Source organism: Bradyrhizobium ivorense, assembly GCF_900696085.1.
GTDB classification, from domain to species: Bacteria; Pseudomonadota; Alphaproteobacteria; order Rhizobiales; family Xanthobacteraceae; genus Bradyrhizobium; species Bradyrhizobium ivorense.
Genome location: NZ_CAADFC020000014.1, coordinates 1 through 55,198, shown reverse-complemented (window position 1 = coordinate 55,198; position 55,198 = coordinate 1). Strand labels below are relative to the sequence as shown.

The 55,198-nt window shown below is 66.0% G+C and carries 55 protein-coding genes (1 of these 55 cut by a window edge); 21 read left to right on the top strand and 34 right to left on the bottom strand.

The window, feature by feature from the left end; all coding sequences use genetic code 11:
• A protein-coding gene (locus CI41S_RS19555) for an efflux RND transporter periplasmic adaptor subunit (protein WP_139861149.1) crosses the window boundary here: on the top strand, window positions 1-788 show its 3' portion. The gene continues 415 nt to the left of window position 1, outside the view; the window shows 788 of its 1,203 coding nt (coding positions 416-1,203); the start codon falls outside the window, past its left edge; it ends in the stop codon at window positions 786-788.
• A gap of 308 nt (window positions 789-1,096) precedes the next feature.
• Here the strand turns inward: CI41S_RS19555 and CI41S_RS19550 are convergent, their stop codons facing one another.
• Window positions 1,097-2,608: an acetyl-CoA acetyltransferase gene (locus tag CI41S_RS19550; protein ID WP_139861148.1), complete on the bottom strand. Its 1,512-nt coding sequence runs from the start codon at window positions 2,606-2,608 to the stop codon at window positions 1,097-1,099.
• Window positions 2,609-2,744: 136 nt separating this feature from the next.
• Window positions 2,745-3,878: a nitronate monooxygenase gene (locus tag CI41S_RS19545; RefSeq protein ID WP_139861147.1), complete on the bottom strand. Its 1,134-nt coding sequence runs from the start codon at window positions 3,876-3,878 to the stop codon at window positions 2,745-2,747.
• Window positions 3,879-4,144: 266 nt separating this feature from the next.
• Here CI41S_RS19545 and yghU point away from each other — a divergent pair, with 266 nt between their 5' ends.
• Window positions 4,145-5,023, top strand: a complete 879-nt coding sequence (yghU, locus tag CI41S_RS19540; protein WP_139861146.1) for a glutathione-dependent disulfide-bond oxidoreductase — start codon at window positions 4,145-4,147, stop codon at window positions 5,021-5,023.
• Window positions 5,024-5,145: 122 nt separating this feature from the next.
• Here yghU and CI41S_RS19535 read toward each other — a convergent pair whose 3' ends face one another.
• The 5 genes from CI41S_RS19535 to CI41S_RS19515 form a co-directional block, all read right to left on the bottom strand.
• Entirely contained in the window at window positions 5,146-5,421 is a 276-nt protein-coding gene (locus tag CI41S_RS19535) for a GNAT family N-acetyltransferase (protein ID WP_139861145.1), read from the bottom strand.
• Between the two features lie 4 nt (window positions 5,422-5,425).
• Window positions 5,426-6,046: a flavin reductase family protein gene (locus tag CI41S_RS19530; protein WP_139861144.1), complete on the bottom strand. Its 621-nt coding sequence runs from the start codon at window positions 6,044-6,046 to the stop codon at window positions 5,426-5,428.
• Between the two features lie 194 nt (window positions 6,047-6,240).
• Complete coding sequence (locus CI41S_RS19525) at window positions 6,241-7,515, bottom strand: acyl-CoA dehydrogenase family protein (RefSeq protein WP_139861143.1); 1,275 nt, start codon at window positions 7,513-7,515, stop codon at window positions 6,241-6,243.
• A 174-nt stretch (window positions 7,516-7,689) separates the two neighbouring features.
• Window positions 7,690-8,067 carry a VOC family protein gene (locus CI41S_RS19520; RefSeq protein ID WP_139482015.1) on the bottom strand — a complete coding sequence of 126 codons (378 nt, stop codon included), beginning with the start codon at window positions 8,065-8,067 and terminating at the stop codon, window positions 7,690-7,692.
• A 289-nt stretch (window positions 8,068-8,356) separates the two neighbouring features.
• On the bottom strand, window positions 8,357-9,139 hold the full coding sequence (locus tag CI41S_RS19515; protein ID WP_139861142.1) for an SDR family NAD(P)-dependent oxidoreductase: 783 nt from the start codon (window positions 9,137-9,139) through the stop codon (window positions 8,357-8,359).
• Between the two features lie 151 nt (window positions 9,140-9,290).
• On the opposite strand from CI41S_RS19515, the gene CI41S_RS19510 reads away from it, so the two are divergent.
• From CI41S_RS19510 to CI41S_RS19500, 3 genes are read left to right on the top strand one after another with little or no spacing between them, the layout of a single operon-like run.
• Window positions 9,291-10,085 (top strand): enoyl-CoA hydratase/isomerase, encoded by a 795-nt coding sequence (locus CI41S_RS19510; RefSeq protein WP_139861141.1) that lies wholly within the window; start codon window positions 9,291-9,293, stop codon window positions 10,083-10,085.
• Complete coding sequence (locus CI41S_RS19505; protein ID WP_139861140.1) at window positions 10,082-11,068, top strand: phosphotransferase family protein; 987 nt, start codon at window positions 10,082-10,084, stop codon at window positions 11,066-11,068. Before CI41S_RS19510 ends, CI41S_RS19505 begins: the two co-directional genes overlap by 4 nt.
• A 2-nt stretch (window positions 11,069-11,070) precedes the next feature.
• Window positions 11,071-11,442 carry a DUF6285 domain-containing protein gene (locus tag CI41S_RS19500; protein WP_139861139.1) on the top strand — a complete coding sequence of 124 codons (372 nt, stop codon included), beginning with the start codon at window positions 11,071-11,073 and terminating at the stop codon, window positions 11,440-11,442.
• A gap of 158 nt (window positions 11,443-11,600) precedes the next feature.
• Here CI41S_RS19500 and CI41S_RS19495 read toward each other — a convergent pair whose 3' ends face one another.
• Entirely contained in the window at window positions 11,601-12,380 is a 780-nt protein-coding gene (locus CI41S_RS19495) for an enoyl-CoA hydratase-related protein (RefSeq protein ID WP_139861138.1), read from the bottom strand.
• A 220-nt stretch (window positions 12,381-12,600) separates the two neighbouring features.
• Here CI41S_RS19495 and CI41S_RS19490 point away from each other — a divergent pair, with 220 nt between their 5' ends.
• On the top strand, window positions 12,601-13,875 hold the full coding sequence (locus CI41S_RS19490) for an acyl-CoA dehydrogenase family protein (RefSeq protein WP_139861137.1): 1,275 nt from the start codon (window positions 12,601-12,603) through the stop codon (window positions 13,873-13,875).
• A 9-nt stretch (window positions 13,876-13,884) separates the two neighbouring features.
• Window positions 13,885-14,364, top strand: a complete 480-nt coding sequence (locus tag CI41S_RS19485; protein WP_139861136.1) for a GFA family protein — start codon at window positions 13,885-13,887, stop codon at window positions 14,362-14,364.
• A 149-nt stretch (window positions 14,365-14,513) separates the two neighbouring features.
• Here the strand turns inward: CI41S_RS19485 and CI41S_RS19480 are convergent, their stop codons facing one another.
• Window positions 14,514-16,094 (bottom strand): fatty acid--CoA ligase, encoded by a 1,581-nt coding sequence (locus CI41S_RS19480; protein ID WP_139861135.1) that lies wholly within the window; start codon window positions 16,092-16,094, stop codon window positions 14,514-14,516.
• Between the two features lie 262 nt (window positions 16,095-16,356).
• Between CI41S_RS19480 and CI41S_RS19475 the strand changes: the two genes are divergently transcribed.
• Window positions 16,357-17,397, top strand: coding sequence for an IS110 family RNA-guided transposase (locus CI41S_RS19475; RefSeq protein WP_139857447.1), 1,041 nt, complete (start codon window positions 16,357-16,359; stop codon window positions 17,395-17,397).
• Window positions 17,398-17,692: 295 nt separating this feature from the next.
• On the opposite strand, the gene hslU is transcribed toward CI41S_RS19475, so the two are convergent.
• The 4 genes from hslU to hslV are packed head-to-tail and all read right to left on the bottom strand — an operon-like array spanning window position 17,693 to window position 20,684.
• Complete coding sequence (gene hslU / locus CI41S_RS19470) at window positions 17,693-18,997, bottom strand: ATP-dependent protease ATPase subunit HslU (protein WP_139861134.1); 1,305 nt, start codon at window positions 18,995-18,997, stop codon at window positions 17,693-17,695.
• 48 nt (window positions 18,998-19,045) lie between these two features.
• Complete coding sequence (locus CI41S_RS19465; RefSeq protein WP_139861133.1) at window positions 19,046-19,642, bottom strand: DUF2585 domain-containing protein; 597 nt, start codon at window positions 19,640-19,642, stop codon at window positions 19,046-19,048.
• Complete coding sequence (locus tag CI41S_RS19460) at window positions 19,639-20,124, bottom strand: GNAT family N-acetyltransferase (RefSeq protein ID WP_139861132.1); 486 nt, start codon at window positions 20,122-20,124, stop codon at window positions 19,639-19,641. Before CI41S_RS19460 ends, CI41S_RS19465 begins: the two co-directional genes overlap by 4 nt.
• Window positions 20,125-20,126: 2 nt before the next feature.
• Window positions 20,127-20,684, bottom strand: a complete 558-nt coding sequence (hslV, locus tag CI41S_RS19455) for an ATP-dependent protease subunit HslV (RefSeq protein WP_139479591.1) — start codon at window positions 20,682-20,684, stop codon at window positions 20,127-20,129.
• A gap of 243 nt (window positions 20,685-20,927) precedes the next feature.
• On the opposite strand from hslV, the gene hisB reads away from it, so the two are divergent.
• From hisB to coaA, 7 genes are all read left to right on the top strand, one after another.
• Window positions 20,928-21,521, top strand: coding sequence for an imidazoleglycerol-phosphate dehydratase HisB (gene hisB / locus CI41S_RS19450; RefSeq protein WP_139479592.1), 594 nt, complete (start codon window positions 20,928-20,930; stop codon window positions 21,519-21,521).
• Between the two features lie 83 nt (window positions 21,522-21,604).
• Window positions 21,605-22,135: a DUF2628 domain-containing protein gene (locus CI41S_RS19445; protein ID WP_139861131.1), complete on the top strand. Its 531-nt coding sequence runs from the start codon at window positions 21,605-21,607 to the stop codon at window positions 22,133-22,135.
• Window positions 22,132-22,782: an imidazole glycerol phosphate synthase subunit HisH gene (hisH, locus tag CI41S_RS19440; protein ID WP_139479594.1), complete on the top strand. Its 651-nt coding sequence runs from the start codon at window positions 22,132-22,134 to the stop codon at window positions 22,780-22,782. Before CI41S_RS19445 ends, hisH begins: the two co-directional genes overlap by 4 nt.
• The gene (gene hisA, locus CI41S_RS19435) at window positions 22,779-23,510 is read left to right on the top strand and encodes a 1-(5-phosphoribosyl)-5-[(5-phosphoribosylamino)methylideneamino]imidazole-4-carboxamide isomerase (RefSeq protein WP_139861130.1); all 732 of its coding nucleotides are present in this window, start codon (window positions 22,779-22,781) and stop codon (window positions 23,508-23,510) included. The genes hisH and hisA overlap by 4 nt, the downstream gene beginning before the upstream one ends.
• Window positions 23,511-23,519: 9 nt before the next feature.
• Window positions 23,520-24,296 (top strand): imidazole glycerol phosphate synthase subunit HisF, encoded by a 777-nt coding sequence (gene hisF, locus CI41S_RS19430; RefSeq protein WP_139861129.1) that lies wholly within the window; start codon window positions 23,520-23,522, stop codon window positions 24,294-24,296.
• 93 nt (window positions 24,297-24,389) lie between these two features.
• Window positions 24,390-24,713, top strand: coding sequence for a phosphoribosyl-ATP diphosphatase (locus CI41S_RS19425; RefSeq protein ID WP_139479597.1), 324 nt, complete (start codon window positions 24,390-24,392; stop codon window positions 24,711-24,713).
• Window positions 24,714-24,728: 15 nt separating this feature from the next.
• Window positions 24,729-25,685, top strand: coding sequence for a type I pantothenate kinase (gene coaA / locus CI41S_RS19420; RefSeq protein WP_139861128.1), 957 nt, complete (start codon window positions 24,729-24,731; stop codon window positions 25,683-25,685).
• Between the two features lie 208 nt (window positions 25,686-25,893).
• Here the strand turns inward: coaA and CI41S_RS19415 are convergent, their stop codons facing one another.
• The 7 genes from CI41S_RS19415 to rsmI all read right to left on the bottom strand — a co-directional run bounded on the left by CI41S_RS19415 (window position 25,894) and on the right by rsmI (window position 34,111).
• The gene (locus tag CI41S_RS19415) at window positions 25,894-28,158 is read right to left on the bottom strand and encodes a PAS domain-containing hybrid sensor histidine kinase/response regulator (RefSeq protein WP_139861127.1); all 2,265 of its coding nucleotides are present in this window, start codon (window positions 28,156-28,158) and stop codon (window positions 25,894-25,896) included.
• 103 nt (window positions 28,159-28,261) lie between these two features.
• On the bottom strand, window positions 28,262-28,798 hold the full coding sequence (locus CI41S_RS19410) for a hypothetical protein (protein WP_139861126.1): 537 nt from the start codon (window positions 28,796-28,798) through the stop codon (window positions 28,262-28,264).
• Between the two features lie 120 nt (window positions 28,799-28,918).
• Window positions 28,919-30,469, bottom strand: a complete 1,551-nt coding sequence (locus CI41S_RS19405) for a YifB family Mg chelatase-like AAA ATPase (RefSeq protein WP_139861125.1) — start codon at window positions 30,467-30,469, stop codon at window positions 28,919-28,921.
• Window positions 30,470-30,574: 105 nt separating this feature from the next.
• Entirely contained in the window at window positions 30,575-31,546 is a 972-nt protein-coding gene (locus tag CI41S_RS19400) for an MBL fold metallo-hydrolase (protein WP_139861124.1), read from the bottom strand.
• Between the two features lie 263 nt (window positions 31,547-31,809).
• Window positions 31,810-32,757 (bottom strand): glutathione synthase, encoded by a 948-nt coding sequence (gshB, locus tag CI41S_RS19395; protein WP_139861123.1) that lies wholly within the window; start codon window positions 32,755-32,757, stop codon window positions 31,810-31,812.
• Between the two features lie 30 nt (window positions 32,758-32,787).
• Window positions 32,788-33,171, bottom strand: coding sequence for a YraN family protein (locus tag CI41S_RS19390; protein WP_139861122.1), 384 nt, complete (start codon window positions 33,169-33,171; stop codon window positions 32,788-32,790).
• Complete coding sequence (gene rsmI, locus CI41S_RS19385; RefSeq protein ID WP_139861121.1) at window positions 33,158-34,111, bottom strand: 16S rRNA (cytidine(1402)-2'-O)-methyltransferase; 954 nt, start codon at window positions 34,109-34,111, stop codon at window positions 33,158-33,160. The genes CI41S_RS19390 and rsmI overlap by 14 nt, the downstream gene beginning before the upstream one ends.
• 224 nt (window positions 34,112-34,335) lie before the next feature.
• On the opposite strand from rsmI, the gene CI41S_RS19380 reads away from it, so the two are divergent.
• Window positions 34,336-35,547, top strand: a complete 1,212-nt coding sequence (locus CI41S_RS19380) for a penicillin-binding protein activator (RefSeq protein ID WP_139861120.1) — start codon at window positions 34,336-34,338, stop codon at window positions 35,545-35,547.
• 114 nt (window positions 35,548-35,661) lie between these two features.
• Here CI41S_RS19380 and CI41S_RS19375 read toward each other — a convergent pair.
• The 3 genes from CI41S_RS19375 to clpS form a co-directional block, all read right to left on the bottom strand.
• Window positions 35,662-36,425, bottom strand: a protein-coding gene (locus tag CI41S_RS19375) for an IS5 family transposase (RefSeq protein WP_139860511.1) whose coding sequence is annotated in 2 segments (ribosomal slippage) — window positions 35,662-36,087 and window positions 36,090-36,425 — 762 coding nt in all. Because the reading frame shifts where the segments join, the coding sequence is not laid out codon by codon here.
• A 729-nt stretch (window positions 36,426-37,154) separates the two neighbouring features.
• Complete coding sequence (locus tag CI41S_RS19370) at window positions 37,155-37,919, bottom strand: hypothetical protein (protein WP_244626602.1); 765 nt, start codon at window positions 37,917-37,919, stop codon at window positions 37,155-37,157.
• Window positions 37,920-38,150: 231 nt separating this feature from the next.
• Window positions 38,151-38,456 (bottom strand): ATP-dependent Clp protease adapter ClpS, encoded by a 306-nt coding sequence (clpS, locus tag CI41S_RS19365; RefSeq protein ID WP_139861119.1) that lies wholly within the window; start codon window positions 38,454-38,456, stop codon window positions 38,151-38,153.
• A gap of 228 nt (window positions 38,457-38,684) precedes the next feature.
• Between clpS and CI41S_RS19360 the strand changes: the two genes are divergently transcribed.
• On the top strand, window positions 38,685-39,536 hold the full coding sequence (locus tag CI41S_RS19360; protein WP_139861118.1) for a DUF1194 domain-containing protein: 852 nt from the start codon (window positions 38,685-38,687) through the stop codon (window positions 39,534-39,536).
• 8 nt (window positions 39,537-39,544) lie between these two features.
• Here CI41S_RS19360 and CI41S_RS19355 read toward each other — a convergent pair whose 3' ends face one another.
• The 11 genes from CI41S_RS19355 to CI41S_RS19305 all read right to left on the bottom strand — a co-directional run bounded on the left by CI41S_RS19355 (window position 39,545) and on the right by CI41S_RS19305 (window position 50,307).
• Window positions 39,545-40,075, bottom strand: coding sequence for a GNAT family N-acetyltransferase (locus tag CI41S_RS19355; RefSeq protein ID WP_430642143.1), 531 nt, complete (start codon window positions 40,073-40,075; stop codon window positions 39,545-39,547).
• On the bottom strand, window positions 40,042-40,344 hold the full coding sequence (locus CI41S_RS19350; RefSeq protein WP_139486170.1) for a type II toxin-antitoxin system TacA family antitoxin: 303 nt from the start codon (window positions 40,342-40,344) through the stop codon (window positions 40,042-40,044). Before CI41S_RS19350 ends, CI41S_RS19355 begins: the two co-directional genes overlap by 34 nt.
• Before the next feature lie 23 nt (window positions 40,345-40,367).
• Entirely contained in the window at window positions 40,368-41,228 is an 861-nt protein-coding gene (locus tag CI41S_RS19345; RefSeq protein ID WP_139861117.1) for a nucleotidyltransferase domain-containing protein, read from the bottom strand.
• 51 nt (window positions 41,229-41,279) lie between these two features.
• Window positions 41,280-42,521 carry a class I SAM-dependent RNA methyltransferase gene (locus CI41S_RS19340; RefSeq protein WP_139861116.1) on the bottom strand — a complete coding sequence of 414 codons (1,242 nt, stop codon included), beginning with the start codon at window positions 42,519-42,521 and terminating at the stop codon, window positions 41,280-41,282.
• Complete coding sequence (locus CI41S_RS19335; protein ID WP_139861115.1) at window positions 42,514-43,272, bottom strand: TlyA family RNA methyltransferase; 759 nt, start codon at window positions 43,270-43,272, stop codon at window positions 42,514-42,516. The genes CI41S_RS19340 and CI41S_RS19335 overlap by 8 nt, the downstream gene beginning before the upstream one ends.
• A complete protein-coding gene (locus tag CI41S_RS19330; RefSeq protein WP_139861114.1) occupies window positions 43,269-43,838 on the bottom strand; it encodes a nucleoside 2-deoxyribosyltransferase in 570 nt (189 codons plus the stop codon). Before CI41S_RS19330 ends, CI41S_RS19335 begins: the two co-directional genes overlap by 4 nt.
• Before the next feature lie 35 nt (window positions 43,839-43,873).
• Window positions 43,874-45,802, bottom strand: coding sequence for a 1-deoxy-D-xylulose-5-phosphate synthase (gene dxs / locus CI41S_RS19325; protein ID WP_139861113.1), 1,929 nt, complete (start codon window positions 45,800-45,802; stop codon window positions 43,874-43,876).
• 555 nt (window positions 45,803-46,357) lie between these two features.
• Window positions 46,358-46,609, bottom strand: coding sequence for an exodeoxyribonuclease VII small subunit (locus CI41S_RS19320; protein ID WP_139486281.1), 252 nt, complete (start codon window positions 46,607-46,609; stop codon window positions 46,358-46,360).
• 144 nt (window positions 46,610-46,753) lie between these two features.
• Window positions 46,754-47,680, bottom strand: a complete 927-nt coding sequence (locus CI41S_RS19315) for a histone deacetylase family protein (protein ID WP_139861112.1) — start codon at window positions 47,678-47,680, stop codon at window positions 46,754-46,756.
• A gap of 138 nt (window positions 47,681-47,818) precedes the next feature.
• Window positions 47,819-49,483, bottom strand: a complete 1,665-nt coding sequence (locus tag CI41S_RS19310; RefSeq protein WP_139861111.1) for a bifunctional metallophosphatase/5'-nucleotidase — start codon at window positions 49,481-49,483, stop codon at window positions 47,819-47,821.
• A 62-nt stretch (window positions 49,484-49,545) separates the two neighbouring features.
• Window positions 49,546-50,307 carry an enoyl-CoA hydratase-related protein gene (locus CI41S_RS19305; RefSeq protein ID WP_139861110.1) on the bottom strand — a complete coding sequence of 254 codons (762 nt, stop codon included), beginning with the start codon at window positions 50,305-50,307 and terminating at the stop codon, window positions 49,546-49,548.
• Window positions 50,308-50,735: 428 nt separating this feature from the next.
• Between CI41S_RS19305 and paoA the strand changes: the two genes are divergently transcribed.
• The 4 genes from paoA to CI41S_RS19285 all read left to right on the top strand — a co-directional run.
• On the top strand, window positions 50,736-51,380 hold the full coding sequence (paoA, locus tag CI41S_RS19300) for an aldehyde dehydrogenase iron-sulfur subunit PaoA (protein WP_139861109.1): 645 nt from the start codon (window positions 50,736-50,738) through the stop codon (window positions 51,378-51,380).
• The gene (locus CI41S_RS19295) at window positions 51,377-52,327 is read left to right on the top strand and encodes an FAD binding domain-containing protein (protein ID WP_139861108.1); all 951 of its coding nucleotides are present in this window, start codon (window positions 51,377-51,379) and stop codon (window positions 52,325-52,327) included. The genes paoA and CI41S_RS19295 overlap by 4 nt, the downstream gene beginning before the upstream one ends.
• A 15-nt stretch (window positions 52,328-52,342) precedes the next feature.
• Window positions 52,343-54,550: an aldehyde oxidoreductase molybdenum-binding subunit PaoC gene (gene paoC, locus CI41S_RS19290; protein WP_139861107.1), complete on the top strand. Its 2,208-nt coding sequence runs from the start codon at window positions 52,343-52,345 to the stop codon at window positions 54,548-54,550.
• Window positions 54,551-54,728: 178 nt separating this feature from the next.
• Window positions 54,729-55,198: IS110 family RNA-guided transposase (locus CI41S_RS19285; RefSeq protein WP_139861106.1), on the top strand; the 470-nt coding region annotated here is incomplete at its 3' end.

The following is a 55,198-nucleotide window of genomic DNA, read 5'->3' as shown; positions in this document are numbered from 1 at the left end:
AAGCGACGCTGAACCGGCGCAAGACGCTGGTGGCCTCGAACTTCGTCTCCGCCCAGGAGATCGACGAGCGCACCGCCGACCTCTCCAACAAGAACGGTGCGGTCAAGGCCGGCCAGGCCAATGTCGAACGGCTGGAAGCGCTCGCCGGCTACAAGAAGATCACGGCGCCGTTCGACGGCGTGGTGACTTCGCGCGACACCGACGTCGGCGCGCTGATCAATGCCGGCGGCGGCTCGGGCCCGGCGATGTTCACGATCTCTGACATCACCAAGCTGCGCGTCTACGTCAACGTGCCGCAGAACTACGTGCCGGCGATCAAGATCGGCGCCAAGGCGACGCTGGCGATGCCGGAATATCCCAACCGCACCTTCCAGGCGACGGTCGAAGCGTCATCGCAGGCGGTCGACGTCTCCTCCGGCACCACGCGGATGCAGCTCGGGCTCGACAATTCCTCCGGCGAACTGATGCCGGGCAGCTATGCCAGCGTGAAGCTGAACCTGCAGCGCGACTCGACGCCGCTGAGCATTCCCGCCAGCGCGCTGATCTTCAACAGCAACGGCCTTCGCGTCGCGACCGTCGGCCCCGACGACAAGGTGCTGTTCAAGACCGTGAAGATCGGCCGCGATCTCGGCAAGGAGATCGAGCTCGCCTCCGGCATTTCGCCCGACGACCGCATCATCTCCGCCCCGCCGGACGGCCTTTCCGACGGCGACCAGGTCCGCGTCACCGGCGCCGGCGCCAAGGGCAAGCCGACCACCGCGTCCGAAAAGCAGGACGTGAAGGGGTAGGGGCGCGGACACGTCTCCCGTAGCCCGGATGAAGCGAAGCGAAATCCGGGGCCAGTCCGCCCCGCGGCGATGGTGATCCCCGGATTGCGCTGCGCTCCATCCGGGCTACGCGCTGCGCGCTTCCTTCACCTCGCCCCGCTTGCGGGGAGAGGTCGGATTGCATCGCCAATGCAATCCGGGTGAGGGGTACAGGTCTTTCCGTAGAGCGATACTCGCGGAAGCAGCCCCTCACCCCAACCCTCTCCCCGCATCCGCCTTCGCCCGAAGGCGGGCTTCGGCGGACAAGAGAGCGAGGCGAGGGAGAACTCCTAGGCCACCCGCCACTCCAGCATGCCGTCGTCAGCGGTGACGATGTCGCCCAGAGAACCCACCGGCGTGCGGTCTAAATCCTGCAGATACGCCAGCGTCGTCGTATCGCTCGCCGGGATGCGGCCGAGCGTACGGCGGCCGTCCTCCGTTCGCAGCATGGTGACGCCATGCTCGACCTCGCCATTGCCGCGATAGATCACGGTGAAGGCCTCGACCTTGCCCTTGCCGCTCGCCTCGGTGGTGAAGTCGGGGACGCTGCCCCGGTTGCGGTCGGCCTCGGCCTGCACGCTGGTCTGCTGCTTCAGCGCCGCCTTCGGCGCGGCGCGCGACAGCACCAGGCCATGGTGCTTGGTGACGAAACCGCCCTGGCCGTAGAGCAGGCCGAGCGTGCCGCCGTCGCGCAGCTTGCGCACCATCGCGCAGGCCGCATGCGTCATGTAGGTGTTGAGCGGCGCGCCGAAGAAAGTGAGGCCGCCGGTCACGGTCGGCTGCACGTCGGCGCCGAGGCTCAGCGTCCGCCGCGCCATCTTCGGCACGCAGGGGAAGCAGCTATAGAGCTCGATCGCGTCGAACTTTTTGCCGTCGCCCTCGACGAGATCCATCACCGCCTTCAGCACCGCGGTCTGCGCGTGGCTCTCGACGAACTGGTCGCGGATCAGATAGTCGCGCGGCTCTTCCGCCGAGGCGCCGCCGAGCGGGTAGATCAGCTTGTCCTCCGGCACGCCGGCGGCGCGCGCCTTGGCGAGGCTGGTCAGGATCAGCGCGCCGCCCATGTTCACCGTCGGGTTCGCCACCATCAGCTTTGTGTAGGGCCAGGCGATCATCCGGTTATCCGGCGTCGCCGTCGTGATCTCCTCGCCCGTGAATTGCTTCTTGAGCCAGGAATTGGGATTGTCTGCGGCAACCCGCGCATAGGTCGACCATAGCTCGCCGGACTCGTTCAGCGCCTGGCGCGGCGTCTGGCCCCATGCCGCCGACGTCGCCGACTCGTAAAGCGGATAGACCGTGATCGGCCGGAACACGCCGAGCGTCACCGCCATCGGCTTCTGGAACGCGGCGCCGCGCTTCGGCTCCTCGACGTCATGCGCGAACGGCGTCCACGGCAATTCCACGCCGGCGCGCTGCGCCTTGGTCGCGGTCGACTGCGCCTCGGCGCCGCACACCGCCGCGACGCTGCACTCGCCGCGCGCAATCCGCTGCGCCGCCTCGTGCAGATAACGGATCGGGCTCTCGCCGCCGACCGGCCCGTAATAGAGATGCGTCGGCGCAATGCCGAGCCGCTGCGCCAGCTGCTTTTCGGGATCGCGATAGCGCCAGCTCAGGAAGTTGACGACGTCGAGCGACTGAATATCGCCGAGCAGCTTTGCGCCGCTGTCCGCCTCCGCGCGCTTCAATGCCGCTTCGAGCAGCGTCAGCGGCTCGAGGCCGGCGGCGATATCTTTCGGACGATCGACGATCTCGCCGACGCCGACGATGACGGGAATGCGGTCTTCGGGGATGCTGTTCGACATTCTTGTTGTTCACTTTCAGAAATAGGCTCGATACCTGGTCTAGGCGTCATTGCGAGCGAAGCGAAGCAATCCATGCCTCAACGCGGGGAAAGATGGATTGCTTCGCGTCGCTCGCAATGACGGGGAGGGAGCGTCGTCACTCCGCCACCAGCGCGTTCATGTGCTCGACGGCTTCGGCGAATTCTTCCTTGAATTCCTGCACCACGGCGGTCGCAGATTTCACGCTGTCGATCAGCCCGACGCCCTGGCCGACGAAGTAACTGACGAGATCGCGCGCCTTGGCGTTGCCCGCGGCGGCGGAGCGGTCGATCGCGTTGAAGGCGTCGCGGCTGATGATGCTCTGCAGCGGCATCGGTAACGCGCCGGGCGATTCCGGCGCGCGGTCCCACGCATCGGTCCAGACCGAGCGGAGCTGCCGCGCCGGCTTTCCGGTGCGCCCTTTGGAACGCACCGCGTCGCGCGAGGACGCCGCGATCATCTTCTCGCGGAAGATCTCCGAGGTCTCCGACTCTACGGTGGCGAGCCACACCGAACCGGTCCACACCCCCGCCGCGCCCATCGCCATGCAGGCCGCCATCTGCCGTCCGGTCATGATGCCGCCGGCCGCCAGCACCGGCACGTCGCGGATCGGCTTGATCGCCTTGATCACCTCGGGCACCAGCACCATGGTCGACACTTCGCCGCAATGGCCGCCGGCCTCGGTGCCCTGCACGACGAGAATATCGACGCCGGCCGCGACCTGGCGCAGCGCATGCTCCTTGGCGCCGACCAGCGCCGCCACCGGCACGTCATGGGCGCGGCCGCGATCGATCATCGCCTTCGGCGGCACGCCGAGCGCATTGGCGATCAGCTTGATCGGATGCCGGAACGAGACGTCGAGCAACTGCAGCGCGGTCTCGCCGTCGAACGGCTGCGGCTGGTTGTCGGCGACGTTGGTCGTGGTCAGCTCGATGTCGTACTTCTTCAGCAGCGTGCGGGTGTAGTCGCGATGCTCCGGCGAGATCCGCGCCTCGAGGCTCTTCCAGGTGACGTTCTTCTCGCCCGCGGTCGAGATGTTTTCCGGGATCAGCACGTCGACGCCGTACGGCTTGCCGTCGACATGGGCGTCGATCCATTTCAGCTCCTGCTCCAGCGTCTCGGGCGAATGCGCGGTGGCGCCGAGGACGCCAAAGCCGCCGGCGCGGCTGACCGCCGCCACCACGTCGCGGCAATGGCTGAAGGCGAGCAGGGGAAATTCGATTCCCAGCATGTCGCAGATCGGTGACTTCATGGCTAGGTCTCTCCCGCAGCCGCTTGTTGTGCTTGTTGGCATCGGCTTTGCGCGACGCTAGCGCATCCGCCGCGGCCAAGCCAAGCGGGTTTCGCTTGCTGCGATCTTGCGTGCAGGCGCTGCCTCATTTTGGCATTCCGCTCCATAGAAAAAAGCGGGCGTCGCAGGGTGGGCAAAGCGAAGCGTGCCCACCATCTAGTGCGGATATGTGGGGGATGGGCGCGCCATCGCTCCATTTCGAGAACACCGCAACCGGGAGCCACCCAGTGACCGATACCCCTGCCTACGAACCGCCGAAAGTCTGGACCTGGAACAAGGAGAGCGGCGGGCGCTTTGCCAGCATCAACCGGCCGATCGCCGGGCCGACCCACCAGCAGGAATTGCCGGTCGGCCGCCATCCGCTGCAGCTCTATTCGCTGGCGACGCCGAACGGCGTCAAGGTCACCGTGATGCTGGAGGAGCTCTTGGCCGCGGGCCACAAGGGCGCGGAATACGACGCCTGGCTGATCAAGATCGACGGCAACCAGTTCGGCAGCGGCTTTGTCGCGGTCAATCCGAACTCGAAGATCCCGGCGCTGATGGATCGCAGCGGGCCGGAGCCGATCCGGGTGTTTGAATCAGGCGCGATCATGCTCCACCTCGCGGAAAAATTCGGCGCGTTCCTGCCGACCGACGTCAAGACCCGCGCCGAAACCCTGTCATGGCTGTTCTGGCAGATGGGCTCGGCGCCGTTCCTTGGCGGCGGCTTCGGCCATTTCTACGCCTACGCGCCGACCAAGATCGAATACGCCATCGACCGCTACGCGATGGAGGTGAAGCGTCAGCTCGACGTGCTCGACCGCCGTCTCGCCGACAACGAATATCTCGCCGGCAATGTCTACACCATCGCCGACATGGCGGTGTGGCCGTGGTATGGCGCGCTTGCAAAAGGCCTGGTCTACGGCGCCGGCGAATTCCTCTCGGTGCAGGACTACAAGAATGTGCAACGCTGGACCAACGCGATCGCGGCACGGCCCGCGGTGAAGCGCGGCCGCATGGTCAACCGCATTTCGGGCGACCCGTCGAGCCAGCTCCACGAGCGCCACGACGCAAGCGATTTCGACACCAAGACGCAGGACAAGATCGGCGAGCCGGCAGCGACGTAGCGATCCCAATTCGCCTCGCCCCGCTTGCGGGGAGAGGTCGAATTCAGGCGCAGCCTGAATTTCGGGTGAGGGGGAGTCTCCGCGAATCCGACTGTGACTGCGGACGTGGAGGTAGCCTCAAGTCATGTCAGCAGATCATTGTACTCCGGGTGCTTCTTCATAAAGCCCTGGATGAATTCGCATTTGACAATGAGCTTGATGCGCTGCGCGCGCACCGCATCCAGCGTGGCGCGGGCAAGCTTTGAGCCGATGCCGCGGCCGCCGAGCTCCGGCGGCACTTCGGTATGAACAAGCGTGATCGTGTCCGGCGTCTTGCGATAGGCGACGAACGCAATCGCGCCATCGACTGTGAGCTCGAACCGGCTCTGCTGTGCGTTGTCGCGGAAAGCTTCGCTCATCGTCTCATCCTCGGCTATGTCTTCCCTTGGCCGCCGGAAACACCACGCGATCGTCGGTGCGGCAATAGCGGTCGGCGAACATGCGCCCGATCGGGTGATAACGCTCCATGTGGACGCGCATGGCGTCGTGATCCCACAGATCGTCGCGGATGTAGAAGTGGATGCCTTCGCCCATGATGAGCTGACGGTCGCCGTTGACGTCGATCAGCTTCCAGGTCTTGCACTCCATCGCCCACGGCGCGTCCGCAAGGCGGGGCACCGCGACCCGGCGCGACGGCGCGAGCTTCAGCCCGAGATAGTCGGGCTCGCCGATCTCGGGCGGAAAGTCGCCGCTGCTTTCGTGCATCGCGCGCGCCAAGGGCTCGTCGGTAAGGTTGACCACGAACTCGCCGGTGCGGCGGATGTTGACCAGGGTGTCCTTTTCCCGGTGGTCCGGCCGCCGGTTCACCGCGAACACGCAGAGCGGCGGATCCTCGCACATCGCATTGAAGAACGAGAACGGCGCCGCATTGACCACGCCGCCTTCGCCGAGACTCGTCACCCAGGCGATCGGCCGCGGCAGCACGAACGAGGTCAGCACCTTGTAGCGTTCGCGCTGGGTGAGATCTTCGGGGGCGTATTCCATGGGGAGACTCTCTTGCTTGCCTCGCCCCGCTTGCGGGGAGAGGTCGGAATTCAAGCCTAGCTTGAATTCCGGGTGAGGGGGAGCTTCCGCGAGTCCGTTTCTCACCTTCTTTGCCGAAGCAGCCCCTCACCCCAACCCTCTCCCCGCGAAGGGCGGGGAGAGGGGAAGGAGATACTGCGGGGAGAAGGAGAAGATTACGGCATGCTCAGTTCGTGCCGGCCGACCACCATCCAGTGCACTTCGTCTGGACCGTCGGCGAAGCGCAGGTGGCGGACGTCCTGGTACATTTCGGCGAGCGGGGTCCATTGCGAGATGCCGGTGGCGCCGTGCATCTGGATCGCCTGGTCGATCACCTTGCAGGCGCGCTCGGGGATCATCGCTTTCACCATCGAGACCCAGACGCGGGCCTCCTTGTTGCCGAGCACGTCCATCGCCTTGGCCGCCTTCAGCACCATCAGCCGCATCGACTCGATCTCGCAGCGCGCCTGCGCGATGATCTGGGTGTTGCCGCCGAGATGGGCGATCTTCTTGCCGAACGCCTCGCGAGTCAGGCCACGCTGCACCATCAGGTCGAGCGCCTTCTCGGCCTTGCCGATGGTGCGCATGCAGTGATGGATGCGGCCCGGGCCGAGACGGACCTGCGAGATTTCGAAGCCGCGGCCTTCGCCGAGCAGCATGTTCTCCTTCGGCACCCGGCAATTGTTGAAGCGCAGATGCATGTGGCCGCGCGGCGCGTGATCGTGGCCGAACACCTGCATCGGGCCGAGAATCTCCACGCCGGGATTGTCGGTCGGCACCAGGATCTGCGACTGCTGCTTGGACGGCGGCGCGTCGGGATTGGTCTTCACCATCACGATCATGATCTTGCAGCGCGGATCGCCGGCGCCGGAGATGTAGTACTTCTCGCCGTTGATCACCCACTCGTCACCGACCAGCTTTGCGGTGGTCGAGATGTTCTTGGCGTCCGACGAGGCGACGTTCGGCTCGGTCATCGCATAGGCGGAGCGGATCTCACCGTTGAGCAGCGGCTTCAGCCACTTCTCCTTCTGCTCCTTGGTGCCGACGCGCTCCAGCACCTCCATGTTGCCGGTGTCGGGCGCCGAGCAGTTCATCGTCTCCGAGGCCAGCGGGCTCTTGCCGAGCTCGGCGGCGATGTAGGCGTAGTCGAGGTTGTTCAGGCCCTCGCCGGTCTCGGCGTCGGGCAGGAAGAAGTTCCAGAGGCCGACTTCCTTGGCCTTGTCCTTGGCCTTCTGCAGGATCGCGAGCTGCTCATCGGTGAAGCTCCAGCGATCGGTCTTCTTCTCGCCGGCACGGTAGAACTCGACCGACATCGGCTCGACCACCTCGCGGATGAACTGCTTCACGTGATCGTACAGCGGGCGGACCTGGTCCGACATCCTGAGGTCGTTGAGCTCGTCGCCCGGGTTGAGCGTGTAGTTGGTCGTGCGCGGCACATAGGCATGCTTCATTGTCGTTTCTCCCATCGGCGAAGGCGCGTTTCGCCGCGGACAATAGACGCGCGAAGCGTGAAGCGCGAGCACCGATTTTCGAACGATCTCTACCGCATCGCGGAATTTCGCGACGGCGTTTCAAACGTTGTTTGAACGCCGCCGGTCATGGCACGCAATCGAGCGCGACGGCCGTCAGGGCAGCCGGTGCATCGCGCAGATCTTGTTGCCGTCGAGATCGCGCAAATAGGCGAGATAGAGCTTGATGCCGTTGCCTTCTCGCACGCCCGGCGGGTCCTCGCAGGACTTACCGCCATTGGCGACGCCGGCCGCGTGCCAAGCCTCGACCTGCTCGGGCGACGAGCAGGCAAAGCCGATGGTGCCGCCATTGGCGTGCGTTGCCGGTTCGCCGTTGATCGGCTTGGACACCATGAAAATGCCGGTCTTGGTGAGGTACATGATACGGTGACCGTCGACCCGCGCCGGCCGGACATTGAGCGTGGCCAGCAGCGCGTCGTAAAACGCCTTGGCCCTGTCCAGGTCGTTGGTGCCAACCATCACGTGCGAAAACATCTGAAAAATCCTCCCGGTTTGCTTGAATAAGACGCAAACGGTAGCAGCAGTTTTGCCGCAACGGAAGCGAGGCTGTTTCCGATGGTCATTGCGCCCCCTCACCGTCATCCTGAGGTGCGAGCCTCTTCGGCGAGCCTCGAAGGATGAATCGGCCCCGCTGGTGGCCGTGCATCCTTCGAGGCTCGCAAGAGCTCGCACCTCAGGATGACGGGGCGAACAGCGACGCAACAACCTCGGTGTCGTCCCTGCTTTCGCAGGGACGACAGCGGTGGGTGGGACAGAGCCGGGCCTAAAACGCCGTATACCCGCCGTCGATCACGAAGCAATCCGCCGTATGGTACGACGACGCCTTGCTCATGAGGTATACCGCGATGCCGCCGAAATCGCTTGGCTCGCCGAAGCGGCGCGCCGGGATGCGCGGCATCACGTTGGCGACGAACTTGTCGTTGGCCATGATGCCGGCGGTCATGTCGCTCTTGATCCAGCCGGGCAGGATCGCGTTCGCGGTGACGCCGTGGCGGGCGAGCTCGACGGCGAGCGCGCGGCATAGCGCGTTCAGCGCTGCCTTGGTGCCGGCATAGTGCTCGTTGCGCGCGGTGCCGAACAGCGAAGCGAGACTCGATGTCGCAACCAGCCGGCCGAATCTGTCGCCGGCCTCGGAGCGCTCGGTCATGTGCCGCGCCGCGACCTGGAAGACGTGGAAGACGCCATCGAGATTGGTCGCGAACATCCGTCGCCACTCTTCTTCGGTGCGGTCGATGAAGGCACGCCGTCCGCCGCCGCCGATGCCGGCATTGGCGAAGCAGCCGTCGACCCGGCCGAATTTCTCCAGCGTCGCCTTCATCGCGGTCTTGACCGAGCCGGGGTCGCTGACATCGCAGAATTCGGTTGCGACCTTGCCGGGGCCGGCCGCCATCGAGGCCGCGGCGTTCGCGTTCTTCTCGGCGTTGCGGCCCCAGATCGAGACGTTGCAGCCGGCGGCGTTGAGCGCCTGCGCGATGCCGAGGCCGATGCCGCCATTGCCGCCGGTGATGACCGCGACGCGGCCGCTAAGATCGAAGATGCCACTCATTGGGGTTTCCATTTGCTTTGGCGCGCGTTAATCACGCTGCCGAAGACGGGCTTGGGCCAAGCATGGACAAGCCCGGCGCAAAAATCAAATATGGGTCGAGGTATCGATCGGCCTGCCGCGGGACTGCCGCCGCAACAGATGAGAGGAAACCATGCAGTTCAAGCACGTCACGCTCGACTTCGACGGATCGGTCGCGATCCTCAAGCTCGACCATCAGGAAGTCATGAACGCGGTCTCGATGGACATGCTGGGCGGCCTCGCCGAGGCGCTGGATGCGATCGAGGACAAGCGCGACGAGGTGCGCTGCCTCGTCATCACCGGCGCCGGCCGCGCCTTCTGCACCGGCGCCAATCTGCAGGGCCGCAACGCGCAAGCGAAGCCCGGCAAGAGCAACGCCGGCGCCTCGCTCGAGATCGGCTTCCATCCGTTCCTGCGCCGCCTGCGCCGGCTGCACTGTCCGATCGTCACCGCGGTGAACGGCCCGGCCGCCGGCGCCGGGATGAGCTTTGCCTTGATGGGCGACATGATCCTGTGCGCGCGCTCGTCCTATTTCCTGCAGGCGTTCCGCCGCATCGGCCTGGTGCCGGATTGCGGCTCGACCTGGCTGCTGCCGCGGCTGATCGGCAAGGCGCGCTCGGTCGAGCTGTCGCTGCTCGGCGAAAAGCTGCCGGCCGAGAAGGCGCTGGAATGGGGCCTCGTCAACCGCGTCTACGACGACGGCGTGCTGATGGAGGAGGCGATGAAGCTCGCGCACGATCTCGCCAATGGGCCGACGGTCGCGCTGTCGCTGATCCGCAAGATGTATTGGGACAGCCCGGAAAACTCCTTTGAGGAGCAGCTCAACCTCGAATTCGAGTCGCAGCGCATCGCGGGCAGCACCGAGGATTTCAAGGAAGGCGTCGGCGCGTTCCTCGAGAAGCGTCCGGCGAAGTTTCGGGGCAAATGATCGAGGCCGAACTCGGACGCTGCGTTGCGTCGTTTTATCCCGGCGCGACCGGCGTCACCGGCGCCGCAAAACTGTCTGGCGGCGCCAGCCAGGAGACCTGGACGTTCGACATCGTCCATCCCGGCGGCAACGTCGGCGCGATTCTGCGCCGCGCACCGCCGGGCTATGGCGCCGCAGCGGGACGCGCCGCCGGCCTCGATGCCGAGGCGACGCTGATGCAGCTCGCGCATGACGCCGGCCTGCCGTCGCCGAAGGTGATGCATGTCTTGAGGCCGGAGGACGGTCTCGGCCGCGGCTTCATCATGGCCCGTATTGAGGGCGAGACCATCGCGCGCAAGATTTTGCGCGACGAGGAATTTGCCAAGGCGCGGCCGCTGCTCGCCCGCCAGCTCGGCCGCGTCATCGCCGGCATCCATGGCCTGCCGCGGGCCAAGCTGCCGCAGTTGCGCAGCATGACGGCGACCAAGGAGATCGAGGATCTCGCGCGCGAGTACCGCAGTTTTGGTTGGCCGCGCCCGATGTTCGAGCTGGCGCTGCGCTGGCTGCGCGATCACGATCCCGGCCCATCGGCCGAGGTGACGCTGGTGCATGGCGACTTCCGCCACGGCAACCTGATCATCGGTCCCGACGGCGTGCGCGCGGTGCTCGACTGGGAGCTCGCCCATTTCGGCGACCCGATGGAGGATCTCGGCTGGATCTGCGTCAACTCCTGGCGCTTCGGCGAGATCGACAAGCCGGTCGGCGGCTTCGGCACGCGCGAGGAGCTGTTCGCCGGTTACGCGGAAGCCGGCCGCAGGGCCGATCCCGAGCGCGTGATGTTCTGGGAGGTGATGGGCACCTTGCGCTGGGGCGTGATGTGCTGCGGCATGATGCAGCGCTTCCGCAGCGGCCCCGACCATTCGATGGAGCGCGCGATGATCGGACGGCGCGCATCGGAGACCGAGATCGATTTGTTGCGGTTGCTGGCTCCGCGAGGAAAATGACCATGCAGGACGAACCGACCACCACCGAACTGATCAAGGCCGTCGCCGATTTCCTGCGCAGCGAGATCACGCCCGTCATCAAGGGCCACAATGCCTTCAAGCTGCGCGTCGGGATCAACGCGCTCGATCTGGTGACGCGGCAGCTCGCGCTCGCCGAGAGCAGCGATGCGGCTGAGGTCGCGCGGCTCAAGCAGTTGCTCGGCGCGGACGGGACACTGATGGAGCTGAACCGCACGCTGTCGGACAAGATCGCAAGCGGCGAGGTGGATCTGACCACGCCGGGCCTGCCGGAGCATCTCTGGCAGACCACACTGGACAAGCTCGCCGTCGACCAGCCGAACTACGCGTCCTACAAGCGGGAGTCAGGAACGTAGGATGGGCCCATCGCGGCGATGGACGCAAAAGCCGACGGGTTTCGCTGCGCTCTACCCATCCTACGCATCGTCATTCCGGGATGGTGCGCAAGCACCAGACCCGGAATCTCGAGATTCCGGGTTCGCTTCGTGCCCCGGAATGACGCGGAGAGGGGCGGCTACCGCCCCAGCCACTTCGGCGGCCGTTTCTCCGCAAACGCCTTCGGGCCCTCGATGTAATCCTGCGAGGCCGCCATCGCCTTCACCGCCGGATATTCGCGCTGCTCGGTCATCGCCTGTTCCAGCGAGACTTCGAGGCCCTTCTGGATTGCCTTCTTGGAGGCGCGGATCGACATCGGCGAGTTCTTGGCGATGGTCTCGGCCCAGCGCTCGGCGGCGGCGAGCGCCTCGCCCTGCGGCACCACCTCGTTGACGAAGCCGAGCTCAAGGCCTTCCTTGGCGCTGACATGGCGGGCGGTGAGGATCATGCCCATGGCGCGCTTCAGCCCGATCTGCCGCGGCAGGCGCTGCAGGCCGCCGGCGAGCGCGGCGAGGCCGACGCGCGGCTCGGGCAACGCGAAGGTCGCATTCTCCGAAGCGATGATCAGGTCGCAGGCCAGCGCCACCTCGAACCCGCCGCCCATCGCGACGCCGTTGACGGCGGCGATGATCGGCTTGTCGCAGTCGAAGCGGGTGGTGAGGCCGGCGAAGCCGCCCTTGTCCCAGCCGCGCTTGCCGCCCGCGGCCTGCCACTTCAGGTCGTTGCCGGCGCAGAACGCCTTGTCGCCGGCGCCGGTGACGATCGCAACCCACTGCTCGGGATCGGCGGAGAACGCGTCGAACACCTTGTTGAGCTCGAAATGCGCGTCGATGTGCAGCGCGTTGTAAACCTCGGGCCGCGACAGCGTCACGATGGTGATGGGACCCTTGCGTGTCACCTTGGAGAATTTCAGATCCATGTTTGCTCCCGTGGATTTTCTGCGGCGAAGAATATGACTACCATCCTAGCGCCACTGCGCGGTGCCGTGCCATCCAATTCCGCAAGGCGTGCGCGCGTGCCCGCGGCATCCGCCAGCTTGACTTGGCCTCTCGCTTCTCACCTTAATCGATCCGAACGCGCTTGCGCGATAGCGCCTAAACGCAAAACCAGAATCAACGAATTCTTCGGGAGAGACCGCCTTGGATTTCAACCTGCCGGCTGACCTCACAGCCTATCTCGCCGAGCTCGATCGCTTCATCGAACGCGAGATCAAGCCGCTGGAAGAGGCGGACGACAACATCCGCTTCTTCGATCACCGCCGCGAATGGGCGCGCACCGATTTCGACAATGGCGGCCTGCCGCGCCATGAATGGGAGGCGCTGCTGCGCAAGGCGAAAAACCTTGCCGATGCCGCCGGCCACCTGCGCTTCGCGATCCCGAAGCGCTATGGCGGCAAGGACGGCTCCAATCTCTGGATGGCGGTGATCCGCGAGCATTTTGCGTCGAAAGGTCTCGGCCTGCACAACGATCTGCAGAACGAGCACTCGATCGTTGGCAATCTGCCGATCGTGACCATGCTCGATCGCTACGGAACCGATGCGCAGAAGGCGATGATCGACGGTTCCATCACCGGCAAGTACCGCATCACCTTCGGCCTGACCGAGCCCGAGCACGGCTCCGATGCCACCCACATGGAGACCAAAGCGGCGCCGGCGACGCGCGACAACGTCAAGGGCTGGGTGATCAACGGCGAGAAGATGTGGACGACCGGCATGCATGTCGCCACGCACTGCGCGCTGTTCGCCCGCACCTCGGGCAATGACGGCGATGCGCGCGGCATCACCTGCTTCCTGGTGCCGGCGAAATCGCCGGGCGTCAAGGTCGAGCAGTATATGTGGACCTTCAACATGCCGACCGATCACCCGCGCGTCAGCTTCACCGACGTGTTCGTGCCGGAGGATGCGCTGTTCGGCGAGGTCGGCCGCGGCCTGTCGCTGGCGCAATGCTTTGTGCATGAGAACCGCATCCGCCAGGCCGCGAGCTCGCTGGGCGCTGCGGTCTACTGCATCAACGAGAGCGTGAAATACGCGCGGGAGCGAAAGCCGTTCGGCAAGGCGCTGGCCGAGAACCAGGCGATCCAGTGGCCGCTGGTCGAGCTCGCGACACAGGCCGAGATGCTCCGCCTCTTGATCCGCAAGACCGCCTGGGAGATGGACCAGTTGACCCAGGCGCAGGTCGAGCACACGCTGTCGGACCGGGTCTCGATGTGCAACTTCTGGGCAAACCGTCTCTGCTGCGAGGCCGCCGATCGCGCCATGCAGGTGCATGGCGGCATGGGCTATTCGCGGCACAAGCCGTTCGAGCACATCTATCGCCACCACCGCCGCTACCGCATCACCGAGGGCAGCGAGGAGATCCAGAAGCGCAAGGTGGCGGGCTTCCTGTTCGGCTACATGGGGGCGGGGAAGCACTAAGGAGGCGGCATGAGCATGGAAGGTGGATGCACCTGCAGACATATTCGCTACCGCCTGAACGGCAGGCCGCTGATCGTGCACGCCTGCCACTGCACCTGGTGTCAGCGCGAGACCGGCACCGTGCATGCGCTGAACGCGATGTACGAGGCCGAGCGGGTCGAGCATATCGCGGCCGAGCCCGAGATCGTCGATACGCCATCGGCGAGCGGCAAGGGCCAGAAGATCGCGCGCTGCCCGGTCTGCAAGATCGCGGTCTGGAGCAACTATCCGGGCGCCGGCCTCGCGGTGCGCTTCGTCCGCGTCGGCACCATGGACGATCCGAACCAGTGTCCGCCCGACGTCCACATCTTCACCTTGTCCAAGCAGCACTGGGTGACGTTCCCGCCCGGCGCAAAAGTGTTCGCCGAGTATTACGATCGTAGGGACGTCTGGCCTCAGGACGCGCAGGAGCGCTGGCGGATTTTGCGGGAGAAGATGAAGAAGACCTGACGCGGGCCGCACTCTCCACCGTCGTCCCGGCGAAGGCCGGGACCCATAACCACAGCCGGTTGTTGCTTGAGCAAGGTGTGGCCCCAGCGTCGCGCCGCAACGTACAGCGGTGGTTATGGGTTCCGGCCTCCGCCGGGACGACATGAGATTTAATTCACCTGCCGGTCCTTGCCCGCCCAGTACGGTTCACGCAGGCTGCGCCGTAAGATCTTGCCCGAGGGGTTGCGCGGCAGCGCGGCGATGAAGTCGACCGATTTCGGCGTCTTGTAACCGGCGATCCGCTCGCGGGTGAAGTTGATGATGTCGGTTGCATCAGCGCTCTTGCCCGGCTTCATCACCACCACGGCCTTCACCGCCTCGCCCCATTTGTCGTCGGGGATGCCGATGACAGCCGCCTCTGCGACATCCGGGTGATCGCACAGCGCGCTCTCGACCTCGGCCGGATAGATATTCTCGCCGCCCGAGATGATCATGTCCTTGATGCGGTCGTGGATGTAGAGATAGCCGTCCTTGTCCATGTAGCCGGCATCGCCGGTGCGCAGCCAGCCGTCGGCATCGATGGTGCGCGCGGTCGCCTCTGGCAGATTCCAGTAGCCGGCCATGTTGGAGCCGGAGCGGGTGGCGATCTCGCCGACTTCGCCCGGCGGCAGCGGCTTGCCGTCAGGATCGAGAATCGCAAGCTCGATGCCGGGCAGCGCCTTGCCGGCCGAGCGCATCCGGTCGAGTCCCTCGATGTGGTCCTCCGGCGGCAACGCGACGATGGTGCCGGTGGTCTCGGTCATGCCGTACATCTGCACGAAGCCGCATTTGAAGACCTCGATGCATTCCTTCAGCAGCGCCGCCGGGATCGGCGAGGCGCCATAGAGCATGTATTTCAGGCGGGAGAAATCGACCTGCCGCGCCCGCGGCTGCCGCACCACGAACTGCATCGCGGCCGGCACCATGAACAGTTTTGTGATGCCGGACTGCTCGAAGAAGTCCAGCACCTTGGTCGGATCGAATTCACGGGCGATCACGCCACGGGCACCGTGGTAGAGGCCCATCACGCCCCAGCCGGAGCCGCCGATATGGAAGATCGGCATCGCGACCAGCGAGACGTCGTCGGTGGTCCATCGGTTCCATTCCGGCTTGTCGTCCTCGTTGCCGGTCTGCACCAGGTTGAGGAAGTTGGCGTGCGACAGCATCGCGCCCTTCGGCTTGCCTGTCGTGCCGGAGGTGTAGAGCTGGATTGCGATGTCCTTGGGCTCGATCGGAATGCGCGGGTCGTCGCTGCTCTGCGCGTCGCGCCAGGCGAGATAGTCGGGCCATTCCGGCGCGCCGCCTTCGGTGGTGATGACGGTGCGGACGCTCGGCAGCTTGTCCCTGATGTTGCGGACCTGGGTGATGAATTCCGTGCCGACGAACAAAACCGGCGCCCTGCAGTCGTCGACGATGAAGGCGACCTCCGGGCCGGCGAGCCGCCAGTTCACCGGCGCCATCACCACGCCGGCCTTCATCGCGCCCATCAGCAGCTCGAAATAGAAATCGCTGTTCTTGCCGAGATAGGCGATGCGTTCGCCTTTCTTCACGCCCATTGCAATCAGCGCGTTGGCGACCCGGTTGGTCTTGCTGTCGAACTCGGCGAAGGTCGTCTGCCGGCCCTCGAACTCATAGGCCAGCGCATCGCCGCGGCTCATCGCGCGGTCGCGCACCATGTCGGCAAGGTTGGTCAGTTTCGGCGCAGCGGACATGTTTCCCCCGTGATGTTTTTTGCTTGCGCGGAGTGTGGCGGCATCCGGCAGCAAAGACAATACGGGGGAAGGGGCACGCTGTTTCAACACCGTCGTCCCGGGCTTGACCCGGGACCCATAACCACAGGATTGAGTTGTGGCGCGCGCTGTGGCTCCAGCGTGCTCAGTGTTTTCGAGCGGTGGTTGATGGTGTGGACGGCCCCCTACGGCATCAGTTGTGCCAGAATGAGGTTGTTGCAAATCTCAGACAAGGGAGCCGTCCGTGAGAGAGATTATCCGCATTGGCATGGATACGTCGAAGCATATTTTTGTGCTGCATGGGGTTGATGCCGAGGAACGCGTGGTGCTGCGCAAGAGGCTTTCGCGCAGGCAGGTATTGGAGTTCTTCGCCCAACTGCCGCCGACTGCAATCGGGATAGAGGCCTGCGGGGCTTCGCAACATTGGGCGCGGGAGCTTGGCAAGCTCGGCCATGAGGTGAAGCTGATGGCTCCGCAACTGGTGAAGCCCTACGTGATGCGGAACAAGAACGACGGGCGGGATGCGGAAGGGCTGTGTGAGGCGATGGGCCGGCCGAGCATGCGCTTTGTGCCGGTCAAGACCGCCGAGCAGCAGGCGGCGCTGATGCTGACGGGGGTCCGCGATGGATTGATCGCCCGGCGTACCCAGCTTGGCAATACGATCCGCGGCCATGCGGCGGAGTTCGGCCTGATCGCGCCCAAAGGGACCGACAAGATCGAGCCGCTGCTGGCGCGGATTGCGCAGGACGAGACGCTTCCCACTCTGGCCCGCGAGCTGTTTGTCATGCTCGGCCGCGAGTATGCCAGGCTCGAGACTGAGCTGCGGGAGATCGAGGCCAAACTGATAGCCTGGCACCGGGCTGACGCCACGGGCCGCCGCCTGGCGCAGATCCCCTCGGTCGGTCCGATCGTTGCCACGGCGCTGGTGATGAAGACGCCCGATCCACACGCGTTCCGCTCCGGCCGTCACTTTGCGGCCTGGCTCGGCCTCACGCCGAAGGATCATTCCACCGCCGGCAAGACCAGGCTTGGCAAGATCACCCGGGCCGGCGACGAAGACCTGCGCCGCCTGCTGGTGATCGGAGCGACATCGGTGATCCAGCAGGCCAGACATGGGCGAGGCCGTCACTCGCGCTGGCTGCTGGCGCTGATCAAGCGCAAGCCGCCGAAGCTTGCGGCCGTGGCGTTCGCCAATAAGGTGGCCCGCATCGCTTGGAAGCTGATGGTGACGGGGGAAAGTTATGACGCGGCACGGATAAACCCGATCCCGACAGTCGCCGCCTGACAGATTGGCCGGCCGGCGGGCTCGCCCGCCGGCTGACCCGGAGCTGCAAGAGCAGATGGAGCGATCGATCGAGCAACGATGCGAGACAATCCGTGGGACCCATCGGCCGCGAACAGGCCGCCTGGTTGTTTGGAGCTCGCTTCGCGCAAACCATCTTGGCCAGCGATCAATCCGATCGCCCTCAACAGGCCGGACATATGGATGCAAGCGACCCGATCTCACCAAAAAGCTCTTGTGCCACGGGGGCCGTCCACATATGGGCCCCGGCCTTCGCCGGGGCGACGACGTGGGGCGATCAGAGAATAAACCGGCTGAGGTCGGTGTTCTTGGCGAGGTCGCCGACATGCTTGGTGACGTAGTCGGCGTCGACCTGGATGGTCTCGCCGTGGCGGTCGGGGGCGGTGAAGGAGATCTCGTCCAGCACCCGCTCCATCACGGTCTGCAGCCGACGGGCGCCGATGTTTTCCACGCTTGAATTGACGGCGACCGCGACGTCGGCCAGCGCGTCGATGGCGGCGTCGGTGATATCGAGCGTCACGCCCTCGGTCTTCAGCAGCGCGACATACTGCTTGATCAGCGAGGCCTCCGGCTCGGTCAGAATCCTGCGCATGTCGTCGCGGGTCAGTGCCTGCAGCTCGACGCGGATCGGCAGGCGGCCCTGCAACTCCGGCAACAGGTCCGACGGTTTTGCGATGTGGAAGGCGCCGGAGGCGATGAACAGCACGTGGTCGGTTTTGACCGCGCCGTGCTTGGTCGAGACCGTGGTGCCCTCGATCAGCGGCAGCAAATCGCGCTGCACGCCCTCGCGTGACACGTCGCCGCCCTGGCGGTTCTCGCGCACGCAGATCTTGTCGATCTCGTCGAGGAACACGATGCCGTTGTTCTCGACCGCGCTGATCGCCTCCTGCACCAGTTGATCGGTGTCGAGCAGCTTGTCGGATTCCTCGTTGACCAGGATCTCGTGCGAGCCTTCGACGGTCAGGCGGCGGGTCTTGCTGCGCCCGCCCATCTTGCCGAAGATGTCGCCGAGCGAGATCGCGCCCATCTGGGCGCCGGGCATGCCGGGGATTTCGAACATCGGCATGCCGCTGCCGCCCGACTGGGTCTCGATCTCGATTTCCTTGTCGTTGAGCTCGCCGGCGCGCAGCTTCCTGCGGAAGGACTCGCGGGTCGCCGGGCTCGATCCGGGGCCGACCAGCGCATCCAGCACGCGCTCTTCGGCGGCGAGCTGGGCGCGGGCGTGGACGTCCTTGCGCTTGCGCTCGCGGGTCTGCGCGATCGCGACCTCGACCAGGTCGCGGATGATCTGCTCAACATCGCGGCCGACATAGCCGACCTCGGTGAACTTCGTCGCCTCGACCTTGAGGAACGGCGCGCCGGCAAGCTTGGCGAGCCGCCGCGCGATTTCGGTCTTGCCGACGCCGGTCGGCCCGATCATCAGGATGTTCTTCGGCAGAACCTCCTCGCGCAGGGAACCGGCGAGCTGCAGCCGGCGCCAGCGGTTGCGCAGCGCGATCGAGACGGCGCGCTTGGCATCGGCCTGGCCGACGATGAAGCGGTCGAGTTCGGAAACGATTTCACGGGGGGAGAAGTCGGTCATTGGCTCTAGCTAGGTTGAAAACGCGGTCTCGGCAAGCGGCCCTCCGGCCTAGAGAATGGGCGGCCCCGCCTGCCATTGTTTGATCACGTCGAACGGGTGGATCAGCATGATGATGTTCAGCGTCAGATTGTCGCGAATGTGGAGCAACAGCACGATTTCGAACACAATGCCGAGCGCGACCGTCGCGGCGACCGGCAGCTTGCGCGCGACAAGGAATCCCAAAACCATCGCCAGCGTGTCCGACACCGAATTGACGATGGTGTCGCCATAATAGTCCAGCGAGATGGTGCCGGCGCGGTAGCGCTCGATGATGAAGTTGGAGTTCTCGACCAGCTCCCACGCGCCTTCGATCAGCATCGCGACAATCAGCCGCCCCGGCCAGGCGAGGCGCGGCAGCACGAGAAACGTCAGGCCGTAGAACAACAGGCCATGCAGCACATGCGACAGCGTGTACCAGTCGGCGATGTGCTGCGAATTCTCCGAGCTCAGCACCGTGCCGTGCCAGAGCTTGACATAGCCGCAGGCGCAGATCGGCAGGCGGCCCATCAGATAGAGCAGCGCGGCCTGCAGCGCGAGCAGCGCCGCGGCGATCGCGAGCCAGTGCCACGCCGAAATTCCCTTGCCCTGGTCGCGCAGCAGCGTCATGCGTCGCGCACCATCAGCAGTGCCGTGCCGTCAGGCGTATCGACCAGACGCACGCGTGCGAAGCCGGCTTTCTCGTAAGCCCGGATCGCGCGCGGATTGGCCGGATCGGGATCAGTGACGACGCGCGGCGCGCCGTCGGCCAATCGCGCATCGACAAAGGCGCGGATCAGCGCGGAGCCATGGCCGCCTGCGATCATGTCGGGTTCGCCGATGAACAGATCGATGCCACGGGTGCCCTCGGGGTGCTCGCCGAAGCCGGAATTCCACGCCGTCAGACTATAGCACTGGATGTAGCCGACATCCTTGCCGGCGAATCCGACGATGAACTGGTCCATCGCCGGCTCATCGAGATCGCCGCTGACCAGCGTGTACTGCTCGTCCGGATCGCCCCACCATTCCCGGACATGCGGCAGCGCCAGCCAGCGCCTGATCTGCGGCAGATCGGCCGTCGTCATCGGGCGGAAATGATAGGGCGCGGCCATGCTCAGCCGCCCAGCGTCTCGATCGTCACGTTCCGGTTGGTGAAGACGCAGATGTCGGCGGCGATATCGAGCGCACGGCGCACGATGGTCTCGGCGTCCTTGTCGGTGTCGACCAGCGCGCGGGCCGCGGCGAGCGCATAGTTGCCGCCGGAGCCGATCGCCATCACCCCGGACTCCGGCTCCAGCACGTCGCCGGTGCCGGTCAGCACCAGCGAGACGTCCTTGTCAGCGACGATCATCATGGCCTCCAGCCGGCGCAGATAGCGGTCGGTGCGCCAGTCCTTGGCGAGCTCGACGGCCGCCCGGGTCAGCTGTCCCGGATACTGTTCCAGCTTGCTCTCCAGCCGCTCGAACAGGGTGAAGGCGTCGGCGGTGGCGCCGGCGAAGCCGCCGATCACGTCGCCCTTGCCGATCCGGCGGACCTTCTTGGCATTGGCCTTGATCACGGTCTGGCCGATCGAGACCTGCCCGTCGCCGCCGATCACCACCTTGCCGCCCTTGCGGACGGTGCAGATCGTGGTGCCGTGCCAGACCGGCAGCTCGTTTTGGGATGCTTGCATGGGTTACCTCTCTCCGGGGCAGATTTAGGCGGTCCGGCGGGGGGTTACAATTGGGCCGAATTGGAGCGTTTTCGAGCGAAGTGGCGGCCGGTTCGCGTGAAGAAAACGCGTCATGACCGAACGGCAAGGATTTCCGGTCACCATGGCGGCAAGATCGGGCTTTTCGGCGTCATCCCGCAGTAGCGAAGGTGACATCAGCCTGTTAAAAGACCGGCGTTTTCGGCACGGGAAAGCTTCATTTTCATGCGCACCGCAACCATCAAGCGCAAGACCAAGGAGACCGACATCGAGGTGACGGTCAACCTCGACGGCGCCGGCGTATCCACGGTTTCGACCGGGATCGGCTTCTTCGACCATATGCTCGACCTCCTGGCCCGGCATTCCCGCATCGACATCGCGGTGAAGGCCGATGGCGATCTCCATGTCGATTACCACCACACCACCGAGGACGTCGGCATCGCGCTGGGTCAGGCGGTCAAGCAGGCGCTCGGCAACATGGCCGGCATCAACCGTTATGCCTCGATCCACATGCCGATGGACGAGACGCTGACGCGGATCGTGATCGACATTTCGGGCCGCCCGGTGCTGGTTTTCAAGGCCGACTTCCCGCGCGACAAGATCGGCGAGTTCGACACCGAGCTGGTGCGCGAATGGTTCAACGCCTTCGCGATGAACGCCGGCGTGACTCTCCACGTCGAGACCCTATATGGCGAGAACAGCCATCATATCGCCGAATCCTGTTTCAAGGGTTTGGCGAGGGCGCTTCGGACGGCGGTCGCGATCGATCCGCGCGCCCAGGGCGAAGTGCCCTCGACGAAGGGTCAGCTCGGCGGCTGATCGAGAGCATGATCCGGAAAAGTGGGTACCGGTTTTCCGAAAAGATCATGCTCCAAAAAGAGTTCATTTCGGCGGAGCGTTCGATGCCGGTCTACACAGTGCATGCCCCCGTGGGGAACGGCGCCGATCTTGCGGCGGCCGACAAGTTCACCTTCGTGCGCGACGGCTTCCACTTCTGGGCCGCGCTCGCCGGCGTGATCTGGCTGGCCTGGAACCGGCTCTGGCTGGCGCTGATCGGCTGGCTCGTTCTGACATTCGCGATCGATTTCGCCCTGGCGCGGCTCGGCGTTGGCCGTGGCGCGATCTCGCTCGTCGACCTCATCTTGATGCTGCTGCTGGGATTCGAGGCGGCCAGCCTGCAGCGCTGGACGCTGTCGCGGCGCAACTGGCGCCAGCTCGACATCGTCGTGGCCGACGATGAGGAGGCTGCCGAACGCCGCTTCTTCGATCGCTGGGCGGCGCGGCACCGCGGCGTCGTCAACGACCAGCGTTCGATCGATCGCGGCGCGCCGCCGCCGACCCGGGACGTTCCGGGCCAGCCGTTCTCAAAAGCCCCGCCGCTGCCGCAGGGCGGCATTATCGGTTTGTTTCCAGAGCCAGGAGGATCGCGATGACCGTTGCAATCATCGATTACGGCTCCGGCAATCTGCATTCGGCGGCCAAGGCCTTTGAGCGCGCCGCGCGCAGCATGGAAGATCCGCAAGCCATCAAGGTGACGCGCGATCCCGACGCGGTGTACCGCGCCGATCGCATCGTGCTGCCCGGCGTCGGCGCCTTCGCCGATTGCCGCCGCGGCGTCGACGCGGTCGACGGCATGCTGGAGGCGCTGACCGAGGCGGTCCGCGTCAAGGCGCGGCCGTTCTTCGGCATCTGCGTCGGCATGCAGCTGATGGCGACGCGCGGCAAGGAGCATGTCACGACCGACGGCTTCAACTGGATCGCCGGCGACGTCGAGAAGATCGAGCCGCGCGACGAGAGCCTCAAGGTCCCGCACATGGGCTGGAACACGCTCGATCCGATCCGCGAGCACCCGGTGCTGGAGCGGCTGCCGCTGGGGCCGAAGGGCCGCCACGCCTATTTCGTGCACTCCTATCACCTCAACGCCGCCAACGAGGCGGACGTGCTGGCGCGTGCCGACTATGGCGGGCCGGTGACCGCGATCGTCGCCAGGGACACCGCGATCGGCACCCAGTTTCACCCCGAGAAGAGCCAGCGCTTCGGCCTGGCCCTGATCTCGAACTTTTTGAAGTGGAAGCCGTGATCCTCTTTCCAGCGGTTGACCTGAAGAACGGCCAGTGCGTGCGCCTGGAGCAGGGCGACATGGCGCGCGCCACCGTGTTCAATCTCGATCCGGCAGCGCAGGCCCGCGCCTTCGCCGCGCAGGGATTCGAGTATCTCCATGTCGTCGATCTCGACGGCGCCTTTGCCGGCAAGCCGATGAATGCACAGGCGGTCGAGGCGATGCTGAAGGCCGTCAAGATGCCGGTGCAGCTCGGCGGCGGCATCCGCGACCTCAAGACCATCGCGGCCTGGCTCGACAAGGGCATCACCCGCGTCATCATCGGCACCGCGGCGGTGCGCGATCCCGAATTGGTGAAGGGCGCGGCGAAGCAATTTCCCGGCCGCGTCGCGGTCGGGCTCGATGCCCGCGACGGCAAGGTCGCGGTCGAGGGCTGGGCCGAGACCTCGCAGGTGACCGCGCTCGACATTGCGCAGCGCTTTGAGGACGCCGGCGTCGCCGCGATCATCTTCACCGACATCGCGCGGGACGGCCTGCTCAAGGGCCTCAATCTCGATGCGACCATTGCGCTCGCCGATCGGATCTCGATCCCGGTGATCGCCTCCGGCGGCTTTGCCTCGATCGACGACGTCAAGGCGCTGCTGGAGCCGCGGGCGAAGAAGCTCGCCGGCGCCATCGTCGGCCGCGCGCTCTATGACGGACGGCTCGATCCGGCCGCGGCGCTCAAGCTGATCCGCGCGGCGGCGTAAGGAGGGGACATGTTCAAGGTTCGCGTGATCCCCTGCCTCGACGTCAAGGACGGGCGCGTGGTCAAGGGCGTCAACTTCGTCGATCTCCGCGATGCCGGCGATCCCGTCGAGGCCGCGATCGCCTACGACGCCGCCGGCGCCGACGAGCTCACCTTCCTCGACATCACCGCCACCCACGAAAACCGCGGCATCATGCTCGACGTGGTGCGGCGGACGGCGGAAGCCTGCTTCATGCCGCTGACGGTCGGCGGCGGCGTCCGCACCGTCGACGACATCAAGACCCTGCTGCGCTCCGGCGCCGACAAGGTGTCGATCAATTCGGCCGCGGTCAGCCGTCGCGAGTTCGTCAAGGAAGCCGCCGAAAAGTTCGGCGAGCAGTGCATCGTGGTCGCGATCGACGCCAAGCGGGTCAGGCGCGCCGGCGGCTCCGACCGTTGGGAGATCTTTACCCATGGTGGACGTAATGCCACCGGCATCGACGCCATCGAATACGCCCAGGAGGTGGTCGCGCTCGGCGCCGGCGAGATCCTGCTGACCTCGATGGACCGCGACGGCACGCGGCAGGGTTTTGACCTGCCGCTGACCCGGGCGATCGCCGACAGCGTCGCGGTCCCCGTTATTGCCTCCGGCGGCGTCGGCAACCTCGACCATCTGGTCGACGGCGTCCGCGAGGGGCACGCCACCGGCGTGCTGGCCGCCTCGATCTTCCACTTCGGGGAATTCACCATCCGCCAGGCCAAGGATCACATGGTGCGTGCCGGGCTGCCGATGCGCATTGACCCTTGAGCGTCAGTTGGGACTCCTTGTGACAGAAATGCTAAATCCCCACCTTGGGGATGGCACCGGGACGGTGCCGGCGCACGTGTATGAGTTGAGTTGATGTCGCGTTTCACGGTCCATGATCTGGCCGCCACCATCGATGCCCGTGCTGCGACGGGCGGCGAGGCGTCCTACACCCGCAAGCTGCTCGACAAGGGCGCGGAGCACTGTGCCAAGAAGCTGGGCGAGGAAGCGGTCGAGACAGTGATCGCCGCGGTCGAGAATGACCGCGATCATCTCATCGCCGAGAGCGCCGACTTGGTGTTTCACCTGCTGGTTCTGCTGAAGTCACGTGGCGTGAAGCTGGAGGATGTCGAGGCGGCACTGGAGAAGCGCACCACGATGTCCGGACTGGAAGAGAAGGCGTCGCGCAAGCGCGATTGATCAAGGGGCGGTCTCATGGATATCCGGGCACCAGATCAGCAATACAATCCGTACCGCATCTTCACGCGCCAGCAATGGGCGCATCTGCGCGACGACACGCCGATGACGCTGGAGCCGGGCGAGTTCGACCGCCTGCGCTCGATGCACGACCGCCTCGACCTGCAGGAGGTCGAGGACATCTATCTGCCGCTGTCGCGCTTGCTGTCGATCTATGTCGATGCGACCCAGCGGCTGTATTATTCGCAGCGCCAGTTCCTCAATATCCGCGACCGCAAGATGCCTTACATCGTCGGCGTCGCAGGTTCGGTGGCGGTCGGCAAATCGACCACGGCGCGCGTGCTGCAGGCGATGCTGGCGCGCTGGTCGCCGCGGCCGAAGGTCGACCTGATCACGACCGACGGCTTTCTGTATCCCAATGCCGTGCTCGAGCGGCAGGGCATCATGCAGAAGAAGGGCTTTCCGGAGAGCTACGATCTGCCGACGCTGCTGTCGTTCCTCAGCGACATCAAGGCCGGCCGCCGCCATGTCCGCGCGCCGGTGTATTCGCATCTGACCTACGACATCGTGCCGAACAAATGGGTCGAGATCGACCAGCCCGACATCCTGATCGTCGAGGGCGTCAACGTGCTGCAGGCCGGCCGGCTGCCGCGCGACGGCAAGGCGGTGCCGTTCGTCTCCGACTTCTTCGACTTCTCGGTCTACATCGACGCCGAGGAAGCGGTGCTGCGGGAATGGTACATCAAGCGCTTCCTGGCGCTGCGCGACACCGCGTTCACCGATCCCAGGTCCTACTTCCACCGCTACGCGCCGCTGTCGGACGAGGAAGCCACCGCAACCGCGATTGCGATCTGGGAGCGCACCAACCTCGCCAATCTCGAGGACAACATCCTGCCGACCCGACCGCGCGCGACTCTGATTTTGAAGAAAGGCGCCGACCACGTGGTGCAGTCGGTCGCGCTGCGGCGGCTCTGAGTATTTCAACCGTCCAGGCTGACCGCATCACCGGTGTCATCACCCGCGAAGGCGGGTGATCCAGTATTCCAGAGGCAGCAGTGCTTGAGCCGATAGGCCGGGCGATGACAGTTGTTGATGGGGATGCAGCTTCGCACTCGTCGCTATTGGTGCCGGCCCCCGTGCGCAATTGCGCACTCGGCCGGGACGACGTCGAGTTTGCGGCGGCTTACGCCGCAACGTGCCTTGCCGCGGCGAGGCCAGCAAGCGCCTGCTCCAGCTTTTCGCGATCGAGCGGCTTGATCAGAAAGCCGTCCATGCCGGCTTCGAAGCAGGCATAGCGGTCCTCGACCAGCGTGTTGGCGGTCAGCGCCAGGACGGGGGTGCGGCGGCCGGGCTGCTCGGCCTCGTGGCTGCGGATCCGCTTGGTGGTCTCGATGCCGTCGAGTCGCGGCATCTGGATGTCCATCAGGACGAGATCATAGGGCGTGCCGGCCGAGCGCGCCGACAGCCAGGATTCCATCGCCTGCTCGCCATCGGTGGTGACGACCACGTTGTGGCCGAGTCGCGAGAGCAGTGAGCGCATCAACAGCGCGTTGATCTCGTTGTCCTCGGCCACCAGGATCGAGAGCCCGGTGCCCGGTGGCGTCGCCGCAGGCACGGTCGGCGCCGCTTCGCCGAGCGCTTCGATGGCGAGGCTCGACATGGACAGGCTTGGCGCCGCGATCTCGGGCGCGGCGGTCAGGCGCGCGGCGAGCGAGGACGCGCGCAGCGGCTTGATCAGATAGCCGGTGAAATTGGCCGTGGTCGACGCCAACAGGTCCTGCCGCGTCGCCGGCGTGAACATCACGATGCGATGGATGGCGTGGTTGCGGGCGGCGCCGGCGAGCGTCTCTATCGCGGCCGCGCCGAGCGCGTGGTCGATCAGCACCGCGTGCCAGGTGCGCTCCGGCAGCAGCGCCGCGGCGACCTCGGCATCCGACACGATGCAGGTTTGCGCGCCCCAGCGCTGCAGCCGCCGCGAGATCAGCGAGACCTCGATGCTCTGCGGCGCGGCCAGCATGATCGACTGCTCCGAGAGGTCGGGCGCGGCGAAGCCGTTGGCCTCGCCGGTGTCGGCGGCGGCGAGCGGGATCGAGACCTCGAAGGTCGAGCCTGCGCCCGGCGTGCTCGCGAGCGCGATCCGGCCGCCCATCCGCTTGACGATGCGGTCGCTGATCGACAGGCCGAGGCCGGTGCCGCCATAGCTGCGGGCGATGCGGTCGTCGGCCTGCTCGAACTCGCGGAAGATGCGCTGCTGGGCCTCCGGCGGAATGCCGATGCCGGTGTCGCGCACCAGGAAGCTGATCTCGTTCGGCCAGATGCCGGGCTCGACGATCAGCGCGACGCCGCCGATCGTGGTGAACTTGATGGCGTTGCCGGCGAGATTGAGCAGCACCTGGCGCAGCCGCGCGGCATCGCCGATCACCTGCGCCGGCAGCCGCTCGTCGACATAGGCGGCGATCTCGATGCCCTTGGCCTGGGCGCGCGGCGCCAGCAGTTCGGTGATGTCCTCGATCAGGCCCGACAGCGCGAAGGCGCGGTGCTCGAGATCGATCTTGCCGGCCTCGATCTTGGAATAGTCGAGCAGCTCCTCGATGAGGGCGAGCAGCGCGTCGCCGGAGGTCTTCACCGCCTTGACATAGGTGGTCTGCTCCGGCGTCAGCTGGGTGTCCATCAACAGCCCGCTCATGCCGATGATGCCGTTCAGCGGGGTGCGGATCTCGTGGCTGGCCATTGCCAGGAAACGCGACTTGGCGCGGTTGGCGGCGTCGGCCTGGTCGCGCGCCTCGGCGAGCGCCCGCTCGCTCTCAGTGCGGTCGGTGACGTCGCGGCCGACGCTCTGCATCTCCGCCGGGCTGCCGGCATCGTTGCGGACGAGGCCCTCGCGCCAGGCGATCCAGCGCGGCCCGAGCGGACCCTCGATCTTCTGGTCGTGGACCCGGGTGCCGCTGGCTTCCAGCGCGGTGTCGCCCTGCTCGATGATCTTCAGCGCCGTAGTGCTGCCGATCAGCGCATCGCGGGAGGCCTGCGCCAGCTCGCAATAGGCGTCGTTGGCGTAGGTGATCCGTCCCTCGAGGTCGCGCAGCACGATCAGGTCGCCCTGAGCCGCGAACAGATTGCTGGCGCGCTGCTCGGCCTCCTGCAGTTCCCAGTTGCGGTCGGCCATCGCTTCATTGTGCGAGGCGATGGTGCGCAGCTTGGCGCGCAACAGGCGGAGGCGGATGCCGAGCGTCACGATCCAGAGGCAGGCCAGCGCGAACAGAAAGCTGACGCCGATCGCGAACGAGTTCGGGTCGTAGCCGCTCTTTTCGCCGACCGCGCCCGAGATGAAGCCGAAGGCGCCGCCGAACGCAGCCGAGAAGATCATCAGGGAACGGACGATCAAGCTGAGACGCGGGTGACGTCGCAGGAAGCGGCGCAGGCGCAACTTGATCCGGAAAAAACGCCCCATCAACAGCGGCCCTGAATGCTTGAATGTTGCCGACGACGATGCGTCGGCCACGTTGCAAAGTGCTTGAAACAGAGGCGCGTTTCGCGCGGCGCTGCGAACAGGGTTAGCGAGCGGTTAACGCCGCCAGCACAGGGACGCGCGACGGTGCCTCGGAGGGCAGCGTCGCTTCCTCGACGGGGCGAGGTTCGCCGCGGGCGCTGACGATCAGGGCCGCGGCATCGCGCACCGAGAACGTCTTCGACTGCACGAACACGCGATAGTCGGACGGGCCGTCTTGCGAAAGGTAGATCACGGGGTCGTTTGGCCGCGGGTCGCTGGAGATCGCGACCAGCTGCGGCACGGCGCTGCTCTCGCAGGCGCCGGCTTCGCGATCGCCGATCGCCTCGCGATCGTCGACATCGTCGATCACGGTGAAGTCGGCGAGCTCGGCACTGTCGGTGATCTGAACGCGGACCGTGGCGCGGCGGGGATCATCGGTGAAGCTGACATGGGTGTGCGCGAGCCAGGGGTGAGAGGCGATCTGCAGCGCTGCGCCGCCGACCTCGATGCAGGGCCGCGGACCCGGCAGCAATTCGGCGCGGGCAAACACCGCGGCCGCGGCGAGGGGAAGCACCGAGGCCAGAACCTTGAAACGCAACATGACACCACTCGCTCGACCCAAGCGTCCCGCCGATCGCGGTCGCTTATGGTTTGCGGAGCGTAAATGAGAGTGGTTACCGTCGCGTTGACGCGACGCGAATCCGCACGAAAACGGGACGATTCACGCCGCGCGGCGCAGGTCGTCGGCCAATGCACGATAGGACAGCGCCTCGGCAAGGTGCAGCCGGCCGATCGTCTCGGCGCCGTCGAGATCGGCCAGCGTGCGCGCCACCCGCAGCACGCGGTGATAGCCGCGCGCGGTGAGGCGCATGTTGTCGGCCGCCTCGCGCAGCAGTTTTTGCCCGTGCGCATCCGGCTGCGCGATGGTCTCTAATAGCGCGCTCGGGCATTCCGCATTGGTGCGGACCTGCGGCAGGCCGGCGGCGGCATAGCGCGCGAGCTGGATGTCGCGCGCCGCCGCGACGCGGGCGGCGACCTCGGCCGATCCTTCCGCCGGCGGCGGCAGGATCAGATCCGCGGCGGTCACCGCGGGCACTTCGATCCGCAGATCGATGCGATCCATCAGCGGTCCGGAGATCCGCATCTGATAGTCGGCGGTGCAGCGGTCGAGCCTGCCGCGCTTGCAGGAATAGCCGGGCTCATACGCGTGGCCGCAGCGGCACGGATTCATCGCCGCGACCAGCATGAAGCGCGCCGGATAGGTGACGCGGTGGTTGGCGCGACTCACCGCGACCTCGCCGTTCTCCAGCGGCTGACGCAGCGAGTCGAGCACGCGCGGATCGAACTCCGGCAGCTCGTCGAGGAACAGCACGCCCTGATGCGCGAGCGAGATCTCGCCGGGCTTGGCGCGCATGCCGCCGCCGGTCAGCGCCGCCATGCTGGCGGAATGATGCGGGCTGCGGAACGGCCGCCGCGCGGTCAGCGCGCCGTCGCGGATCTCGCCGGCGACGGACGCGATCATCGAGACTTCGAGCAGTTCAGACGGCGACAGCGGCGGCAGGATCGAGGGCAGCCGCGCCGCCAGCATCGATTTGCCGGCGCCGGGCGAGCCGATCATCAAGAGATGATGTCCGCCGGCCGCCGCGATCTCGAGCGCGCGCTTTGCGCTTTCCTGGCCCTTGATGTCGCGCAGGTCCAAAAGCGCTTCCTCGCGCGCTTCGTTTTGTTCTTGCACCCTCGGCTGCGGGCGCGACAGCAGCTGGGTGCCCTTGAAGTGGTTGGCGATCTGGATCAGCGAGTTCGCCGCGATGATCTGGATGTCCGGGCTCGCCCACGCCGCCTCCGAGCCGCAGGCTGCCGGGCAGATCAGCCCCTCGTCGCGCGAATTGGCGCCGATCGCGGCCGGCAGCACGCCGGCGACCGGCGCGATCGAGCCGTCGAGCCCGAGCTCGCCGAGCACGGTGAAGCCGCCCAGGGCATCCGGCGGGATCGCGCCGATCGCCGCCATCAGGCCGAGTGCGATCGGCAGGTCGTAATGGCTACCTTCCTTGGGCAGGTCGGCGGGCGCGAGGTTGACGGTGATGCGGCGGGCCGGCAGCGCCAGCCCGGAGGCGATCAGCGCCGAGCGCACCCGCTCGCGCGCCTCCGACACCGCCTTGTCGGGCAGGCCGACGATCGCAAAGGCCGGCAGGCCGGGCGCGACCTGCACCTGCACGTCGACCGCACGGGCCTCGATCCCCTCGAACGCGACGGTGGAAACCCGCTGGACCATGCTGCCCCATTCTTCCGCCACCCAAGGTAGCGGAAAGGGGCGCTCAGCGCAAGAACATTACAGGAACGTTCGGGAGCGACGTACGCCGCCCCCGAACGATCGCCGTCACAGCTGCATCTGCATCGGCTCGGGATAGTAGTGAAAGCCCTCGCCGGCCTTGGCGACGTGGCCATAGCCCGGCCAGGCGAAGTGATAGGACATCACCGCGATCTTGTTCGCCGCCAGCATCTCCAGGAGCTTGACCCGCGACGCTGCCGCCTGCTTCGGATCGGTATCGTAGGAGAATTCCATCCGCGGACGCTCGAGCAAGAGCACCGCGTGATGCGAGAGGTCGCCGAGGAAGGCGAAGGATTTGCCGGCCGAGGTCACCATGAAGATGGTGTGGCCGACGGTGTGGCCGGGCGCCGCGATCGCCTGCACGCCGGGCAGGAATTCCTGGCCGTCCTTGATGAACACCAGGCGGTCCTTGACCGGCAGCAGGTTCTTGCGGGCATGCACGATGAAATCCTTCAGCGGGCTGCCCATCTTGCCTTCGTCGGTCCAGAACTCGTAATCGCTCTGGGTGATGTAGTACTGCGCGTTCGGGAACAGCGGCTTGTCATTGGCGTCGACGATGCCGCCGATGTGGTCGATATGGGCGTGCGACAGCACCACCGCGTCGATGTCGGCGGGCTTGATGCCGGCTTCCATCATGCTCTTCTGCTGCCGGCCGGTGGTCGGGCCGAACGCCTTCGAGGTGCCCATGCCGGTGTCGAACAGGATCAGCTTGTCGCCGGTGTTGACGATCGGCGAGTTCTGCTCGAGCACGACGTTGTCTGGATTGAGGAAGTTGTCGGCCAGCATCTTCTTGACTTCTTCCTTCGGCACGCCGGTGAAGGTGCCGGAGGGATCGCCGAGCGGCAGCGGGCCGTCGGAGACCACGGTGACTTCGGCCTCGCCCAGAACGAAACGGTGCCAGTAGGGCGTCTGTGTGCCCTGCTTCGGCGCGCGCGCCATCGCGGTGCCGCCGAGCAAGGTGCTGGCACCGAGACCGGCGCCGAGCGCGAGCAAGGATCGTCGTGAGACATTGAGCGTCATACGTCTTCCTCCATAGTCTTTTTGAGATTGTTCGCGTTGTTGCCCGCTCTGGCCCGCTGCTTGACCTGATGCAGGCAAGGCGATGCTGCGCTCGCCCGCGCAAGCTGGCAAGTGGTCTCATAAGGTCGAGCTTGCAAGCCGTCATCTCGTGCGAATGATTCGCAGGAGATGTCGTGCACGCTGCCTAAATCAGGTGCACGCTACTTTGCATGGGGTTGTTTTGTCGCTTTTGTTGCAACTCTGCCCGCGCGGCGAGCGCGCGATCAGGGCTTGGCGCGCTTCGCCTCGATCGCATCCCAGACCTTGGCCGCGACGTCGGGGCCGTTGAGCCGCTGGATGGCGCGGATGCCGGTCGGCGAGGTCACGTTGATCTCGGTGAGGTTGCCGTCGATCACGTCGAGGCCGACGAACATCAGGCCGCGCTCGCGCAGCGCGGGCCCGACGGTGGCGCAGATTTCGCGCTCGCGGTCGGAGAGCTCGGTTGCCGCGGCCGCGCCGCCGCGCACCATGTTGGAGCGCAGATCATCGGCGGCCGGCACGCGGTTGACGGCACCGGCGAATTCACCGTCGACCAGGATGATGCGCTTGTCGCCATGCTTCACCTCGGGAAGGAAGCGCTGGATCACCCAGGGCTCCTTGAAGGTCACCGAGAACATGTCGAACAGCGAGCCGAAATTCATGTCCTGCGGCATCACGCGAAACACCGCGGCGCCGCCATGCCCGTGCAGCGGTTTCATGACAACCGCGCCGTGCTGGTCGCGGAACGCGTTGATCTCGTCGAGCTCGCGCGAGATCAGGGTCGGCGGCATCAGCTGCGGAAAATTCATCACGAACAGCTTTTCCGGCGCGTTGCGCACGCTGGCCGGGTCGTTGACAACGAGCGTGTTCGGATGGATGCGCTCCAGAAAATGCGTCGAGGTGATGTAGGCGAGGTCGAACGGCGGGTCCTGGCGCAGCAGCACGACGTCGTAGCCGTTGAGCGCTTCGCGCTTGGCTTCGCCGAGCGTGAAGTGGTTGCCGACCTCGTCGCGCACGGTGAGCGGCTGCACCGGCGCCACCAGCTCCTCGCCGCGCAGCGACAGTCTGTCCGGCGTGTAATAGGAAATGCCGTGGCCGCGCTTCTGCGCCTCGAGCAGCAGCGCAAAGGTGGAATCGCCGCGGATGTTGATGCGCGCGATGGGGTCCATCTGGACGGCGACTTTCAGTTTCATGGAGCGTGTCCGCGGGTCTGAGGGTAAATTTTAAGGGCTTGCGTCGAATGCCGCTAACAGATGGCGCGGCAGGCTGCGCGGCGCAATCAGCACGGCATCGAATCTGAGGTCAAATTCGGCATGTTCGGGATGCGCCATCAGCCAGGCCTGGGCGGCATTGATGATGCGCTGCTGCTGGCGCGGTGTCACCGCATAGGCGGCGTCGTCGAGGCTGGGGCGCGCCTTGACCTCGACGAAGACGATCAGGCTGCGCCGGCGCGCCACCAGGTCGATCTCGCCATAGGGGGTGCGGAAGCGCTTGGCCAGGATGCGATAGCCTTTTGCGATCAAAAGCGCGGCGGCGCGGCTTTCGGCCGACAGGCCGGTGCGGAAGGCCGCAACGCGTTCGGGCGAGGCGCTGTCAGTCTTCGCCATCGCCGTCCCCGGTATCTTTGGCGAGCTCAAGTGCGCGGGCATAAACCTCGCGGCGCGGCCGCCCCGACAGTTCGACCGCATGCGCCACCGCGTCCTTGACACTGCCACGCGCGAGCTGCGCGCGCAGGAGATCGTCGAGCGCGTTTTGGTCCATCACGGCGGCATCGTCAGGCGGCGGCCCGACCACCAGCACGAACTCGCCGCGCGTTTCCAGCGCATCGGCGGCTGCGGCAAGCTCGGCGATCGGTCCGCGCGTGATCTCCTCGTGCAGCTTGGTCAGCTCGCGGCAGATCGCGACATCGCGGCCGCCCATGGCCGCGGCGAGATCGCGCAAGCTGTCCTGCACGCGATTGCCCGATTCGAACATCACCAGCGTCGCATCGATCCGGGCCAGGTCGCCGAGCCGAGCGCGGCGCGCGTGCTCCTTGGCCGGCAAGAATCCCTCGAAGAAGAACCGGTCGGTCGGCAGCGCCGCAACCGACAGCGCGGTCAGCACCGATGAGGCTCCGGGCACCGCGATCACCTTGTGTCCGGCGGCGCAGACCTCGCGCACCAGCTTGAAGCCGGGATCGGAGATCAGCGGCGTGCCGGCATCGGAGACCAGCGCGATCGAGGCGCCCTGCGCCAGCCGCTCCAGGATCTTTGGCCGTGCCTGCGCCGCATTGTGCTCGTGATAGGGCACGAGCTCGGCGCTGATCGCGTAACGCTCGGTCAGACGGCGGGTGATCCTGGTGTCCTCGCAGGCGATGACGTCGACACCGGCCAGCGTTTCCAGCGCGCGCAGGGTGATATCTGCGAGATTGCCGATCGGGGTCGCGACCAGATGGAGCCCCGCCGCGGCCCTGGGCGCCGAAAGCACCTGGCCGGCGATCGAAAAGGTTCTGTCCACAGCGCCCGCCGTGGCGTTCGAACTATGGAGGGAACTGGCTTTTGCGCGCATAATGCCAATCTAGAGCGACGGCAGCGCTTGCGCCACATCGGGAGGGATGTTGGCCGAAAGCTCGCTGTCCGGCTCGGAGGAATGTGGGCCTCGGCGGCGGCGCGGCAGGGCCATAATCCTTTTGTTTTAGTTAACTATTCGCCGACAATATGCCTGAATCCACCCGCCTCATCAGGCCGGAATGGAGTCCTGGCCGATCGAGGTCGGCCAAGAGAAGAGAGACGATGGAAGGCCCGCATCACCGCAAGTCCCCGCCGTCGGGCGTGACCCGGCGGACCGCGCTTGGCCTTATCGTGGGCGCGCCGCTGCTGTCGGCCTGTTCCGGCGTGCAGCAGAGCCTGAGCCAATTCACCAGCCCCTTCTCCGGACCGGAGGCGGGGCCGGCCGGCCCGCCGCAGCAACCGCAGGCGGTCGGCACCGGACAGGTCAAGGTCGGACTGATCCTGCCGCTGTCGGCCGCCGGCAATGCCGGCGTCGCCGCGCAGTCGATGCGGAACGCGGCCGAAATGGCGCTGGCGGAGTTTCAGAACCCCAACATCCAGCTCCTGATCAAGGACGATGGCGGCAGCGCCCAGGGCGCGTCGCAGGGCACCCAGCAGGCGTTGTCCGAAGGGGCCGAGATCATTCTGGGGCCGTTGTTCGCCGGCTCGGTGCCTGCCGCCGCGCAACTGACGCGGACGCGCGGCGTTTCCCTGATCGCGTTCTCGACGGATTCCAGCGTGGCCGGGCGCGGCGTTTATCTGCTCAGCTTCCTGCCGGAGTCGGATATCAACCGCATCGTCGACTATTCCGCAGGGATCGGAAAACGCTCGTTTGCGGCGATGGTGCCCGACAACGCCTACGGCAACGTGGTCGAGGCCGCGTTCAAGCAGGCGGTCGGCCGCAAGAACGGCCGCATCGTCGCGTTCGAGAAATACGGCGCGGATCGCGCGACGCCGGCGCGGTCCGTGGCGCAGGCGCTCGGCCAGGCCGATGCGCTCCTGATCGCCGATGACGGCGATTCGGTGGTCGCGACCGCCGATGCGCTGACCGCGGCCGGCGCCAATCTGCGCAACATCCAGATGCTCGGCACCGGCTTGTGGGACAATCCGCGGGTGGCCGCGAGCCCGGTGCTGCAGGGCGGCCTCTATGCCGCGCCGGATCCCGCCGGCTTCCGCAACTTCGCCGGCCGCTACCGCACCAAATTCGGCGGCGAGCCGGTGCGCACCGCAACCCTTGCCTATGACGCGGTGGCGCTGATGGCGGCGCTTGCCCGCACCCAGGGCGCGCAGCGCTTCGCGCCGGAGACGCTGACCAATCCGTCCGGCTTTGCCGGCATCGACGGCCTGTTCCGTTTCCGCTCCGACGGCACCAACGAGCGCGGCCTTGCGGTGATGAAGGTGGCGTCCGGCGGCGCCACTCCGGTCGCCGGCTCGCCGAAGAGTTTTGGCGCCTAAAGCGCGATGAGATTAGGTTGAATCGTCATCGCGCTTTAGCTCTTTGTTTGAGCATGATCTTTTCGGAAAACCGCTTCACACTTTTCCGGATCATGCTCTAGGTGGTGTGGACACTTACCGCAGCCAGAGAATGATGGCTGCGAGGGTGACGACCGCCCGATAATTTCGAGCGGTCTTTTCGAAGCGGGTTGCGACGCGGCGGAATTGCTTGAGCTTTGAGAAGCAGCATTCGACGAGGTGGCGCTGGGCATAGAGATACTTGTCGAGCGGATGCTTGAGCGCTCGTGACGGGTTGTTGGGGATGACGGCGAGCGCCCCTTTGGCTGCGATGGCTTGGCGCAAGTGATCGGCGTCATAGGCCGTGTCGCCCATGACCACCTCGGCAGGCAACCCCTCGATCAATTCGGCAGCTTGCGGTGCATCGCCCTTCTGACCCGCGGTGATCGTGAACCGTACGGGACATCCCAAGCCGCGAACGGCCATATGTATCTTGGTGCTCAGGCCGCCGCGCGAACGGCCAATTGCCTGATCTTCAGACCCCCTTTTTTGGCCCCGGCAGCATGCTGATGGGCTCGGACGATGGTGGAATCGACGATCAAATATTCGAAGTCGGGGTCATCGGACATCGCCTCGAAGATGCGGCACCAGACGCCTTTGGCGCTCCATCGACTGAAGCGCCGGAACACGCTGTTCCAGTCTCCGAACGCCTCCGGAAGATCACGCCAGGGAGCGCCCGTACGCACGATCCAAAGCACACCCTCCACGAACATCCGATTGTCGCGGCCGGTCGAGCCCTTCTGGTCAGGCCGGCCTATGATCAGCGGCGCCATCCGCTCCCACGCCGCGTCGCTCAACACCAGCCGATCCATCACACCCAAGACTGCCTCCCCAAAAGCAATCTTGAATCTGATTTGCCCCTAAAAGGGAATCCCTAGAGTCCACACCACCTAAGGCGAAATGACTTTCCATTGGATTGTGCCGCAGGCTCCGCTTCACCTCGCCCCGCGTGCGGGGAGAGGTCGAAACGCATCGCCAGATGCGTTTCGGGTGAGGGGGGCTCTCCGCGAACGCATTTATCGCCGTCTTCGCGGAAGCAGCCCCTCACCCCAACCCTCTCCCCGTAAGAACGGGGCGAGGGAGCAGCAACTTCACCTCGCCCCGCGTGCGGGGAGAGGTCGAAACGCATCGCCAGATGCGTTTCGGGTGAGGGGGAGTCTCCGCGAACGCAACTATCACCGTCTATGCGGAAGCAGCCCCTCACCCCAACCCTCTCCCCGTAAGAACGGGGCGAGGGAGCAACAGCACCTCAGCAGCCGGCGGACCAGTGACGGACGCGCGCGGCGAGCTAAAGCGCGATGAGATTGGGTTGAGCTGGAGAGGCAGCGGAGCTTCACCTCTCCCTTGGGAGAGGCATCGGCCGCGTTTCGCGGCCGTCCTTAGTGACGCCGAAGCGAAGCTTCGGCTATGGCGCAGCGCCGGGTGAGGGGTGACGGTCTCTCGTGAGAGCTGCGGCCCTCACCCGATTTGCTGCGCAAATCGACCTCTCCCCGTCGGGGAGAGGTGGACCGAACCCGCGGTCAAACCGATTCAACCCAATTCATCATGCTCTATCTGCCCGCGTAGGATTGCTTGAGGCCGAAGGTCAGGATCGACAGCGTGATCCAGAGCCGCAGCATCGCGAAGCTGAAGATGAAGGTGAAGTAGACCACGCTCTTGACCGGCTCGCTCACCGGCGAGGTCTGCCAGAACTGCCAGATCGCGTTGCGAACCAGCCCTTGCCCGAGGCTGAGCGCGATGTTGACCGTGCCGAGCGCGAGCACGGCGATCGCCAGCCAAAAGGCGTGCTGCGCCAGCGCCCTGACGGCGGCAAACAGCTCGACACGGCCGGCATTGCCCTCGGCATGGACGATGATCATGAGCACCAGCGCGGCGATGGCGGCACTCCAGTATCGCCCGGCATCGGTGAACTGGTCGAAGGCCATGCCGTCGAGGCCCGCCATCAGGTTCGGTGCAAACGTCGTGAAGCCGAGCGCGGCGGCAGCCGAGGTCGCCGCCGCCATCACCAGCGTGATCCGCCACAGGATCGACAGCGACAGCCTGATCTGCTCGGCGAGGCTCAAATCACCCAGCGACGACCGGCCGCCGGCGGCCTGGATCGAACGCCGCGCGGTCGCGAAGAAGGCGAGCAGCACGGAGACGTCGGCCAGCACGATGGCGGGAAGCGCCAGTCCCGCGCCCTTGCCATAGGCGACGATCCGCAGCGCCGCCGCCATGATCAGCCAGGGCAGGGCGGGGAAGGGGCGGAACGGACCGAACGAGGTTTCCGGGCGGGTTTTCCGGTAGGATAATTGCTGACGCAGTGCGATTGACATAGCGTGTGTCGTGCCACGCAACACCTAAAGCGTGCGTCACGGCGATCGCTAAAATTGACGGCAAGGCCTGCGGCAATCTGGCGCTGAGCCGCTAAAGCGCGATGAAATTGGCGCGATGAGATTGAGTTGAATCGTCATCGCGCTTTAGCTCTTTGTTTGAGCATGATCTCCGCGCAAACGCTTCGCGTTTGTCGCGAGGGAAAACCGCTTCACACTTTTCCGGATCATGCGTTATTCCTCGGGCTCGGTGGTGAACAGCAGCGGGTAGCCCTTGGCGCGTCCGGCGTCGGTGGCGCGCGTCGCCTTGGTCTCGGCAACGTCCTTGGTGAAGACCGCGACCACGCAGACGCCGCGCTGGTGCGCGGTCAGCATCACCTTATAGGCCTGGTCGTCGGTCATGCGGAATTCGCCCTTCAGCACCGTGACGACGAATCCGCGCGGCGTGTAATCGTCGTTGATCAGAATCACCTTGTGCAGGCGCGGCCGTTCGACCTTGGTCTTCGTCCTGGTTTTCGGTTTGACGACGGTATCGGGCATTGCCCGCCACCTCCTGACACGTTGCGCATCCGTAAGACTACTGCCTTCCGCTCCTTGTTGGAACCGGCCGATTTGCACGGGCTCCTTGCGGCAACGACACGGCGTGCAACGCGTTGTCGCTCCGCGGTGAGCGGCGTCTAACCTGAATGTGAAGGATAGATGAGATCAGCACTTTTCGCCGCCTGATTTGCGTGTCACCATGACACTCACACGACGGGAGGGCCGCGAATGCGCTGGTATGTCTCGATCGGAGCGGTGCTTGTCGCCGGCATGCTGGCCGGCGGCGATGTGGCGGGTGTTGCCGCGCCCAGCGTGGCTGCACAATCCGGCCACAGGTTTGCGGACAAGGAATCGAACCCGAGCGTCGATGTCGAGTTGATCATCGCGGTCGACGTTTCCTATTCGATGGACATGGACGAGCTCGCGGTGCAGCGCGAAGGCTACGCCCAGGCGATCATGTCCAAGGAATTCCTGCAGGCGCTGAAGGCCGGCCCGAACGGCAGGATCTCGATCACCTATTTCGAATGGGCCGCCTCCAAGGACCAGAAGCTCATCATCCCCTGGCGCGTGATCGACGGCCCGGAGACTGCGGATGCCGTCGCCGCCGAGATCATGAAGACGCCGGTCCGCCGCGCCTCGCGCACCTCGATCTCGGGTGCGATCTACTACGCGATCCCGATGTTCGACGAGAATCCGCATCGCGGGCTGCGGCGCGTGATCGATATTTCCGGCGACGGGCCCAACAATGACGGCATGCCGATCAGGCCGGCGCGCGATGCGGCGCTGGAGAAAGGCATCGTCATCAACGGCCTGCCGATCATGGTGAAGGAGCCGTCCTACTCCACGATGGATATCGAAAATCTCGACTACTATTACGAGGACTGCGTGATCGGCGGTCCCGGCTCCTTCGTGGTCTCGATCAAGGATCGCGAAAAATTCAAGGAGGCGATCCGCACCAAGCTGCTGCTCGAGGTCGCCGGGCGCACGCCGGAGCACCACGTCGTGCCGGTCGCCGACAAGGAGCCGCGGGTCAACTGCCTGATCGGCGAGAAGATCTGGCAGGACCGCTGGGGACGGTGAGGCGGTTGTTATAGGGACGCAGCTATATCTGCGATTGATCTGAACAGGATCAGCGGGTCATCCTTCGACGGGATGAATCCGCGTCGCTGCCAGAACGCGGCAGCCTCGCTGTCGACTGCATTCACGATCAATGCGCGGCCACCGATTAAGCTGGCGGCTGTGACGCAACGTTGCAGAGCATGCTTGAGCAGGCCGGTGCCGACCCCTTTGCCAACCCAACTCAGGTCCGTTGCAAGCTGTCCCAGCAGCAAGCAGGGCACGGGATCAGGCGGTTGACCAGTTCGGATGGCCCGCGGCAGGCTCGTCGGGACGATCGCGGTCGGTGCAAGGCCGTAGTAGCCGATCACGCGATTGGCTTCGTGGACCACCAAGACTGCTGTGAAGCCCTTTTCCTGATTTGAGAGCGCCCGTGTCTTGAGCCACCGGTCGAGCGATGGTTTGCCACAAGAGAATGGTTCGAGTTCATGCTCGCGCGTCAGCGGCTCGGGCCCAGAGATGGCCAGCCTCAGCTCCTTTTCTTCGCGGCACCGGTCTCCCATGGTGCAGCGCGCCGGAAAAGCTCCTGCATCTCCGGCACGGGCGTGATCGGCCCGGTCACGGCCGCCATGAAGGCTTTGAAGCCCGCGGGGCTCATCCGGATTGGGATTGTCTCCATCAACACATCTTCGGCGGCGCGAACGGCCGCTTCGCGCACGAAGTCGGTGCGTGAACGTCCACGCAATGTCGCCGCTCTGTCGATGATGGCGATATCCGCGTCGGGTAATCGCATGGAAAGTGGATGATCCTTGTGTCGAACATTCCGGGGCATGCGCAATCTCCTCCCTCGATAATCTAAGCTATGTAGCGCATTTTGCAATACGCTGAGGCTTTTGGTGACATTTGGCCCAAAGTCCGCTCGAGCGAACGCAGCGTCTGTAAGGCGGCGGCGCGTTCCCCGGACCCGATCAATCTCCAGATATCAGCGACGCGCTCCATCAGTCCGCCGATCGTCACCGGAAAGCTCGCCGCCGCGCTCAGCGCGCCCTTCTCATTAATCAGATACTGCCCATTCAGCGCGAACAGCACCTGGCCCAGGCAGGCCAGCGCGCGGTAGGCGCAGCCGGCGATGTGGGTGCCGTCGCCGCGCGGCAGTGCGAGCTCGGCATTCTCGATTCTGAACAGGATTTCCCATTGGAAGCGCCGGATCAGCGAATCGCGCAGCGCGTGCGGGTAGGGCTGTGTTTTCGCCTTCAGCGCCGCGATGCGGCCGGCGGGATCGTGCAGCGGCTTGCAGAGCGCGACCTCGCCCATCCAGATCGCCGAGCAGAAGCCGTGCGGATGGCCGGGCTGGTAGTGCATGGTGACATCGCCGTTCCGGCAGGCGTCGATCACCGCGCCGACCCGGTCGATGCTGCGGTAGAGCAGGTCGACCTTGCGGCCATCGATGGTGAGCCACGCGCCGCCGACGATCCACGGTCCCCATTCGCCGAGCGGCGTCACCTGCGCCGCTGATCCGTCGACGAGAGCGGTCACCGCCTCGCGCAGCCGATCGGTGTCGAGGCGGGCCGCATCCGCATAATAGAGGCCGATGTCGTGGTCGGATGCCGCATGCGCGGTGCCACGCGCCCGCGAGCCGCCGAGCACGATGGCGGCAACGCCTGGAACGCCGGCGAGGACGGGGATGATGCGCGCGAGAAGGGGATCGTCAGACATCGCGCGAGACTATAGCGAGGCGACCGCGCGCTCCGCTAGCCGCCCATCCCCTCAGCGCGAAAACCGCGCCACCAATTCGACATGCGGCGTGTGGCGGAACTGGTCGACCGGCGTGACGCCGTCGATCCGGTAGCCGCCGTCGATCAGGAGTTTTGCGTCGCGCGCGAACGTCGCGGCATTGCAGGAGACCGCGATGACGACCGGCACCTTGCTCGCCGCGAGCTGCGTCGCCTGCGCCTGTGCGCCCTGCCGCGGCGGATCGAACACGACGGCATCGTAGTCGCGCAACTCCTGCGGCATCAGCGGGCGGCGGAACAGGTCGCGCGCCTCGGCCTTGACCGGCTTCAGCCCCGGCGTCGCCTGCGCCGCCTTCCGCAGGGCGGCGACGGCGCCGGTGTCGCTGTCGAAGGCGGTGACCTGCGCCTTCTCGGCGAGGCGAAGCGCGAAGGGACCGACGCCGCAAAACAGGTCGGCGATCCGCTTGGCGCGTCCACCATATTCGCGCACCAGCGCGGCCAGCGTCTCCTCGCCCTTGACGGTCGCTTGCAGGAACGAGCCCGGCGGCAGCACGACCTTGGCCTTGCCGATTTGAACATCCGGCGCGCCGCGCAGCAGCACCAGCTCGCCGTGGCGGGTCAGCCGCGCCAGTCGCTGCTGCTCCGCGATCCGCGACAGCGTGGTGATCATGGCGGTCGGCACCGGCCCCGAGCCGCGCACGTCGATGTCGAGGCCGTTGCCCGTCGCGGTCACCTGAATATCGAGCGGCTTGCCGATCGCGGTCAGCGGCTCGGCGATCGCCCAGGCCGCTTTCAGCGCGCCATCGAGCGCGGGATCGAGGATCGGACAGCGATCGACCGGAATGATGTCGTGCGAGCCGGCCGCGGCGAAGCCGACCTTGAGGACGCCATGGGTGCCCATCCGCGCGTGCAGCGTGATGCGGCGTCGCCCGGCACCGTGGGCGTCGACCAGCGCTGCGACCTCGGCGGTAATCTTCGCCTGCGCCAGCGTCTCGACGACGAGGTTGCGCTTCCAGGCCTGGTAGGGCGCATCGTTCCAATGCTGGATCGCGCAGCCGCCGCAGACGCCGAAATGCGGACAGAACGGCGCGATGCGCTCGGCGCTTTCGTGTGCGACCCGCAGCAGCCGCCGCCGGTCGGGATGGTTGCCGGGAACCTCGGCGACCTCGACGGTTTCGCCCGCCAGCGCGTAGGGCACGTAGATCGCCTGGCCGCCGCTGGTCGCGACGCCGTCGCCGCGATGGCCGACATGGTCGATGGTGAGCAGCTCAGCCACGGCGCGCGCCGAGAAAGAATTCGATGTTGCCGTCGCCGCCGGTGATCGACGACGGGAACACCTGGATGTCGGTGCAGCCGAGCGAGCCGGCGAAAGCGGCGATGTCGTCGCAGATTTCCTGGTGCACCATCGCGTTGCGGATGATGCCGCGCTTGGAATGTTTCCGCGCGGCCTCGAATTGCGGCTTGATCAGCGCCAGCAGCTGCATCGGCGCCGCCGCAAGCGACAGCGCCACCGGCAGCACCAGCTTCAGCGAGATGAAGCTGACGTCGATCACCACGACATCGGGCCGCGCCGGCAGCCGCTTGCCCTCGAAATTGCGGATGTCGGTCTCCTCCATGGAGACGACCTTCGGGTGTCCCTGCAGCGAGGGATGCAGCTGGCCGTGGCCGACGTCGATGGCAAACACCAGGCTCGCACCGTTGGCGAGCAGCACCTCGGTGAAGCCGCCGGTCGAGGCGCCGACATCGAGGCAGACATGGCCCTCGACCTCGATCGGATAGTGCTCCAGCGCGCCGGCGAGTTTCACGCCGCCGCGCGACACGTAGGGATGGGCGGGCTCCGCCGACAGCGCGGCGTTCGTCGGCACGATCTCCGAGGCTTTTGCCACCACCCTGCCGTCCGCGGTCACCAGACCGGCGTCGATCGCCGCGCGCGCCCGTGCCCGGCTTTCGAACAGGCCGCGCTCGACCAGCAGCACGTCGATGCGCTTGCTCGCGGCATCGTTGTCGTTGTCGCCGGCCCGGGTCACAGAGGGCCCGGCAGGCGTTGCGCGTGGGCGGCGGCGAGCCGCACGCAGGCTTCGAAGGTGGTGAGATCGCGCCAGATGTCGGCCGGCGGCGCCTTCGGCGTCAGCAGCGGCGCGCCGTGCAGGTCGAGCGCGTGCATCATCATCAGATTGTCGGGCAATCCAAAATCTTCCACGGTCAGCCCCTCCGCGTCGATCAGGCGTCCGTCTGCCGTCGTCACCACCTGATAGTGCCGCGCCGCGCGCTCGGCGTAGGACACGGGATCGTTGGTATAGCCGAGGCAGAGCTTGCCGCGTCCCGCCATGTAGCCGAGTTCGTAGACCGTGCCTGCGTCGGCACTGGGGCCGCGAAACGGCGTCAAATTGGCGATGATGGCGTCGGCCGACTCCATCATCGCCTCGTTGCCCTTGAAGATCATCAGGGAAGCCGTGGCGGCTTCGCGGTCCACGCTGTTGTCGAGCGGATAGAGCCCGGTCAGCCCGTGCTGCGCGCAGATCTGAGCCTTGCGGCGGCCGATCTCGACGGCATCCGGCAGGAACACGTCAGGACCTGCCAGATAGATTTTCATCGACTTGCCGGCGCCCAAGACGCCGCCCGAAAGGATTAGGCGAGCTTGACGGTCTCGGTCTTGAAATCCTTGCCGAGGGTTTCGAACACCTTGGCAACGATGCTCTTGGCGTCGAGACCGGCGCGGGCATACATCGCCGCCGGCGTGTCGTGGTCGAGGAACACGTCGGGCAGCACCATCGAGCGGAACTTGAGCATGCCGCTGTCGAGCATGGCGTTGTCGGTCAGGAACTGCACCACGTGCGAGCCGAAACCGCCGACCGAGCCTTCCTCGATGGTGATCAGGATCTCGTGGTCGCGCGCCAGCTTGAGCACCATGTCCTCGTCGAGCGGCTTCATGAAGCGCGCGTCCGCGATGGTCGCGGAGAGGCCATGGGCGGCGAGCTCGTCGGCCGCCTTCTCGCACTCCGCAAGGCGGGTGCCGAAGGAGAGCAGGGCGACCTTCTTGCCTTCGCGGATGATGCGGCCCTTGCCGATCGGCAGGGGAACGCCGACCTCGGGCATATCGACGCCGCGGCCTTCGCCGCGCGGATAGCGCAGCGCGCTCGGACGGTCGTTGATCGCGACCTGGGTCGCCACCATGTGGACCAGTTCCGCCTCGTCGGCGGCCGCCATGATCACCATGTTCGGCAGGCAGCCGAGATAGGCGTTGTCGAACGAGCCGGCATGGGTCGCGCCGTCGGCGCCGACCAGGCCCGCGCGGTCGATCGCGAAGCGGACCGGCAGGCTCTGGATCGCGACGTCGTGCACCACCTGGTCATAGCCGCGCTGCAGGAAGGTCGAGTAGATCGCGCAGAACGGCTTGTAGCCCTCGGTGGCGAGGCCGGCGGCGAAGGTCACCGCATGCTGCTCGGCGATGCCGACGTCGAAGGTGCGGTCCGGGAACGCCTTGCTGAAGATGTCGACGCCGGTGCCCGACGGCATCGCCGCGGTGATGGCGACGATCTTGTCGTCCTTCTGGGCTTCCTTGACGAGGCTCTGGCCGAACACGTTCTGGTAGGCCGGCGCATTCGGTTTGGCTTTCGCCTGCGTACCCGTCGCGACGTCGAATTTCACCACCGCGTGGTACTTGTCGGCGGAGGCTTCGGCCGGGCCGTAGCCCTTGCCCTTCTGGGTCACGACGTGGACCAGGATCGGGCCGGTCTCCATGTCGCGGACGTTCTTCAGCACGGGCAGCAGATGGTCGAGATTGTGGCCGTCGATCGGGCCGACATAGTAGAAGCCGAGCTCCTCGAACAGCGTGCCGCCGTCCATCATGAAGCCGCGGGAATATTCCTCGACGCGGTTGGCGCGGTTGGCGAGGATCTTCGGCAGCCGCTTGTTGATCTGCTTGGCCGCCTCGCGCAGCGTGCGGTAGGTCTTGCCGGAATAGAGCCGGGACAGATAGGCGCTCATCGCGCCGACCGGCGGCGCGATCGACATGTCGTTGTCGTTGAGGATCACGATCAGCCGCGAGTTCATCGCGCCGGCATTGTTCATGGCTTCATAGGCCATGCCGGCCGACATCGCGCCGTCACCGATCACGGCGATAACGTTGTTCTTGCCGCCGGAGAGGTCGCGCGCCACGGCCATGCCGAGACCGGCCGAGATCGAGGTCGAGGAGTGCGCGGCGCCGAACGGGTCGTAGTCGCTCTCGGTGCGCTTGGTGAAGCCGGAGAGGCCGCCGCCGGTGCGCAGCGTGCGGATGCGGTCGCGGCGTCCGGTCAGGATCTTGTGCGGGTAGGCCTGGTGGCCGACGTCCCAGATCAGGCGGTCGCGCGGCGTGTCGAAGATGTAGTGGATGGCGGTGGTCAGTTCGACCACGCCGAGGCCGGCGCCGAAATGGCCGCCGGTCACCGACACCGCGTCGATGGTTTCCTGGCGGAGCTCGTCGGCAACCTGCCGCACCTGCTCGACCTTCAGCTTGCGTAGGTCATCTGGCGTCCGAATAGTGTCTAGAAGCGGCGTTTTACTAAATGTGGTCACAGCATATTCCAATTTTTGCCTGTCGGAGCGAACGGCCCGACGCGAGATGGGTTGGCGCGCTCCGCGCGCAGCGAAAGCCTGACACTGGATGCCGCCCCGGCAGCAGGCCGTGTCTGGTGTAAGCCTAGATTCACTCCGGATTGGACCACGTGATACGCATCACCTTGGTCGCATTTCACCCGTCCCGGTTCAGTTTATCGAACCATTCGAGATGCCTGCCGCCAGAAGAATCCGGCCGCCCGCCAACCTCAAATGCCCATAGAACGGCAAGCATTACACCAAAGCGGTCGCCAAAGCCAACCCACAGGGTGCGCTGGGTTCCTATGCCCCGCGTTGAAAAACCTAGACTTTTCAATGCTTGCGGCGGACCGCGGTTCCATTCCGCCCATTTTGATGGCGGCCGGCCGGTCCGGATCGGCCCGATTCGCGGGCCACAACCGACCTGGCTGTCACCCAACTGTCGTCGGAAACACCCAGCAATAGATGCCCGGCCTGCCCGCCGCGGCGGCGGGCATTCTGACGCGCGATGGCGATGGATGGGCCGCTTGAAGCGGGCTACTGCACGTCGAGCGGTTCGGTGCCGGTCGGCTGGCCCGACGCATCGGTGGTGATCTTGTCGACGCGCGCTTCGGCCTGGCGCAGCAATTCCTCGCAGCGCCGCTTCAGCGCCTCGCCGCGTTCGTAGATGGCCACTGATTCCTCAAGCGGGACCTTGCCGTCCTCGAGCCGCTTCACGATCGATTCGAGTTCCTCCATCGCGCGTTCGAAGGAGAGCTTCTTGACGTCGGCTTGGGTGGTTTCGGCCATCTCGTGTTCCCGGCTGCGCCCTTCGGTTTGAGCATGATCCCGGCGCAAACGCCATGCGTCCGTCACCGGTTCCCCACTGATTGGAATCATGCTCGCCAAGGCGCAGAATCAATCGAAGTTTTGCGGGCTTATTGTGGCGGGGATTCAGCCGCCCATCAATGCGGTGACGTGGGAAGCCACCGACTCTTTCAGGCCCTCGAGGTCGTAGCCGCCCTCCAGCACCGAGACCACGCGGCCGCCGGCGCTCTTGTCGGCGAGGTCCATCACCTTGCGGGTGACCCAGCCGAAATCCTCGCCCTTCAGGTTGATCGACGCCAGCGGATCGCGCTGGTGCGCGTCGAAACCGGCGGAGATGATGACGAGTTCCGGGGAGAACTTTTCCAGCTGCGGCAGGATCAGGTTCTCGAACGCGGAGCGGAATTTGGCGCTGCCGTCGCCCGGCGCCAGCGGCGCGTTGACGACGGTGTCGTGCTCGCCGCGCTCGCTCATCGCGCCGGTGCCGGGAAACAGCGGCATCTGGTGCGTCGAGCAGTACATCACGGTCGGATCGGCCCAGAAGATGTCCTGGGTGCCGTTGCCGTGATGGACGTCGAAATCGATCACCGCCGCGCGCTTGATGCCGTATTTGCGCTGGGCGTGGCGCGCCGCGATCGCGACATTGTCGAAGAAGCAGAAGCCCATCGGCGTCGACTTCTCGGCGTGATGGCCGGGCGGGCGCACCGCGACGAAGGCGTTGGTATGCTCGCCTTGCATCACCGCATCGGTCGCGGCCACCGCGCCGCCGACGCCGCGCATCACCGCTTCCCAGGTGCCTGGGGACATCGAGGTGTCGCCGTCGATATAGATCAGGCCCGAGGTCGGCGCGATGTGGCGGAGCTCGCCGACATAATGCTCGCCGTGGCACAGCAGCACCTGTTCGAGGTCACCTTCTGGCGCGAGATCGCGCACCAGCGCCTTGAAGCGGTCCTCGCCGAGCACCTCGGCAACCGCGCGCAGCCGGTCGGGGCGTTCGGGATGTCCGGGTGGGGTCAGGTGGTCGAGGCAGGCGGAATGCGTCAGAAGCAGTGTCATGCAAATTCCCGGCGCAACAAATGCGCGTGCGAGGAGGCCTCAATGTAGGCCGTTACCGGCCGTGCGGAAAGGGCCCGCGTTTGATCCGGCCGGCTCGTTCCGCTGTCTCACGCAAGGGCGACGTGCCTCCCGCGCGCCTCAATCGATCCGCTCGATCCGCTTGCCGGCGGTCGGGCCGACCGGGCTGTTGGCCTTGAAATAGGCATAGAGCGCGTCGACGTCGTAGATGCCGAACTGCTGGGCCTTGCCGTCCTTGAACACGGTAAAGCCGTCGCCGCCCTCGGCGAGGTAGTTGTTGACGGTGACGCGGTAGCTCGCGGCCGGGTCGATCGGCCGGCCGTCGAGCGACATCCGCGCGGCGACGATGCGCGCGCCGTCGCCCTTGCTGGCGTCCCAGGCATAGGCAAAGCCCTTGGAGACCTGCAGCGGCCGCGGCCGCTTCGGGTCGGCCCATTGCTGCTCCAGCATGTCCTTGAGCTGCTTGCCGGTCAGCGTCATCGTCACCAGCTGGTTGCGGAACGGCTGGCTGGCGAAGATGTCGGCATAGGTCACCGCGCCGTCATCGCGCTTGACGATGTCGGTGCGCACGCCGCCCGGATTGGTGAAGGCGATCACCGCGCCGCCGTTCGGCTCGGCGCTGGTCGCGGCGAGCTGCGCATCGGCGACGATGTCGCCGAGCACGCTTTCCCCGGTGTCATTGGGCGTGCGCGACAGCGTCTCGGTGACCGAGCCGGCGGCGCGGTTGGCGATCGGCGCGGCGAGGCGGTCATAGGCTTCCAGCAGCGCGCTCTGCTCGGGATCGCGGTGATAGGTGTCGATCTTCACGATGGTGTTGTCGGCCTTGGCGCTGATCACGTCGCGGGTCTTCGGATCGAGCTTGAGATCGATGGCGGTGACCAGGGTGCCGTATTTGTCGCCGGAGGTGACCAGCCGCCCGTCGATCTCGCAGATATAGGCCTGATGGGTATGGCCGGAGATCACGACGTCGACCGCCTTGTCGAACTTTTTGACGATGTCGACGATTGGTCCGGAGATGCCGGGGCACTCATTGTAGTCGCCGGTCGGAAAGCCGCCTTCGTGGATCAAGACCACGATCGCCTCGACGCCCTTCGCCTTCAATTCCGGGATCAGCGCGTTGACGGTGTCGGCCTCGTCGCGGAATTCCAGGCTGGCGACGCCGGCTGGCGACACCAGGTTCGGCGTGTTCTTCAGCGTCAGCCCGATGAACGCCACCGGGATGCCGTCGAACTGCTTGATCTCGTAAGGCGGAAACACCGGCTTGCCGGTGGCCTTGTCGATCGTGCTGGCGGCGAGGTAGCGGAATTTCGCGCCGGTGAACGGATGCGGCCCCTGGCAGTGGTCGACCGGATGGCAGCCGCCGTTCTGCATCCGCAGCAGCTCATCCTTGCCCTCGTCGAATTCGTGATTGCCGACCGAGGAGATCGCGAGCCCCATCATCGACAGCGACTCGATGGTCGGCTCGTCATGAAACATCGCCGACAGGAACGGGCTGGCGCCGATCAGGTCGCCGGCCGCAACGAAGATGTTGTTCTTGTGTCCTTCGCGCAGCGCCTTGACCGCGCTCGCCACGCGTTCGGCGCCACCGGCCGGCACCATGATCTTCTTGGTGGCGTCGGCGGGATCGCTGATGCGGATGCCGCCGGGCGGCGGCCGCAGATAGCCGTGGAAGTCGTTGATGGCGAGAATGCGCAAATCCACCGGCGCGGCGCTCTGCGCCAGCGAGGGGCCGGCACCGAGCGCGAGCGTGCAAATGGTGAGGGCGAGAAGGCGGGGATGTCTCATGACCTGTCCATGGGAGCACGCGACCATGACGCGGCGCCACAACATTTTTGCGACGCAGCCGTTCAATCCTTCGTGCGCGCCATGAACGCCTTGAAGGCGGCGACGGCTTCGCTGGAGCGCATCCGCTCGGTGAACAGATGGTTCTCCTGATCGATGCGGCGGGTGACGTCCTCGGGCGGCAGCCGGATCAGCCGGCGCGAGATCGCGACCGCCTCGGCCGGCAGCGCGCAGATCTCGCGTGCCACCTTGTGTGCCTCGACCTCGGCGTGGCCCGCCGCCACCACCGTGTTGACGAAGCCGGCGACGCGGGCGTCGTCCGCGGTCATGGTGCGGCCCATCACCAGCATCGCGAAGGCGAGCTGGTGGCCCATGGTGCGCGGCATCAGCAGGCTCGAGGCGCCCTCCGGCACCAGGCCGAAATTGGAGAACGGGGTCGAGAACAGCGCGGTCTTGCTGGCCAGCACGTAGTCGCAGTGAAACAGCATGGTGGTGCCGATGCCCATCGCGACGCCGTCGACCGCGGCGATGATCGGCTTGACGTTATGGGCCAGCGAGTAGAGGAATTTGACCAGGTTGGAGGCCACCGCCGGTTCGGCGTTCGAGGTGCCCTCGCTCAACAGGTCCTCGATATCGTTGCCGGCGGTGAACACGCCGGAGCCGCCGGTGATGATCAGGCAGCGGATCTTCGGATTGTTCTGCGCGGTGTCGATCGCGTCGCTCATCGCGCGATACATGTCCTGGGTGATCGCGTTCTTCTTCTCGGGCCGGCGCAGCTTGATCACGCGAGCAGCGGCGTCGTCGGTCACTATGACATGCGCAGTCATCGGCCAGTCCCCAGGCACCCGGTCAACACGTCGGCTGGCGGCATCGTTGCCGCCGGCGCGTGCCGGCCATCCTACATGATCCGCCGCTAGCCCCAAATGATGCCGACGGCTTTTCCCACCGGCCAGCATGCCGGCCACGCAGGGCAGTTAACCGGAATTCACCTTGTCGCGAGCGCGGAGTTTGGCCAGACGCCGGGCTTGGGCGATTTGCCGCATGGCGGCCGTCCGGACGGGGAGCAACAGCGCAAGTCAAAGTGAGTGATGCCGCTTTACGGCGTCGCGCCAGCCTCACGCTCCGCTCGCGACTTGTTTAAGTCCCGCGCAGAAACATTCCCCATGCCGATGCATTCAATCGATGCAGCCGACAGGCGCGTGCGGCGATCACGCTCGGTTCCGCCAGGCGCGGCTGCGCATCAGGAGAGCGCGGCATGCAAATTTCCGGACGTTTGGAACTATCGCGGCGCCATCTGTTGATTGTGGGAGCCGCCTCGCTGGCTGCGTCGTCCGTCGCGCCGCCTGCGGCGTACGCGGCTGCCCAACCTGCCCCGATCGGAGCGCCCGTAATGGCAAAAGTGTCCTTTGACGTGAACGGCGAGACCCATCAGCTCGAGCTCGATACCAGGACCACGCTGCTCGATGCGCTGCGCGAGCACCTGCATCTGACCGGCACCAAGAAGGGCTCTGACCACGGCCAGTGCGGCGCCTGCACGGTCATCGTCGACGGCCGGCGGATCAATTCCTGCCTCACGCTCGCGGTGATGCACGAGGGCGACGAGATCACCACGATCGAGGGGCTGGGCACGCCGGACGGGATGCATCCGATGCAGGCGGCCTTCGTCAAGCATGACGGCTATCAATGCGGCTACTGCACGCCGGGCCAGATCTGTTCGGCGGTTGCTGTGGTGGATGAGGTCAGGGCCGGGATTCCGAGCCATGTGACCGCCGATCTCACCGCGCCGCTGCGCCTGACCAATGCCGAGCTGCGCGAGCGCATGAGCGGCAACATCTGCCGCTGCGGCGCCTATTCCAACATTGCGGATGCGATCGGCGAGGTCGCCGGGAGGAGTGCATGAAATCATTCAGCTATGAGCGCGCCACGTCTCCGGCCGCGGCGGCTGCGGCCGGCGCGCGCGATGCCAACACGAGATTCATCGCCGGCGGCACCAACCTGCTCGACCTGATGAAGCTCGAGATCGAGACGCCGACGCACCTGGTCGACGTCAACGGCCTTGCGCTCGACCGGATCGAGGAGACGCCGGAAGGTGGGCTGCGGATCGGGGCGCTGGTGCGCAATACCGATCTGGCCGCCGATGCGCGGGTGCGCCGCGACTATGGCGTGCTGTCGCGCGCGCTGCTCGCCGGCGCCTCCGGCCAGTTGCGCAACAAGGCGACAACGGCCGGCAATATCCTGCAACGGACGCGCTGTCCCTATTTCTACGACACCAATCTGCCCTGCAACAAGCGCAAGCCCGGCAGCGGCTGCGCCGCGATCGGCGGCTTCAGCCGCCAACACGCGGTGATCGGTGCCAGCGAAGCCTGCATCGCGACCCATCCAAGCGACATGGCGGTGGCGATGCGCGCGCTCGACGCGACGGTGGAGACGGTGCGCCCTGATGGCGCCACCCGCAGCATTCCGATCGCCGAGTTGCACCGGCTCCCGGGCGACAGCCCGGAGATCGAGACCACGCTGGCATCAGGAGAGCTGATCACTGCGGTGACGCTGCCAAAGCCGGTCGGCGGCACCCAGGCCTACCGCAAGGTGCGCGACCGCGCCTCCTATGCGTTTGCGCTGGTGTCGGTGGCCGCGATCGTGCAGCGCGACGGCACCGGTTCTGTTGCGCTCGGCGGTGTCGCGCACAAGCCGTGGCGGGTCGAGGCGGCGGACGCGGAATTGCCGCGCGGCGCCAAGGCGGTCACCGCGCGGCTGTTCGCCGATGCCAAGCCGACAAAGGACAATGCATTCAAGCTGCCGCTCGCCGAGCGAACGCTGGCGGCGGTGCTGCGCGAGGCAAGGGGATAGAGGAGGGGATAATCCATGCGCTTCGAACATCCCGCGACCTTCAATCCGATCGACCAGCTCAAGGTGGTCGGCCATCCGACCAGCCGGATCGACGGGCCGAAAAAGACTACCGGCACCGCGCCCTACGCCTATGAGCGGCATGATGTCGTGGCGAACCAGGCCTACGGCTATGTGATCGGATCGGCGATCGGCAAGGGGCGGATCAAGGCGATCGATCTCGCCGCCGCTAGCGATGCGCCCGGCGTGCTCGCCATCGTCACGGCCGAGAACGCCGGCAAGCTCGACAAGGGCGAGCGCAATGCGGCGCCGCTGCTCGGCGGCCCCGAGATCGCGCACTATCATCAGGCTGTCGCGGTGGTCGTTGCCGAGACCTTCGAACAGGCACGCGCCGCGGCGCAGCTGGTCCGCATCGACTACGCGAAGGGCGAGGGCAAGTTCGATCTCGCGGCGGCCGCTGATGGTGCCATCACGCCGAAGCCTTCATTCGGCGGTCCGGCGGACACGGCCGTCGGTGAGTTCGGCTCGGCTTTCGCGGCCGCGCCGGTGCAACTGGACGCGCGCTACACGACGCCCGACCAGGGGCACGCGATGATGGAGCCGCACGCCTCGATCGCCGCCTGGGATGGCGACAAACTGACGGTCTGGACCTCCAACCAGATGATCGCCTGGGGTGCCGGCGATCTGGCGAAAACGCTTCGCATCCCGAAGGACAAGGTCCGGATGGTGTCGCCCTATATCGGCGGTGGTTTCGGCGGCAAGCTGTTCTTGCGCGCCGACGTGCTGCTCGCGGCGCTCGGGGCGCGTGCGGCGAAGCGCCCGGTCAAGATCGCCTTGCAGCGGCCGCTGATGTTCAACAACACCACGCACCGGCCGGCCACGATCCAGCGCATCCGCATCGGCGCCGAGCGCGACGGCAAGATCACCGCGATCGGCCACGAGAGCTGGTCCGGCAACGTCAAGGACGGCGAGGCGGAGACGGCCGTCAGCCAGACCCGATTGCTCTACGCCGGCGCCAACCGGATGACGGCGATGCGGCTGGCCGCGCTCGATCTGCCCGAGGGCAACGCGATGCGCGCGCCCGGCGAAGCCTCCGGCATGATGGCGCTCGAGATCGCGATCGACGAGCTCGCCGAGAAGCTCGGCATGGATCCGGTCGCGCTGCGCATCGTCAACGACACCCAGGTCGATCCCGAGCATCCGGAGCGGCGCTTCTCGCAGCGCCAACTGGTGCGCTGTCTCAGCGACGGCGCCGCGCGGTTCGGCTGGAGCCGGCGCAATGCCGAGCCCGGCAAGCTGCGCGACGGCCGCTTCCTGGTCGGCATGGGCGTTGCCGCGGCCTTCCGCAACAACCTCCTGACCAAATCGGCGGCGCGGGTGCGGCTCGATCAGCAGGGCACCGTGACGGTCGAGACCGACATGACCGATATCGGCACCGGCTCCTACACCATCATCGCGCAGACCGCCGCCGAAATGATGGGCGTGCCGCTGGAGAAGGTGGCGGTTCATCTCGGCGATTCCGACTTCCCGGTCTCCTGCGGCTCCGGCGGGCAGTGGGGCGGCAACAATTCCACCGCCGGCGTCTATGCCGCCTGTATCAAGCTGCGCGAGGCGATCGCGCAGAAGCTCGGCTTTAACTCGGCCGAGGCCGAGTTCACCGACGGACTGGTGCGCGCCGGAAACCGCAGCGTGCCGCTGGCGCAGGCCGCCGGCCGCGACGGCATCGTCGCGGAGGACGCCATCGAATATGGCGATCTCGCCAAAACCTATCAGCAGTCGACCTTCGGCGCGCATTTCGTCGAGGTCGGCGTCGATGCCGACACCGCCGAGATTCGCGTCCGGCGGATGCTCGCGGTGTGCGCGGCCGGCCGCATCCTCAATCCGAAGGCGGCGCGCAGCCAGGTGATCGGCGCGATGACCATGGGCGTCGGTGCGGCGCTGATGGAGGATCTGGTGGTCGACAAGCGGCACGGCCTGTTCATCAACCACGACCTCGCCGGTTACGAGGTGCCGGTCCATGCCGACATCCCGCACCAGGAGATGATCTTCCTCGACGAGACCGATCCGATGTCGTCGCCGATGAAGGCCAAGGGCGTCGCCGAGCTCGGCATCTGCGGCGTCGCCGCCGCGGTCGCCAACGCGGTCTACAACGCAACCGGCATTCGCGTGCGCGACTATCCGATCACGCTCGACAAGCTGCTGGACAAGATGCCGGAAGTCGGGTGAGCCCGAAAGCGTAGCCCGGATCTCCCGTCATTGCGAGCGCAGCGAAGCAATCCATCCCTCCTCACGCGCGGTGAGAATGGATTGCTTCGCTGCGCTCGCAAAGATGGGGTGGACGGCCCCCAACGGCATCAGTGTGCCAGACTGGTGATGTTGATTCGACCAGACAAGGGGACCGTCCATGACGAAGATTAGCACGATTGGTTTGGACTTGGCGAAGAACGTGTTTCAAGTTCACGGGGTTGATGCGGCGGGAGCTGTGGTGCTGAGGCGGCAACTTCGGCGGGCCGCCGTGGAGAAGTTTTTTGCGCAGTTGCCGCCGTGCCTGGTGGGCATGGAGGCCTGTGGCAGCGCGCATCATTGGGCACGGGTGATCGGGAAGTACGGCCACGAAGTCAAGCTGATGCCGCCGGCCTATGTGAAGCCTTATGTGAAGCGCAACAAGAACGATGGCCGGGACGCGGAGGCGATCTGCGAGGCGGTGAGCCGGCCGACGATGCGCTTTGTGGCGGTGAAGAGCGTCGCGCAGCAGGCGGCGCTGGCGGTTCACGGCACCCGCGCGCTGCTGGTTCGGCAGCGGACGATGGCCGCGAACGCGCTGCGGGCGGCGCTGAGCGAGCTCGGGATCGTGGCGGCGCAGGGCTATGAGGG

What these genes read in the sequence shown, in the direction of transcription:
- hslU (WP_139861134.1), bottom strand. Translation starts at nt 18,997, where the DNA reads ATGACCGACTTCTCCCCCCGTGAAATCGTTTCCGAACTCGACCGCTTC.
- clpS (WP_139861119.1), bottom strand. Translation starts at nt 38,456, where the DNA reads ATGCCCGATACCGTCGTCAAACCGAAAACCAGGACGAAGACCAAGGTC.
- CI41S_RS19330 (WP_139861114.1), bottom strand. Translation starts at nt 43,838, where the DNA reads ATGAAAATCTATCTGGCAGGTCCTGACGTGTTCCTGCCGGATGCCGTC.
- rsmI (WP_139861121.1), bottom strand. Translation starts at nt 34,111, where the DNA reads ATGCGCGCAAAAGCCAGTTCCCTCCATAGTTCGAACGCCACGGCGGGC.
- CI41S_RS19520 (WP_139482015.1), bottom strand. Translation starts at nt 8,067, where the DNA reads ATGTTTTCGCACGTGATGGTTGGCACCAACGACCTGGACAGGGCCAAG.
- CI41S_RS19345 (WP_139861117.1), bottom strand. Translation starts at nt 41,228, where the DNA reads ATGTCTGACGATCCCCTTCTCGCGCGCATCATCCCCGTCCTCGCCGGC.
- CI41S_RS19390 (WP_139861122.1), bottom strand. Translation starts at nt 33,171, where the DNA reads ATGGCGAAGACTGACAGCGCCTCGCCCGAACGCGTTGCGGCCTTCCGC.
- CI41S_RS19400 (WP_139861124.1), bottom strand. Translation starts at nt 31,546, where the DNA reads ATGACGCTCAATGTCTCACGACGATCCTTGCTCGCGCTCGGCGCCGGT.
- CI41S_RS19505 (WP_139861140.1), top strand. Translation starts at nt 10,082, where the DNA reads ATGATCGAGGCCGAACTCGGACGCTGCGTTGCGTCGTTTTATCCCGGC.
- hslV (WP_139479591.1), bottom strand. Translation starts at nt 20,684, where the DNA reads ATGCAAGCATCCCAAAACGAGCTGCCGGTCTGGCACGGCACCACGATC.
- coaA (WP_139861128.1), top strand. Translation starts at nt 24,729, where the DNA reads ATGGATATCCGGGCACCAGATCAGCAATACAATCCGTACCGCATCTTC.
- hisF (WP_139861129.1), top strand. Translation starts at nt 23,520, where the DNA reads ATGTTCAAGGTTCGCGTGATCCCCTGCCTCGACGTCAAGGACGGGCGC.
- CI41S_RS19460 (WP_139861132.1), bottom strand. Translation starts at nt 20,124, where the DNA reads ATGGCCGCGCCCTATCATTTCCGCCCGATGACGACGGCCGATCTGCCG.
- CI41S_RS19350 (WP_139486170.1), bottom strand. Translation starts at nt 40,344, where the DNA reads ATGCCCCGGAATGTTCGACACAAGGATCATCCACTTTCCATGCGATTA.
- CI41S_RS19305 (WP_139861110.1), bottom strand. Translation starts at nt 50,307, where the DNA reads ATGACTGCGCATGTCATAGTGACCGACGACGCCGCTGCTCGCGTGATC.
- hisB (WP_139479592.1), top strand. Translation starts at nt 20,928, where the DNA reads ATGCGCACCGCAACCATCAAGCGCAAGACCAAGGAGACCGACATCGAG.
- CI41S_RS19320 (WP_139486281.1), bottom strand. Translation starts at nt 46,609, where the DNA reads ATGGCCGAAACCACCCAAGCCGACGTCAAGAAGCTCTCCTTCGAACGC.
- paoA (WP_139861109.1), top strand. Translation starts at nt 50,736, where the DNA reads ATGCAAATTTCCGGACGTTTGGAACTATCGCGGCGCCATCTGTTGATT.
- CI41S_RS19370 (WP_244626602.1), bottom strand. Translation starts at nt 37,919, where the DNA reads ATGTCAATCGCACTGCGTCAGCAATTATCCTACCGGAAAACCCGCCCG.
- CI41S_RS19425 (WP_139479597.1), top strand. Translation starts at nt 24,390, where the DNA reads ATGTCGCGTTTCACGGTCCATGATCTGGCCGCCACCATCGATGCCCGT.
- CI41S_RS19310 (WP_139861111.1), bottom strand. Translation starts at nt 49,483, where the DNA reads ATGAGACATCCCCGCCTTCTCGCCCTCACCATTTGCACGCTCGCGCTC.
- CI41S_RS19485 (WP_139861136.1), top strand. Translation starts at nt 13,885, where the DNA reads ATGAGCATGGAAGGTGGATGCACCTGCAGACATATTCGCTACCGCCTG.
- CI41S_RS19515 (WP_139861142.1), bottom strand. Translation starts at nt 9,139, where the DNA reads ATGAGTGGCATCTTCGATCTTAGCGGCCGCGTCGCGGTCATCACCGGC.
- CI41S_RS19295 (WP_139861108.1), top strand. Translation starts at nt 51,377, where the DNA reads ATGAAATCATTCAGCTATGAGCGCGCCACGTCTCCGGCCGCGGCGGCT.
- CI41S_RS19415 (WP_139861127.1), bottom strand. Translation starts at nt 28,158, where the DNA reads ATGGGGCGTTTTTTCCGGATCAAGTTGCGCCTGCGCCGCTTCCTGCGA.
- gshB (WP_139861123.1), bottom strand. Translation starts at nt 32,757, where the DNA reads ATGAAACTGAAAGTCGCCGTCCAGATGGACCCCATCGCGCGCATCAAC.
- CI41S_RS19525 (WP_139861143.1), bottom strand. Translation starts at nt 7,515, where the DNA reads ATGAAGCATGCCTATGTGCCGCGCACGACCAACTACACGCTCAACCCG.
- hisH (WP_139479594.1), top strand. Translation starts at nt 22,132, where the DNA reads ATGACCGTTGCAATCATCGATTACGGCTCCGGCAATCTGCATTCGGCG.
- CI41S_RS19495 (WP_139861138.1), bottom strand. Translation starts at nt 12,380, where the DNA reads ATGGATCTGAAATTCTCCAAGGTGACACGCAAGGGTCCCATCACCATC.
- CI41S_RS19465 (WP_139861133.1), bottom strand. Translation starts at nt 19,642, where the DNA reads ATGACGCTGCTGCGCGACCAGGGCAAGGGAATTTCGGCGTGGCACTGG.
- CI41S_RS19445 (WP_139861131.1), top strand. Translation starts at nt 21,605, where the DNA reads ATGCCGGTCTACACAGTGCATGCCCCCGTGGGGAACGGCGCCGATCTT.
- CI41S_RS19405 (WP_139861125.1), bottom strand. Translation starts at nt 30,469, where the DNA reads ATGGTCCAGCGGGTTTCCACCGTCGCGTTCGAGGGGATCGAGGCCCGT.
- CI41S_RS19530 (WP_139861144.1), bottom strand. Translation starts at nt 6,046, where the DNA reads ATGGAATACGCCCCCGAAGATCTCACCCAGCGCGAACGCTACAAGGTG.
- CI41S_RS19500 (WP_139861139.1), top strand. Translation starts at nt 11,071, where the DNA reads ATGCAGGACGAACCGACCACCACCGAACTGATCAAGGCCGTCGCCGAT.
- CI41S_RS19510 (WP_139861141.1), top strand. Translation starts at nt 9,291, where the DNA reads ATGCAGTTCAAGCACGTCACGCTCGACTTCGACGGATCGGTCGCGATC.
- CI41S_RS19315 (WP_139861112.1), bottom strand. Translation starts at nt 47,680, where the DNA reads ATGACACTGCTTCTGACGCATTCCGCCTGCCTCGACCACCTGACCCCA.
- CI41S_RS19355 (WP_430642143.1), bottom strand. Translation starts at nt 40,075, where the DNA reads ATGGGAGACCGGTGCCGCGAAGAAAAGGAGCTGAGGCTGGCCATCTCT.
- CI41S_RS19480 (WP_139861135.1), bottom strand. Translation starts at nt 16,094, where the DNA reads ATGTCCGCTGCGCCGAAACTGACCAACCTTGCCGACATGGTGCGCGAC.
- CI41S_RS19550 (WP_139861148.1), bottom strand. Translation starts at nt 2,608, where the DNA reads ATGTCGAACAGCATCCCCGAAGACCGCATTCCCGTCATCGTCGGCGTC.
- paoC (WP_139861107.1), top strand. Translation starts at nt 52,343, where the DNA reads ATGCGCTTCGAACATCCCGCGACCTTCAATCCGATCGACCAGCTCAAG.
- CI41S_RS19380 (WP_139861120.1), top strand. Translation starts at nt 34,336, where the DNA reads ATGGAAGGCCCGCATCACCGCAAGTCCCCGCCGTCGGGCGTGACCCGG.
- CI41S_RS19545 (WP_139861147.1), bottom strand. Translation starts at nt 3,878, where the DNA reads ATGAAGTCACCGATCTGCGACATGCTGGGAATCGAATTTCCCCTGCTC.
- CI41S_RS19410 (WP_139861126.1), bottom strand. Translation starts at nt 28,798, where the DNA reads ATGTTGCGTTTCAAGGTTCTGGCCTCGGTGCTTCCCCTCGCCGCGGCC.
- CI41S_RS19535 (WP_139861145.1), bottom strand. Translation starts at nt 5,421, where the DNA reads ATGAGCGAAGCTTTCCGCGACAACGCACAGCAGAGCCGGTTCGAGCTC.
- CI41S_RS19360 (WP_139861118.1), top strand. Translation starts at nt 38,685, where the DNA reads ATGCGCTGGTATGTCTCGATCGGAGCGGTGCTTGTCGCCGGCATGCTG.